This is a genomic window from Enterobacter cloacae complex sp. S3 (genome assembly GCF_014930495.1).
Lineage (GTDB): Bacteria > Pseudomonadota > Gammaproteobacteria > Enterobacterales > Enterobacteriaceae > Enterobacter > Enterobacter asburiae_B.
Map to the genome: position 1 here is coordinate 1 of NZ_JADBRD010000004.1, position 57,671 is coordinate 57,671.

Annotated in this window: 51 protein-coding genes and 1 tRNA gene (1 of these 52 running past the window's edge); 20 read left to right on the forward strand and 32 right to left on the reverse strand. The window is 55.1% G+C overall.

From position 1 onward, the window contains the following. Window positions 1-182: 182 nt before the first annotated feature. The 19 genes from cpoB to sdhC all read right to left on the reverse strand — a co-directional run bounded on the left by cpoB (window position 183) and on the right by sdhC (window position 19,409). Window positions 183-977, reverse strand: a complete 795-nt coding sequence (gene cpoB / locus IM317_RS00305) for a cell division protein CpoB (RefSeq protein WP_033144955.1) — start codon at window positions 975-977, stop codon at window positions 183-185. Between the two features lie 9 nt (window positions 978-986). Beyond that, window positions 987-1,508 (reverse strand): peptidoglycan-associated lipoprotein Pal, encoded by a 522-nt coding sequence (gene pal / locus IM317_RS00310; protein ID WP_003858578.1) that lies wholly within the window; start codon window positions 1,506-1,508, stop codon window positions 987-989. Window positions 1,509-1,543: 35 nt separating this feature from the next. Next, window positions 1,544-2,836 carry a Tol-Pal system beta propeller repeat protein TolB gene (gene tolB, locus IM317_RS00315; protein ID WP_008501103.1) on the reverse strand — a complete coding sequence of 431 codons (1,293 nt, stop codon included), beginning with the start codon at window positions 2,834-2,836 and terminating at the stop codon, window positions 1,544-1,546. Between the two features lie 134 nt (window positions 2,837-2,970). Next, a complete protein-coding gene (tolA, locus tag IM317_RS00320) occupies window positions 2,971-4,161 on the reverse strand; it encodes a cell envelope integrity protein TolA (protein WP_047061369.1) in 1,191 nt (396 codons plus the stop codon). A 28-nt stretch (window positions 4,162-4,189) separates the two neighbouring features. Then, entirely contained in the window at window positions 4,190-4,618 is a 429-nt protein-coding gene (tolR, locus tag IM317_RS00325; RefSeq protein WP_003858589.1) for a colicin uptake protein TolR, read from the reverse strand. Window positions 4,619-4,621: 3 nt separating this feature from the next. Beyond that, the gene (tolQ, locus tag IM317_RS00330; RefSeq protein WP_008501101.1) at window positions 4,622-5,314 is read right to left on the reverse strand and encodes a Tol-Pal system protein TolQ; all 693 of its coding nucleotides are present in this window, start codon (window positions 5,312-5,314) and stop codon (window positions 4,622-4,624) included. Further along, window positions 5,311-5,715, reverse strand: a complete 405-nt coding sequence (gene ybgC / locus IM317_RS00335; protein ID WP_003858593.1) for a tol-pal system-associated acyl-CoA thioesterase — start codon at window positions 5,713-5,715, stop codon at window positions 5,311-5,313. The genes tolQ and ybgC overlap by 4 nt, the downstream gene beginning before the upstream one ends. A 148-nt stretch (window positions 5,716-5,863) precedes the next feature. Continuing rightward, window positions 5,864-6,154 (reverse strand): cyd operon protein YbgE, encoded by a 291-nt coding sequence (ybgE, locus tag IM317_RS00340; protein ID WP_014831116.1) that lies wholly within the window; start codon window positions 6,152-6,154, stop codon window positions 5,864-5,866. Beyond that, on the reverse strand, window positions 6,154-6,267 hold the full coding sequence (cydX, locus tag IM317_RS00345) for a cytochrome bd-I oxidase subunit CydX (protein WP_003858598.1): 114 nt from the start codon (window positions 6,265-6,267) through the stop codon (window positions 6,154-6,156). The genes ybgE and cydX overlap by 1 nt, the downstream gene beginning before the upstream one ends. A gap of 14 nt (window positions 6,268-6,281) precedes the next feature. Next, entirely contained in the window at window positions 6,282-7,421 is a 1,140-nt protein-coding gene (cydB, locus tag IM317_RS00350) for a cytochrome d ubiquinol oxidase subunit II (protein WP_033144954.1), read from the reverse strand. 15 nt (window positions 7,422-7,436) lie between these two features. Beyond that, complete coding sequence (gene cydA, locus IM317_RS00355) at window positions 7,437-9,005, reverse strand: cytochrome ubiquinol oxidase subunit I (RefSeq protein ID WP_023310795.1); 1,569 nt, start codon at window positions 9,003-9,005, stop codon at window positions 7,437-7,439. 732 nt (window positions 9,006-9,737) lie between these two features. Beyond that, window positions 9,738-10,607: a succinate--CoA ligase subunit alpha gene (sucD, locus tag IM317_RS00360; protein WP_008501094.1), complete on the reverse strand. Its 870-nt coding sequence runs from the start codon at window positions 10,605-10,607 to the stop codon at window positions 9,738-9,740. Further along, the gene (gene sucC / locus IM317_RS00365) at window positions 10,607-11,773 is read right to left on the reverse strand and encodes an ADP-forming succinate--CoA ligase subunit beta (protein WP_023310791.1); all 1,167 of its coding nucleotides are present in this window, start codon (window positions 11,771-11,773) and stop codon (window positions 10,607-10,609) included. The genes sucD and sucC overlap by 1 nt, the downstream gene beginning before the upstream one ends. 83 nt (window positions 11,774-11,856) lie before the next feature. After that, window positions 11,857-13,077: a 2-oxoglutarate dehydrogenase complex dihydrolipoyllysine-residue succinyltransferase gene (gene odhB, locus IM317_RS00370; RefSeq protein WP_008501093.1), complete on the reverse strand. Its 1,221-nt coding sequence runs from the start codon at window positions 13,075-13,077 to the stop codon at window positions 11,857-11,859. Between the two features lie 14 nt (window positions 13,078-13,091). After that, the gene (sucA, locus tag IM317_RS00375) at window positions 13,092-15,899 is read right to left on the reverse strand and encodes a 2-oxoglutarate dehydrogenase E1 component (protein WP_033144953.1); all 2,808 of its coding nucleotides are present in this window, start codon (window positions 15,897-15,899) and stop codon (window positions 13,092-13,094) included. Window positions 15,900-16,165: 266 nt separating this feature from the next. Next, complete coding sequence (gene sdhB, locus IM317_RS00380; RefSeq protein WP_008501090.1) at window positions 16,166-16,882, reverse strand: succinate dehydrogenase iron-sulfur subunit SdhB; 717 nt, start codon at window positions 16,880-16,882, stop codon at window positions 16,166-16,168. 15 nt (window positions 16,883-16,897) lie between these two features. Continuing rightward, window positions 16,898-18,664 carry a succinate dehydrogenase flavoprotein subunit gene (sdhA, locus tag IM317_RS00385; protein WP_023310789.1) on the reverse strand — a complete coding sequence of 589 codons (1,767 nt, stop codon included), beginning with the start codon at window positions 18,662-18,664 and terminating at the stop codon, window positions 16,898-16,900. Next, on the reverse strand, window positions 18,664-19,011 hold the full coding sequence (gene sdhD / locus IM317_RS00390; RefSeq protein ID WP_008501088.1) for a succinate dehydrogenase membrane anchor subunit: 348 nt from the start codon (window positions 19,009-19,011) through the stop codon (window positions 18,664-18,666). The genes sdhA and sdhD overlap by 1 nt, the downstream gene beginning before the upstream one ends. Beyond that, window positions 19,005-19,409 carry a succinate dehydrogenase cytochrome b556 subunit gene (gene sdhC, locus IM317_RS00395; protein WP_020684965.1) on the reverse strand — a complete coding sequence of 135 codons (405 nt, stop codon included), beginning with the start codon at window positions 19,407-19,409 and terminating at the stop codon, window positions 19,005-19,007. The genes sdhD and sdhC overlap by 7 nt, the downstream gene beginning before the upstream one ends. Window positions 19,410-20,048: 639 nt before the next feature. On the opposite strand from sdhC, the gene IM317_RS00400 reads away from it, so the two are divergent. Then, window positions 20,049-21,332 (forward strand): citrate synthase, encoded by a 1,284-nt coding sequence (locus IM317_RS00400; RefSeq protein WP_033144952.1) that lies wholly within the window; start codon window positions 20,049-20,051, stop codon window positions 21,330-21,332. Window positions 21,333-21,484: 152 nt separating this feature from the next. Here the strand turns inward: IM317_RS00400 and nei are convergent, their stop codons facing one another. The 7 genes from nei to IM317_RS00435 form a co-directional block, all read right to left on the reverse strand. Further along, entirely contained in the window at window positions 21,485-22,276 is a 792-nt protein-coding gene (gene nei / locus IM317_RS00405) for an endonuclease VIII (RefSeq protein ID WP_033144951.1), read from the reverse strand. A gap of 19 nt (window positions 22,277-22,295) precedes the next feature. Then, window positions 22,296-23,036: a 5-oxoprolinase subunit PxpA gene (gene pxpA, locus IM317_RS00410; protein ID WP_033144950.1), complete on the reverse strand. Its 741-nt coding sequence runs from the start codon at window positions 23,034-23,036 to the stop codon at window positions 22,296-22,298. Further along, the gene (gene pxpC, locus IM317_RS00415) at window positions 23,023-23,955 is read right to left on the reverse strand and encodes a 5-oxoprolinase subunit PxpC (protein WP_033144949.1); all 933 of its coding nucleotides are present in this window, start codon (window positions 23,953-23,955) and stop codon (window positions 23,023-23,025) included. The genes pxpA and pxpC overlap by 14 nt, the downstream gene beginning before the upstream one ends. Beyond that, window positions 23,949-24,605: a 5-oxoprolinase subunit PxpB gene (pxpB, locus tag IM317_RS00420; RefSeq protein WP_033144948.1), complete on the reverse strand. Its 657-nt coding sequence runs from the start codon at window positions 24,603-24,605 to the stop codon at window positions 23,949-23,951. Before pxpB ends, pxpC begins: the two co-directional genes overlap by 7 nt. 14 nt (window positions 24,606-24,619) lie before the next feature. After that, a complete protein-coding gene (locus IM317_RS00425) occupies window positions 24,620-25,363 on the reverse strand; it encodes a type 2 GTP cyclohydrolase I (RefSeq protein ID WP_023310783.1) in 744 nt (247 codons plus the stop codon). Window positions 25,364-25,373: 10 nt separating this feature from the next. Then, window positions 25,374-26,786 carry a deoxyribodipyrimidine photo-lyase gene (gene phrB, locus IM317_RS00430; protein WP_033144947.1) on the reverse strand — a complete coding sequence of 471 codons (1,413 nt, stop codon included), beginning with the start codon at window positions 26,784-26,786 and terminating at the stop codon, window positions 25,374-25,376. A 600-nt stretch (window positions 26,787-27,386) separates the two neighbouring features. Next, a complete protein-coding gene (locus IM317_RS00435) occupies window positions 27,387-27,593 on the reverse strand; it encodes a YbfA family protein (protein WP_023310781.1) in 207 nt (68 codons plus the stop codon). Between the two features lie 308 nt (window positions 27,594-27,901). Between IM317_RS00435 and kdpF the strand changes: the two genes are divergently transcribed. The 9 genes from kdpF to potE all read left to right on the forward strand — a co-directional run bounded on the left by kdpF (window position 27,902) and on the right by potE (window position 39,834). Further along, the gene (kdpF, locus tag IM317_RS00440; RefSeq protein WP_014069365.1) at window positions 27,902-27,991 is read left to right on the forward strand and encodes a K(+)-transporting ATPase subunit F; all 90 of its coding nucleotides are present in this window, start codon (window positions 27,902-27,904) and stop codon (window positions 27,989-27,991) included. Further along, entirely contained in the window at window positions 27,991-29,670 is a 1,680-nt protein-coding gene (kdpA, locus tag IM317_RS00445) for a potassium-transporting ATPase subunit KdpA (RefSeq protein WP_033144945.1), read from the forward strand. Before kdpF ends, kdpA begins: the two co-directional genes overlap by 1 nt. A gap of 18 nt (window positions 29,671-29,688) precedes the next feature. Beyond that, window positions 29,689-31,737, forward strand: coding sequence for a potassium-transporting ATPase subunit KdpB (gene kdpB / locus IM317_RS00450; RefSeq protein WP_033144944.1), 2,049 nt, complete (start codon window positions 29,689-29,691; stop codon window positions 31,735-31,737). Between the two features lie 12 nt (window positions 31,738-31,749). After that, window positions 31,750-32,325 carry a potassium-transporting ATPase subunit KdpC gene (gene kdpC / locus IM317_RS00455; RefSeq protein ID WP_033144943.1) on the forward strand — a complete coding sequence of 192 codons (576 nt, stop codon included), beginning with the start codon at window positions 31,750-31,752 and terminating at the stop codon, window positions 32,323-32,325. Continuing rightward, the gene (gene kdpD / locus IM317_RS00460; RefSeq protein WP_033144942.1) at window positions 32,326-35,013 is read left to right on the forward strand and encodes a two-component system sensor histidine kinase KdpD; all 2,688 of its coding nucleotides are present in this window, start codon (window positions 32,326-32,328) and stop codon (window positions 35,011-35,013) included. Next, a complete protein-coding gene (kdpE, locus tag IM317_RS00465) occupies window positions 35,010-35,687 on the forward strand; it encodes a two-component system response regulator KdpE (protein ID WP_033144941.1) in 678 nt (225 codons plus the stop codon). Before kdpD ends, kdpE begins: the two co-directional genes overlap by 4 nt. A 279-nt stretch (window positions 35,688-35,966) precedes the next feature. Then, a complete protein-coding gene (gene speFL / locus IM317_RS00470; RefSeq protein ID WP_003858645.1) occupies window positions 35,967-36,071 on the forward strand; it encodes a leader peptide SpeFL in 105 nt (34 codons plus the stop codon). Window positions 36,072-36,325: 254 nt separating this feature from the next. Then, entirely contained in the window at window positions 36,326-38,524 is a 2,199-nt protein-coding gene (gene speF, locus IM317_RS00475) for an ornithine decarboxylase SpeF (RefSeq protein WP_032661123.1), read from the forward strand. After that, window positions 38,521-39,834, forward strand: coding sequence for a putrescine-ornithine antiporter (gene potE, locus IM317_RS00480; protein WP_014831099.1), 1,314 nt, complete (start codon window positions 38,521-38,523; stop codon window positions 39,832-39,834). The genes speF and potE overlap by 4 nt, the downstream gene beginning before the upstream one ends. 104 nt (window positions 39,835-39,938) lie before the next feature. Here the strand turns inward: potE and pgm are convergent, their stop codons facing one another. Both pgm and seqA read right to left on the reverse strand, forming a co-directional pair. Next, on the reverse strand, window positions 39,939-41,579 hold the full coding sequence (pgm, locus tag IM317_RS00485) for a phosphoglucomutase (alpha-D-glucose-1,6-bisphosphate-dependent) (RefSeq protein WP_032649535.1): 1,641 nt from the start codon (window positions 41,577-41,579) through the stop codon (window positions 39,939-39,941). Between the two features lie 24 nt (window positions 41,580-41,603). Beyond that, window positions 41,604-42,152 carry a replication initiation negative regulator SeqA gene (seqA, locus tag IM317_RS00490; protein WP_033144940.1) on the reverse strand — a complete coding sequence of 183 codons (549 nt, stop codon included), beginning with the start codon at window positions 42,150-42,152 and terminating at the stop codon, window positions 41,604-41,606. Between the two features lie 183 nt (window positions 42,153-42,335). Between seqA and ybfF the strand changes: the two genes are divergently transcribed. From ybfF to fur, 4 genes are all read left to right on the forward strand, one after another. Next, entirely contained in the window at window positions 42,336-43,109 is a 774-nt protein-coding gene (gene ybfF / locus IM317_RS00495; protein ID WP_033144939.1) for an esterase, read from the forward strand. Window positions 43,110-43,237: 128 nt separating this feature from the next. Further along, window positions 43,238-43,525: a LexA regulated protein gene (gene ybfE, locus IM317_RS00500; protein WP_028019455.1), complete on the forward strand. Its 288-nt coding sequence runs from the start codon at window positions 43,238-43,240 to the stop codon at window positions 43,523-43,525. Window positions 43,526-43,680: 155 nt separating this feature from the next. Further along, window positions 43,681-44,211, forward strand: coding sequence for a flavodoxin FldA (gene fldA / locus IM317_RS00505; RefSeq protein WP_008501067.1), 531 nt, complete (start codon window positions 43,681-43,683; stop codon window positions 44,209-44,211). A 290-nt stretch (window positions 44,212-44,501) separates the two neighbouring features. Beyond that, window positions 44,502-44,948, forward strand: coding sequence for a ferric iron uptake transcriptional regulator (fur, locus tag IM317_RS00510; RefSeq protein ID WP_014169146.1), 447 nt, complete (start codon window positions 44,502-44,504; stop codon window positions 44,946-44,948). Between the two features lie 138 nt (window positions 44,949-45,086). Here the strand turns inward: fur and chiQ are convergent, their stop codons facing one another. From chiQ to nagE, 4 genes are all read right to left on the reverse strand, one after another. Then, window positions 45,087-45,413, reverse strand: a complete 327-nt coding sequence (gene chiQ, locus IM317_RS00515) for a ChiQ/YbfN family lipoprotein (RefSeq protein WP_033146507.1) — start codon at window positions 45,411-45,413, stop codon at window positions 45,087-45,089. A gap of 47 nt (window positions 45,414-45,460) precedes the next feature. Then, window positions 45,461-46,858, reverse strand: a complete 1,398-nt coding sequence (gene chiP, locus IM317_RS00520) for a chitoporin (RefSeq protein ID WP_023310769.1) — start codon at window positions 46,856-46,858, stop codon at window positions 45,461-45,463. 446 nt (window positions 46,859-47,304) lie between these two features. Further along, window positions 47,305-48,972 (reverse strand): glutamine--tRNA ligase, encoded by a 1,668-nt coding sequence (gene glnS / locus IM317_RS00525; protein ID WP_029740147.1) that lies wholly within the window; start codon window positions 48,970-48,972, stop codon window positions 47,305-47,307. 169 nt (window positions 48,973-49,141) lie between these two features. Continuing rightward, complete coding sequence (gene nagE, locus IM317_RS00530) at window positions 49,142-51,163, reverse strand: N-acetylglucosamine-specific PTS transporter subunit IIBC (protein ID WP_033144938.1); 2,022 nt, start codon at window positions 51,161-51,163, stop codon at window positions 49,142-49,144. A 328-nt stretch (window positions 51,164-51,491) separates the two neighbouring features. On the opposite strand from nagE, the gene nagB reads away from it, so the two are divergent. The 6 genes from nagB to IM317_RS00560 form a co-directional block, all read left to right on the forward strand. Then, the gene (gene nagB / locus IM317_RS00535) at window positions 51,492-52,292 is read left to right on the forward strand and encodes a glucosamine-6-phosphate deaminase (RefSeq protein ID WP_023310765.1); all 801 of its coding nucleotides are present in this window, start codon (window positions 51,492-51,494) and stop codon (window positions 52,290-52,292) included. Window positions 52,293-52,347: 55 nt separating this feature from the next. Continuing rightward, the gene (gene nagA / locus IM317_RS00540; protein ID WP_033144937.1) at window positions 52,348-53,496 is read left to right on the forward strand and encodes an N-acetylglucosamine-6-phosphate deacetylase; all 1,149 of its coding nucleotides are present in this window, start codon (window positions 52,348-52,350) and stop codon (window positions 53,494-53,496) included. A gap of 8 nt (window positions 53,497-53,504) precedes the next feature. Further along, entirely contained in the window at window positions 53,505-54,725 is a 1,221-nt protein-coding gene (locus IM317_RS00545) for an N-acetylglucosamine repressor (RefSeq protein ID WP_021242995.1), read from the forward strand. Between the two features lie 45 nt (window positions 54,726-54,770). After that, entirely contained in the window at window positions 54,771-55,523 is a 753-nt protein-coding gene (gene nagD / locus IM317_RS00550; protein ID WP_023310763.1) for a ribonucleotide monophosphatase NagD, read from the forward strand. A 249-nt stretch (window positions 55,524-55,772) separates the two neighbouring features. Then, complete coding sequence (gene asnB, locus IM317_RS00555) at window positions 55,773-57,437, forward strand: asparagine synthase B (protein ID WP_023310762.1); 1,665 nt, start codon at window positions 55,773-55,775, stop codon at window positions 57,435-57,437. A 226-nt stretch (window positions 57,438-57,663) separates the two neighbouring features. Further along, window positions 57,664-57,671: transfer RNA gene (locus IM317_RS00560), tRNA-Met, on the forward strand (it continues 69 nt past the right edge of the window).

Consider the following 57,671-nt stretch of genomic DNA (forward strand, 5'->3'; position numbering starts at 1 on the left):
TACCAACTGAGCTAACGACCCACTTTTACGCTGTTTTCACGTTGTTTGATATCCCGTGGCAACGGCGGCATATATTACTGATTTAAGAATTCAGCGCAACAAAAATTTCGATGAAGATCACTTAACTGCTTACGAATCATGCTGCACGACCAGAAATAACGCGATTTCTGGTCATGCGATAATCATCCCATCGAATTCAGACGTTTTTGCGCCTGCTTAGCACCTTCAGTACCCGGGAATTTGGAGACCACCTGCTGGTAAACCGCTTTGGCTTTCGCAGTGTCGCCTTTGTCCTGCATGATGACGCCCACTTTATACATCGCATCAGGCGCTTTTGGCGATTTCGGGTAATTTTTCACCACTGAGGCAAAATAAAACGCCGCATCGTCCTTTTTACCCTTGTTGTAATTCAGCTGACCGAGCCAGTAATTCGCATTTGGCTGATAAGTGGAATCAGGGTATTTCTTAACAAAGTTCTGAAACGCAGCAAGCGCGTCATCCTGACGAGATTGATCCTGCACCAGGGCAATGGCCGCGTTGTAGTCCGTATTCGCGTCACCGCTCTGTACAGGCGCACCTGTTGAAGCAGAAGCATCCGCAGCCGGAGCTGATGTCGCCGCACCGGTCTGATCGCCCGCGGCTGGCTGTGCTTGTGCTGCTGCACCACCGCTGCTCAGGCTATCCATCTGCAGCAAAATCTGCTTCTGACGTTCCATAACCTGGTTCAACTGATACTGGCTTTCCTGAATCTGGCCGCGGAGAGAGTCAATATCGTTTTGGTTATCAGAAAGTTGTTGCTGGAGTTGGGTTAAAAGCTGGCTGTGAGCGTTAGAAATACGCTCGAGTTGAGTGACCCGGTCTTCTACCGAGCCTGAGCCGACACTACTGATTGGTGCCTGAGCAAAAGCGGCCCAGGGGGCCGCTATTCCAACCAGTAACGACAGACTCAACAGATGATGTCTGAAGTTACTGCTCATGCAATTCTCTTAGTAAACCAGTACGGCACGACGGTTTTTGGAGTAAGCCGCTTCGTCGTGACCCAGTACTGCAGGTTTTTCTTTACCGTAAGAAACGATGGAGATCTGGTCAGCAGAAACGCCTTTACCCTGCAGGTACATTTTAACAGCGTTAGCACGACGTTCACCCAGGGAGATGTTGTACTCTGGAGTACCACGTTCGTCCGCGTGACCTTCTACGGTGACTTTGTAAGATGGGTTGCTACGCAGGAAGTTAGCGTGAGCGTCCAGCATCGCAGCGAAGTCAGAACGGATGTCGTATTTATCCAGATCGAAGTAAACGATGTTGTTCTGCTGCAGCTGCTGCATCTGAAGACGCGCTTGCTCTTCAGAAGACATGTTGCCATTGCCGTTCGCGTCCATACCGGTGCCGGCACCCATCATGCCTTCGCCGCTCTGGTCATTGCTGGCGTTCTTGTTAGAAGAACACGCTGCGATTGCCATTACAGGCAGAGCGATCATCAGCCCCTTCAGCACTTTGTTCAGTTGCATTTCTATGATTCCTTTAGTAATCAATTAATTATTATTTACAGATACGGCGACCAGGCAGGTGATTTTACCTGTCCATCAGTTGCCGGAATACGCGCTTTGAAACGCCCATCTGTAGAAACCAGATTCAGCACAGATCCCATCCCCTGAGAAGAGCTGTAGATTACCATCGTGCCGTTAGGTGCCAGACTCGGCGTTTCATCCAGGAACGTTGACGACAGAACTTGAACGCCACCCGCTACCAGATCCTGTTTGGCAATGTGCTGCTGCCCACCGTTGGAGCTCACCATTACCATAAATTTACCGTCGCTGCTCACGTCTGAGTTCTGGTTCTGCGAACCTTCCCAGGTAATACGCTGCGGAGCACCGCCGTTGATGTTGACTTTATAGATTTGTGGACGGCCAGCCTGGTCAGAAGTAAACGCCAGGTTTTGACTATCCGGGAACCATGAAGGTTCAGTGTTGTTGCTGCGACCGTCGGTCACCTGACGGATCTGGCCAGAGCCAATGTCCATCACGTACAGGTTCAGGCTACCGGTTTTTGACAGCGCAAACGCCAGTTTAGACCCGTCCGGAGAGAAGGAAGGTGCACCGTTGTGACGTGGGAAAGACGCCACCTGACGAACAGCTCCGTTTGCCAGCGTCTGGATAACCAGCGCTGAACGGCCGCTTTCGAAGGTTACATAGGCCAGTTTAGAACCGTCCGGAGACCAGGCTGGAGACATCAGCGGCTGAGAAGAACGTTTCACCAGGAACTGGTTGTAGCCGTCGTAGTCAGATACGCGCAGCTCATACGGGAACTGACCACCGTTGGTCTGCACCACATAAGCAATACGGGTACGGAACGCCCCTTTAATGCCGGTCAGTTTTTCAAATACCGCATCGCTGGCAGCGTGTGCCGCGTAGCGCAGGTACTGCTTAGTGACCTTGTAAGAGTTCTGTGCCAGAACGGTACCCGGTGCACCGCCGGTATCCACCAGCTGCCAGGCCACGTTGTAAGAGCCGTCCGGGTTAGGCGTAACCTGACCCACAACCACGGCATCAATACCCAGTGCAGACCATGCTGCAGGCTGTACTTCCTGCGCGCTGCCCGGCTGCTGAGGCAGACGAGAACGATCTAACGGGTTGAATTTACCGCTGTTACGCAGGTCAGCCGCCACGATGCCACCGGCATCTTCAGGTGCAGCGCCAGGACCGGCCCACTGGAACGGAACAACACCGATTGGGCGTGCCGAGTCCACCCCCTGGGTGATCTCGATACGTACTTCTGCGTGCAGTACTGCTGCCCACAGCATTAAAAAACTAAATGCTACACGTAATGCCTGCTTCATCATATCTCCCTTATCCGGGTAACCTTACCCACGATAATTTAGCAGAATGTTAACAAACTCAAATAGACAAAACTACCAGAACCCTGTGACTAAACCTGGTCTATTTTTCCCCGTTTGCACGGGGAAAATGTAACTTAAGGTTTGAAGTCCAGCGGCGCATTTTTGAAGACTTCGTAAACTGCCTGAGACGGCGGTTTAGGCATCTTCGCCTGACGCGCTGCAGCCAGGGCCGCAGTACATAAAGCCGGGTCGCCACCTTCAGACTTGATATCCAGCAGCATGCCGTCCGGAGCCAGTTTTATACGCAACGTACACGTTTTACCGGTATAGGAAGACGCATCATAGAATCGGCTTTCAATAGCGGATTTAATCTGCGCGGCATAACCGTTGATTTCAGCCCCTGTCGCACCGTTACTCTTAGTGTTACCACTTCCCGTCGGCGCTGCGTTGTTTCCTTTCGCCCCACCGCCAGTTTTCGGTGCATTCTTACCGGAGCTTAAATCGCCCAGCAGATCGTCAACCCCTGCGGCAGCAGCGGCTTTTTCAGCAGCCGCGGCCTTTTTGGCCGCCGCTTTATCAGCAGCAGCTTTCTTATCGGCAGCGGCCTTCTCAGCTGCAGCTTTCTTATCGGCGGCAGCCTTCTCAGCTGCAGCTTTTTTATCGGCAGCGGCTTTTTCAGCGGCGGCAGCTTTTTCTGCAGCCGCTTTCTCAGCAGCAGCCGCTTTCTTCGCGGCCTCGGCAGCAGCTTTCTTCTCTGCTTCCTGAGCGGCTTTTTTCGCGGCTTCCGCTTCAGCTTTCTTCTGAGCATCGGCAGCGGCTTTCTTCGCCGCTTCTGCCGCTAATTTTGCCTGGGCATCAGCCTGTGCTTTCGCGTCCGCTGCGGCTTTTGCTGCCGCCTCTTCCGCCTGCTTTTGCTGTTCCTGTGCTTTCTTCGCGGCCTCTTCGGCTTGCTTCTGCTGTTCCGCCTGCTCTTTCGCAGCTTCCTGCGCCTGCAAACGCTCTTTCTCAAGCTGCTTCAGACGCTCCTGCTCTGCGGCCTGCTTTTCACGCAGTTCTTCCGCCTGCTGTTGCGACTGTTTTTCACGCTGCTCTTCAGCCCGTTTGGCACTCGCCTTCTGCTGCTGTTCGCGATTATAGTTCTGTACTACCGCACCGGGATCCACCATCACGGCGTCAATGGAAGACCCTCCACCGCCGCCGGCTGATGCATCAATATGCTCGTCGAACGAACTCCAGATCAGCGCTGCAAAGAGAATCACGTGCAGCACTGCGGAGACGATTATCGCTCGCTTAAGCTTGTCGTTCTGTTCGGTTGCCTTTGACACTATCGGTTCCCAAAAACTACGCGGATGATCAAATAGGTTGGGTCATTAAGCCAACTGACTTAACACCCGCACTATGTAGCAAGTTCAGCGCTTTAATAATTTCATCGTAGGGTACGTCTTTCGCGCCACCGATTAAGAAGACCGTTTTCGGATTTGACTCCAGACGACGCTGCGCTTCAGCAATAACCTGCTCAGGCGGCAGCTGATCCATACGATCTTTCTCTACCACGACGCTGTATTGCCCTACGCCGGAAACCTCAATGATAACCGGAGGATCGTCATTGGTGCTCACCGCCTGTGATTCTGTCGCATCCGGCAGATCCACTTCCACGCTCTGGGTAATGATTGGCGCTGTCGCCATGAAGATCAGCAGCAGTACCAGCAGGACGTCCAGCAGTGGAACGATATTGATTTCGGACTTGAGCTCGCGACGACCTCGTCCACGCGATCTGGCCATGGTTTACCCCTTGTTGCTCTCGGTGCTGGTAAACGCCTGACGGTGCAGAATCGCAGTGAACTCTTCCATAAAGTTGTCGTAGTTCAGTTCCAGTTTGTTCACGCGCTGGTTCAGACGGTTGTAAGCCATAACCGCAGGAATTGCCGCAAACAGACCGATAGCGGTCGCAATCAGTGCTTCAGCGATACCCGGTGCAACCATCTGCAACGTCGCCTGCTTCACCGCGCCCAGCGCGATAAAGGCGTGCATGATCCCCCACACGGTACCAAACAGGCCGATATACGGGCTGATGGAACCGACAGTGCCGAGGAATGGAATATGCGTTTCGAGATTTTCCAGCTCACGGTTCATAGAGATACGCATCGCACGCGAGGCACCTTCTACAACCGCTTCCGGCGCATGATTGTTTGCACGATGCAGACGAGCAAACTCTTTGAAACCGCTATAAAAAATTTGCTCGGAGCCTGTAAGGTTTTCACGGCGTCCCTGGCTTTCCTGATACAGACGAGAAAGCTCAATACCCGACCAGAACTTATCTTCAAACGCTTCAGCTTCACGGCCAGCGGCATTGAGGATACGCGTCCTCTGGATGATGATGGCCCAGGATGCGATTGAAAAACCAATCAAAATCAACATGATAAGTTTAACCAGAAGGCTTGCCTTCAGGAACAAATCAAGGATATTCATGTCAGTCACTGCTTAAACTCCGCGACAATAGACTTAGGAAGCGCACGAGGCTTCATTATGGTTGGATCAACACAAACAATCAGCACTTCAGCTGAGTTCAGTACGGTATTCTCTGCGTTGACTATCCGCTGCGTGAAAACCAGTGAGGTCCCGCGCATTGATGTAATTTCAGTTTGGACTTCGAGCATATCGTCGAGTCTGGCAGGCGCAAAATACTCAAGCGTCATCTTGCGTACCACGAAGGCAACTCGCTCAGCCAACAGCACCTGTTGACTAAAGTGATGATGGCGCAGCATCTCTGTGCGTGCCCGTTCATAAAAAGCAACGTAGCTGGCGTGGTAAACCACACCACCGGCATCGGTATCTTCGTAATAGACACGAACCGGCCATCGAAACAGCGTTGTATTCACTTTACATCCCGGTAATGCAACAAAAGTTAATGCTTTTAAACTTCGCTACTATACGCGCGGGAAAGAGGGTTGGGAATGGGAGAAAGTAAACGGAGAGTAAATTTTTATGGGCTCGGGTAAGCCCATAACGTTAACGGACATTTCTTATTCAGAAGAAGAAGAAAATCAAACCGGCGAGAAGCACCAGATCGGCAATCAGCGGGCAAAAAATTCCCTGCCAGTGAATGGCTTTCGGACGAAAGCCGACGCCGTGGATCACACCTGCACAGACCGCCCACATAATGAGAAAGCCGTGCCAGATTTCAAGCTCGCTGGTTTTCGCTGCAAAGCGCGAAGGGTCCCAGAAGATACAACCTGCCAGCAGTAATGCCATCACTAAAGAAAGCGCCCGTAACGGGCGCTTGTCCATTACCGCGTAAAGCGTCGCGATAATATTCATCAGTGTTTTTCTTCACCCGCTTTGGTCGCTTCGACGTGTTCAAGCGCCAGGGCAGTGATGACACCAAATGCACAGGCAAGAAGCGTCCCTAAAATCCATGCGAAATACCACATATTCAGCTCCTTACTTAGTACATAGAGTGGGTGTTGCTTTCGATATGTTCTTTAGTGATGCGACCGAACATTTTCCAGTAACACCAGGTGGTGTAGAGCAGGATAATCGGTACGAATACGCAAGCAACATACGTCATCAGGTTCAGCGTCAGCTGGCTGGACGTTGCGTCCCACATGGTCAGGCTAGCATTCAGCATGGTGCTGGATGGCATGACGAATGGGAACATCGCAATACCCGCCGTCAGGATGATGCACGCCAGGGTCAGCGAAGAGAACACGAACGCCAGCGCGCCTTTCTCCAGACGAGACGTCAACACGGTCAGCAGCGGCAGCAATACGCCCAGAGCCGGGATCACCCACAGCGCAGGGGTGTTATTGAAGTTCACCAGCCAGGCGCCAGCCTGACGCGCCACTTCTTTGGTCAGCGGGTTAGACGGTGCCGAGTGGTTAATTGCAGAGGTCACCACATAACCATCAATGCCGTACACCACCCACACACCGGCCAGTGCGAAGCAGACCAGCGTGACCAGCGCAGCGACCTGAGCCGTCGCGCGAGAACGCAGGTGCAGTTCACCAACCGTACGCATCTGCAGATAGGTTGCGCCCTGAGTGATGATCATCGCCACGCTCACCACGCCGGCCAGCAGGCCAAACGGATTCAGCAGCTGGAAGAAGTTACCGGTGTAGTAAAGACGCATGTATTCGTCCAGGTGGAACGGTACGCCCTGAAGCAGGTTACCGAACGCCACGCCGATCACCAGCGGTGGAACGAAGCTACCGATAAAGATGCCCCAGTCCCACATGTTGCGCCAGCGGGTGTCTTCAATCTTGGAACGGTAGTCGAAACCAACCGGACGGAAGAATAAAGAGGCCAGCACCAGAATCATCGCCACGTAGAAGCCGGAGAACGCAGCCGCGTAGACCATCGGCCAGGCAGCGAACAGCGCGCCGCCAGCGGTGATCAGCCACACCTGGTTACCGTCCCAGTGAGGGGCGATGGAGTTGATCATGATTCGACGCTCGGTGTCATTACGACCGAGGAAACGGGTGAGCATCCCCACCCCCATGTCGAAACCATCCGTGACGGCAAAACCGATCAGCAGAACGCCAACCAGCAGCCACCAGATAAAACGCAATACTTCATAATCGATCATTTGATGACTCCTGTCTTAGCGTGCCGGCTGAGTAGTCGCAGTGGACTGCTCGTAGTGATAGCGACCGGTTTTCAGGCTGCTTGGGCCAAGGCGCGCGAACTTGAACATCAGGAACAGTTCAGCCACCAGGAACAGGGTGTACAGACCACAAATCAGCAGCATGGAGAAGATCAGGTCGCCCGCTGTCAGGGACGAGTTCGCTACCGCCGTTGGCAGTACCTCACCAATCGCCCATGGCTGACGGCCGTACTCTGCAACAAACCAGCCGGATTCGATCGCGATCCACGGCAGTGGAATACCGTACAGCGCGGTGCGCAGCAGCCATTTTTTCTCGCCGATGCGGTTACGAATCACGGACCAGAAGGACGCCGCAATGATCAGCAGCATGATGATGCCGCAGCCCACCATGATACGGAATGCGAAGTACAGTGGCGCAACGCGTGGAATCGAGTCTTTGGTTGCCATCTGGATCTGCGCTTCTGTCGCATCAGAAACGTTCGGGGTATAACGCTTCAGCAGCAAACCGTAACCCAGATCTTTCTTCACGTTGTTGAACTGGTCGCGAACGGCCTGGTCGGTAGAACCGGCACGCAGCTGTTCCAGCAGCGAGTAGGCTTTCATACCGTTACGGATACGCTCTTCGTGCTGAACCATCAGCTCTTTCAGACCGGTCACCTGCTTATCAACAGAACGGGTGGCGATGATACCCAGCGCATAAGGGATCTGAATGGCGAAGCGGTTTTCCTGCGCGTCCTGATCCGGAATACCGAACAGCGTAAAGGCAGCAGGCGCCGGTTGGGTTTCCCATTCGGCTTCGATGGCGGCCAGTTTGGTTTTCTGCACGTCACCCATTTCGTAACCGGATTCATCACCCAGAACGATAACAGAGAGGATTGCAGCCATACCGAAGCTTGCAGCGATAGCAAAGGAGCGCTTAGCAAAGGCGAAGTCACGACCGCGCAGCATGTAGTAAGAGCTGATGCCCAGTACAAACATCGCGCCGCACACGTAGCCAGAGGCGACGGTGTGAACGAATTTAACCTGCGCAACCGGGTTCAGGACCAGCTCGGCAAAGCTGACCATCTCCATACGCATGGTTTCGAAGTTGAAATCAGACGCGATAGGGTTCTGCATCCAGCCGTTCGCCACCAGAATCCACAGCGCGGACAGGTTCGAACCTAATGCCACCAGCCAGGTCACCGCCATATGCTGGACTTTACCCAGACGGTCCCAGCCGAAGAAGAACAGACCTACAAAGGTGGATTCGAGGAAGAATGCCATCAGACCTTCAATGGCCAGCGGCGCACCGAAGATATCCCCTACATAGTGGGAATAGTAAGACCAGTTAGTCCCGAACTGGAACTCCATGGTCAAACCGGTTGCCACGCCCAGCGCGAAGTTGATACCAAACAACTTGCCCCAGAACTTGGTCATATCTTTATAAATCTGTTTGCCGGAGAGAACGTATACCGTTTCCATAATGGCCAGCAGGAACGCCATACCGAGCGTCAGTGGCACAAACAGGAAGTGGTACATCGCGGTCAAGGCAAACTGTAAGCGCGACAGTTCGACTATATCTAACATCATGACTCCTTGCTCATCGCATGAAGACTCCGAGAGTGAACCCCGTCAGAGAGAGATCCACACGCATGCCCCAATACAAATTATTCGCACCCTTGTCGTCGTTATTACCCTGAAGGAGGATAAAAACGATGACGTGAGGTTACAAATACGTTAATAAAAAACTCAAATTGATCCCGCAAATATAATACGCTGCAAAACCCTTACAATAAACAGGTTTTTATTGAATCACATTTACGTTTTTCGACGGCGATCAATTTATAGCAAAATTACCACTTTTCGGCCATTTTGATCGGGGACAATTTACCGCCTTTTGATGGGTTTTTCCAAGGATTAAACATTGATTTAAATCAAAAACAATCCGTTGTGTTAAATGTGTTTTGATGCGGTGAACATAGTAAAAACCATGTTAAAGATATGTATATAAAATACAATTAAGGTTATCAAGTCGATTGATGAATATAAACAGAAGTGATTTTTATTAACTCAGAAGCCCGAATGCCTAATTTATTCAGGACATAAATTTTAGTGCGTTTTTCGTTTTTTTCCATCCGCTCTCTTTAAGGTAAATAAATAACAATTATTTTACTTTTACCCCCCTCTCTAATTAACACCATTTAGTGACTATTGCATGACACCCGGCAGGCAATAAAAAAGGCCGCTTTACAGCGGCCAACCATGTCGAAACGGACATTTTTATACTTCAACGCCCCCCTTTCGGGGAGCAGAGAGGACTTACTTAATGATGGATTTCAGTGCTTCGCCGATATCCGCCAGGCTGCGAACGGTTTTCACGCCTGCGGCTTCCAGCGCTGCGAATTTCTCATCAGCCGTACCCTTACCACCGGCGATGATCGCGCCTGCGTGACCCATACGCTTGCCTTTCGGCGCGGTCACGCCCGCGATGTAACCGACAACTGGCTTGGTCACGTGTTCTTTGATGTAAGCAGCGGCTTCTTCTTCCGCGCTACCACCGATCTCACCGATCATCACGATCGCTTCGGTCTGTGGATCTTCCTGGAACAGCTTCAGGATGTCGATGAAGTTAGAGCCCGGGATCGGGTCACCGCCGATGCCCACGCAGGTGGACTGGCCGAAGCCGTAATCGGTGGTCTGCTTCACAGCTTCATAGGTCAGCGTACCGGAACGGGACACGATGCCCACTTTACCCGGCTTGTGAATGTGGCCCGGCATGATGCCGATTTTGCATTCGCCCGGGGTGATAACGCCAGGGCAGTTCGGGCCGATCATGCGCACGCCTGCTTCATCCAGCTTCACCTTCACGGTCAGCATATCCAGCGTCGGGATGCCTTCAGTGATGGTGATGATCAGCTTGATGCCTGCGTCGATCGCTTCCAGAATGGAGTCTTTGCAGAACGGTGCCGGAACGTAGATCACGGTCGCGGTTGCGCCCGTCGCTTCGACGGCTTCACGCACGGTGTTGAATACCGGCAGGCCCAGATGCGTGGTGCCGCCTTTACCTGGCGTTACGCCGCCAACCATCTGCGTGCCGTAGGCAATCGCCTGTTCGGAGTGGAAAGTCCCCTGGCTACCGGTGAAGCCCTGGCAGATAACCTTGGTATCTTTATTAATTAAAACTGACATTATTTCCCCTCCACTGCGGCAACAACCTGCTGAGCTGCATCCGTCAGACTTTTCGCTGCAATAATATTCAGGCCGCTGTCAGCCAGTTTTTTCGCGCCGAGTTCAGCGTTGTTACCTTCCAGACGCACAACCACCGGAACGTTCACGCCCACTTCTTCTACCGCACCGATGATACCGTCGGCGATCAGGTCGCAACGAACGATGCCGCCGAAGATGTTAACCAGAACGGCCTTCACGTTGTCGTCAGAGAGAATGATTTTGAACGCTTCGGTTACGCGCTCTTTGGTTGCGCCACCGCCTACGTCGAGGAAGTTTGCTGGCTCACCGCCGTGCAGCTTAACGATGTCCATGGTGCCCATTGCCAGGCCCGCACCGTTAACCATGCAGCCGATGTTGCCGTCCAGCGCCACGTAGTTCAGCTCCCACTGTGCAGCCTGCGCTTCACGCGGATCTTCCTGAGACTGATCGCGCATTTCACGCAGATCGGACTGGCGGAACAGCGCGTTGCCGTCAGCGCCCAGCTTGCCGTCGAGGCAGATCAGGTCGCCCTGGGTGGTGATCACCAGCGGGTTGATCTCGATCAGCGCCAGGTCGCGCTCCAGGAAGATGTTCGCCAGACCCATGAAGATCTTGGTGAACTGCTGAACCAGCTTGCCTTCCAGGCCCAGTTTGAACGCCAACTCGCGACCCTGGTAAGGCATTGGACCTGCCAGCGGATCGATTGCCACTTTGTGGATCAGGTGCGGGGTCTCTTCCGCCACTTTTTCGATTTCCACGCCGCCTTCGGTAGACGCCATGAACACCACGCGACGGGAGCTACGGTCAACAACCGCGCCCAGGTACAGTTCTTTCGCGATATCGGTCGCCGCTTCAACCAGGATCTGGTTAACCGGCTGGCCGTTCGCATCTGTCTGGTACGTTACCAGACGCTTGCCGAGCCAATGTTCAGCAAACGCACGAATCTCTTCTTTGCTCTTAACAACCTTCACACCGCCCGCTTTACCACGGCCACCAGCGTGAACCTGACACTTAACTACCCAAGGGCCGGAACCGATTTTAGATGCGGCTTCTTCTGCTTCACGCGGGGTAGTACAGGCATAACCCACCGGAGCCGGTAAGCCATACCGGGCAAACAGCTGTTTGGCCTGATATTCATGTAAGTTCATGTGTTCTATCCATCCTTCAGGTAATCGTTAGGTCGTGCTTTTATTGGCCCGGCAGCCATACGCCGCCGGGCAAGACTGCAAAACTAGACGTCCAGCAGCAGACGGGTTGGATCTTCCAGCAGCTCTTTAATCGCGACCAGGAAGCCCACGGATTCGCGGCCGTCGATCAGGCGGTGATCGTAAGAGAGCGCCAGGTACATCATCGGCAAGATCTCAACTTTACCGTCTACCGCCATCGGGCGATCTTTAATGGCATGCATACCCAGGATCGCGCTCTGCGGCGGGTTAATGATCGGGGTAGACATCAGCGAGCCGAATACGCCGCCGTTGGTAATGGTGAAGTTACCGCCGGTCAGGTCGTCTACGGTCAGCTTGCCGTCGCGGCCTTTTACAGCCAGCTCTTTAATGTTTTTCTCGATGTCAGCCATACCCAGGGTATCTACATCACGCAGAACCGGGGTGACCAGGCCGCGTGGAGTAGAAACCGCCATGCTGACGTCGAAATAGTTGTGGTAAACCACGTCATCGCCATCGATAGACGCGTTCACTTCCGGGTAGCGTTTCAGCGCTTCAACTACCGCCTTAACGTAGAAGGACATAAAGCCCAGACGGATACCGTGACGTTTTTCAAACGCGTCACCGTACTGCTTGCGCAGGTCCATGATTGGCTTCATGTTCACTTCGTTGAAGGTGGTCAGCATCGCGGTGGAGTTTTTCGCTTCCAGCAGACGCTCGGCCACGCGCTTGCGCAGGCGAGTCATTGGCACGCGTTTTTCGCTGCGGGCACCCAGAGCAGGCTGTGCTGCTGGTGCTGCCGCAGGGGCTTTCGCTTCTGCCTGAGCTGGCGCTTTCGCCAGGTGTTTGTCGATGTCTTCGCGGGTCAGACGACCGCCCACACCGGTGCCTTTGATGGCTGCCGGGTCAAGGCTGTGTTCAGCCAGCAGGCGACGGATCGCCGGGCTGAGGGCGTCGTTAGACTGTTCTTCCAGAGAAGCCTGCTGGCGCTGAGCCGGCGTAGAGGCTTTCTCTTCAGATTTCGCGCTGGACTCTTTGCCCGCGCTGTTGCCTTCACGCAGGCGACCCAGGATCTGACGAGAGGTTACGGTGGTACCTTCATCTTCCAGCACCGCGTCCAGAACGCCATCCGCCGAAGCCGGTACTTCCAGTACCACTTTGTCAGTTTCGATTTCTACCAGCACTTCATCGCGCTTAACGGCATCGCCTGGTTTTTTGTGCCAGGTAGCGACGGTCGCATCTGCTACGGATTCAGGCAGGTCGGGAACAAGAATATCTACGCTACTCATTTTGTATCCTTTAATTAATCGACGTTCAGCGCGTCATTGACCAGATCTTGTTGCTGCTTCTGGTGAACGGACATATACCCTACCGCCGGAGAGGCGGAGGCCGGGCGACCTGCATAACGCAGGGCTGACCCAAATGGAATCACTTCACGGAAATGATGCTGGCTGCAGTACCATGCGCCCTGGTTGAGCGGCTCTTCCTGGCACCAGACAAAATCATGTACGTGAGCATATTGTTTCAGCACTTCCTGCATCGCCTGATGCGGGAACGGATAAAGCTGTTCGATACGCACGATGGCGACATCTTTCTGATCGTTCTTGCGGCGCTGTTCCAGCAGGTCGTAATAAACCTTACCAGAACACATCACCACGCGCTTCACGCCCTGCGGATCCAGCTCGTCAATTTCACCGATGGCTGGCAGGAAGGTTCCGTTCGCCAGTTCTTCCAGGCTCGACACCGCCAGCGGGTGACGCAGCAGGGATTTCGGCGACATCACCACCAGCGGACGGCGCATACCGCGCAGCGCCTGACGACGCAGCATGTGGTAGACCTGAGCCGGGGTGGACGGCACGCAGACCTGCATATTCTGCTCGGCGCAGAGCTGCAGATAACGTTCCAGACGCGCGGAGGAGTGCTCCGGACCCTGACCTTCATAACCGTGCGGCAGCAGCATTACCAGGCCACACATACGGCCCCACTTCTGCTCGCCGGAGGAGATGAACTGGTCGATAACCACCTGCGCACCGTTGGCGAAGTCACCGAACTGCGCTTCCCAGATGGTCAGGGTGCGTGGTTCAGCGGTGGCATAACCGTATTCGAAGGCCAGAACCGCTTCTTCAGACAGCACGGAGTCCCAGACCTTGAACTGGCCCTGACCGTTGTGCACGTGCTGCAGCGGGGTGTAGGTTGAACCGTTGGACTGGTTGTGAACAACCGCGTGACGGTGGAAGAAGGTCCCACGGCCCGCATCTTCACCGGACAGACGAACAGGAATGCCTTCGTCAACCAGCGTTGCGTAAGCCAGCGTTTCCGCGCCGCCCCAGTCGAACAGCTTCTCGCCTGCCGCCATGGACTGACGGTCAGCGTAAATTTTCGCCACGCGAGACTGCATCTCGATAGCGTCCGGTACGGTGCTGATGCGTTTAGCCAGCTCCTGCAGGCGCTTCATCTCAACCTTGTTCGGGTAGCTCTCATCCCACTCGTGGTTGAGGTACGGCGACCAGGTAAAGGAGTGCATGTTCATCGGGCGCAGCTCTTTGACCACGCATTCACCCGCATCCAGCGCGTCGCGGTAGAGGTTGACCATTTCGGTCGCATCTTCCAGCGTCGTCACTTTGTCGCTCTCCAGCTTGTCAGCATAGATTTTGCGCGGGGTCGGGTGTTTTTTGATTTTCTGATACATCAACGGCTGGGTTGCACTTGGCTCGTCCGCTTCGTTGTGGCCGTGACGGCGGTAGCAGAAAAGGTCAATGAACACATCGCGTTTAAAGGTATTACGGAAGTCCAGCGCCAGACGGGTAACGAAAGCAACGGCTTCCGGGTCATCCGCGTTAACGTGGAAGATTGGCGCCTGCACCATCTTACCGATGTCGGTGCAGTACGGGGTAGAACGCGCGTCCAGCGGGTTAGAGGTGGTGAAGCCCACCTGGTTGTTGATCACGATGCGAACGGTACCGCCCACTTCATAACCACGCGCTTTCGACATGTTCAGGGTTTCCTGAACCACGCCCTGCCCTGTTACCGCCGCATCGCCGTGGATGGTAATTGGCAGAACTTTATTGCTGCTCGGCTCGTCCAGACGATCCAGACGCGCACGCACGGAACCGATAACCACCGGGCTAACGATTTCCAGGTGTGACGGGTTAAACGCCAGCGCCAGGTGAACCAGACCGCCTTCGGTTTCGATATCCGACGAGAAGCCCATGTGGTACTTCACGTCGCCGGTGCCGAGGTGTTCTTTATGTTTGCCCGCGAACTCGTCGAACAGGTCCTGCGGTTTTTTACCCAGCACGTTGACCAGCACGTTCAGACGACCACGGTGCGCCATGCCCAGTACCACTTCACGGGTGCCGCTCTTGCCTGCGTGACGAATCAGCTCTTTCAGCATCGGCACCAGCGCGTCGCCGCCTTCCAGCGAGAAGCGTTTTGCGCCCGGGAATTTCGCGCCCAGATAGCGCTCAAGCCCTTCCGCTGCGGTCAGTTCGTTCAGGAAGCGTTTTTTCTCGTCAGCCGAGAAGGTCGCGTGGCCCGCTACGGATTCGATGCGCTGCTGGATCCAGCGTTTCTCTTCGGTAGAGGTAATGTGCATGTATTCCGCGCCGATGGAGCCGCAGTAGGTTTGCTTGAGCGCGTCAATCAGATCGCCCAGCTTCATCGTGTCTTTGCCGATGGCAAAGGAACCTACGTTAAAGCTTTCCTGGAAATCGGCCTCGGTCAGATCGTGATACGCCGGATCGAGATCGGCCACACGGTCTTGCTGCCACAGTCCCAGCGGATCGAGATTCGCATGCTGGTGACCGCGGAAGCGATAAGCGTTGATAAGCTGCAGGACTTTAACCTGCTTCGCATTGGTGTCAGGGTCGGAAATCGCAGAAGAGTAACGTGAGGCATCCTTCGCCAGACGACGGAAATAATCACGTGTTTTGGAATGGAATTGATCCGGTTTGACCCCTGTGCCAGGCAACTGCTGGAACATGGAACGCCAGTTTGCGTCCACTGAGTCAGGATCGGTTAAGAAGTCTTCATAGAGCTGTTCAATCCAGCTCTGGTTCGCACCAGAAAGGAAAGAAGAGTCCAGCCAGGCTTTCATTGCGCCGTTCTGCATCGTGATCCCTTAAGCATTTTTATGCTTACTTTCGCCGTAGAAACTACCACGCACACCACGTGTACGTGCCGGGGTTCACCTGCGAGCTCTTTGTGGCCCGCGAAGGAACCTTTAGAAACTGTCTAAGGGTCTTTACCCTCACCCCTACCCTCTCCCTAAGGGAGAGGGGGAATGCCGTCGGCAGTTTTTAAAGATTTCCTGCAATCTGTCCCCTCTCCCTTAGGGAGAGGGTTAGGGTGAGGGGAACAGCGCTCCCCTCTCACTACTTACGCACTGCGCTGCAGCAGCATCGACTTAATATGGCCGATGGCGCGCGTCGGGTTCAGCCCCTTCGGACACACACTGACGCAGTTCATGATGCTATGGCAGCGGAATACGCTGAAAGCGTCACTCAGTCCTTCCAGACGGCTGTCGGTTTCGGTGTCGCGGCTATCGATCAGGAAGCGATAGGCAGCCAGCAGACCGGCCGGGCCGATAAACTTGTCCGGGTTCCACCAGAACGACGGGCAGGACGTTGAACAGCATGCGCAGAGAATACACTCGTACAACCCATCGAGTTTTTCACGCTGCTCAGGAGACTGTAAGTGCTCGCGAGCAGGTGGATTTTGCCCATTATTCAATAAGTAAGGCTTAATCTTCTCATATTGTGCATAGAATTGCCCCATGTCTACCACCAAATCACGCACGACCGGCAGGCCTGGCAGAGGACGGATAACAATTTTCTGACCAGGACGCTGCAGCGCTGAAATTGGCGTGATGCAGGCCAGGCCATTTTTGCCGTTCATGTTCACACCGTCAGAGCCACAAACCCCTTCACGGCAGGAGCGGCGGAACGACAGCGTAGGATCTTTTTCTTTCAGCTGGATTAAGGCATCCAGCAGCATCATGTCGCGACCTTCTTCCGCTTCCAGGGTGTAGTCCTGCATACGCGGAGCATCATCAACATCCGGGTTATAACGATAAACTGAGAATTCGAGTTTCATTATCCTGTCTCCGCATTAGTAAGTACGAATCTTCGGCGGGAACGCCGGACGCAGTTTCGGTTCCATATTGACGCTACGACGCGTCATGGATTCCGACTCTGGCAGATACAGGGAATGGCACAGCCAGTTTTCGTCATCACGATCCGGGAAGTCGAAGCGGCTATGCGCGCCACGGCTTTCGGTACGGAAGTTTGCCGACATCGCCGTCGCGAACGCGGTTTCCATCAGGTTATCCAGCTCCAGGCACTCAACGCGCTGGGTGTTGAATTCGCTGGAGGTGTCGTCCAGACGGGCATTTTTCAGACGCTCGCGGATCGCTTTCAGCTGCTCAAGACCTTTGGCCATCGCGTCGCCTTCGCGGAATACCGAGAAGTTGTGCTGCATGCATTCCTGCAGCGCTTTACGGATTTCCACCGGATCTTCGCCGTTACGGTTACCGTTCCAGCGGTTGAGGCGCTCAAGAGAGGCATCAATTTCGTCGTCGGTTGCGTCACGCAGCGCGCCCTGCTCGGCAATGGATTCCTGCAGATGCAGACCGACTGCACGACCAAACACCACCAGGTCCAGCAGGGAGTTGCCTCCCAGACGGTTTGCACCGTGTACGGATACGCAGGCAATTTCGCCTACCGCGAACAGGCCAGGAATGACCACGTCTTCGCCCTGCTCGTTTACGGTCAGCGCCTGACCGGTCACTTTGGTCGGAATACCGCCCATCATGTAGTGGCAGGTTGGGATAACCGGAATCGGCTCTTTCACCGGGTCGACGTGTGCGAAGGTGCGGGACAGTTCCAGGATGCCCGGCAGACGGGACTCCAGAACTTCTTTACCCAGATGGTCGAGCTTCAGCTTCGCGTGTGGACCCCACGGGCCGTCACAGCCGCGGCCTTCACGGATTTCGATCATGATGGAACGCGCCACCACGTCACGACCCGCCAGGTCTTTCGCATTCGGGGCATAACGCTCCATGAAGCGCTCGCCGTGCTTGTTCAGCAGGTAGCCACCTTCACCGCGGCAGCCTTCTGTTACCAGAACGCCCGCACCGGCGATACCGGTTGGGTGGAACTGCCACATCTCCATATCCTGCACCGGCACGCCCGCGCGGATAGCCATACCGACGCCGTCACCGGTATTGATGTGGGCGTTGGTGGTGGACTGATAGATACGGCCTGCGCCGCCGGTAGCCAGCACGGTAGCGCGGGCTTTGAAGTAAACCACTTCACCGGTTTCGATGCACAGCGCGGTACAGCCGACGATTGCGCCATCGGCGTTTTTCACCAGATCCAGCGCGTACCACTCGGAGAAGATGGTGGTATGGTTTTTCAGGTTCTGCTGATACAGGGTGTGCAGCAGTGCGTGACCGGTACGGTCAGCCGCCGCCGCGGTACGTGCCGCCTGCTCGCCGCCGAAGTTTTTCGACTGGCCGCCAAACGGACGCTGATAGATGGTGCCATTTTCCAGACGGGAGAACGGCAGACCCATGTGGTCCAGCTCCAGAATCGCTTCCGGGCCGGTTTTACACATATATTCGATGGCATCCTGGTCGCCGATGTAGTCGGAACCTTTTACCGTGTCGTACATGTGCCATTCCCAGTTATCTTCATGGGAGTTACCCAGCGCAACGGTGATACCGCCCTGCGCAGACACAGTGTGGGAACGGGTCGGGAAAACTTTAGAGAGCAGCGCACAGGTCTGGCCGCTCTGGGAAATTTGCAGTGCGGCACGCATACCTGCGCCACCGGCACCAATTACAACAGCATCAAATTCTCTGACTGGCAGTTTCATTACACACCCCACACCACAACGAATCCATAAATAACGTAAACCACCAGTGCAACAACAATGGCCAGCTGCAGTGGGAGGCGAATCGCCAGCGGTTTAACGTAATCGGTCAACACCTGCCACATACCAATCCAGGCATGAATAAGGATGGAGAACAGAGCCAGCAGGGTGAACACTTTGGTGAAGGCGGATCCGAAGAACCCACTCCAGATTTCCCACGTCAGCGTGCCGCTGGTCGCGAAGAAACCGATCATATAGATGATGTAAAGAGTGAGAACGATGGCGGTAGCACGGACCAGAATGAAGTCATGTACGCCGTTGCGTCCTAATGCGGAGGCGTTGCTTACCATACGAGAACTCCTGCGAGAAGTGAAAGCACGACAGTAATCACAAATGAAATGTTAGCGGAGCGTTTCCCGGCTTCGAAAGTCTCTTCCAGGTAGCCAAAGTCCATCAGCATATGGCGAACACCGACGACAACGTGGTACGCCAGCGCGGTCAGAATGCCCCACATGATGAATTTCACGAAGAAGCTGTTCATGATGGCGGAGGCCTGGAGGAATCCTTCAGGGGAAGAGAGGCTGGTGCCCAGTAACCACAGCAAAATACCGACCGCCACAAACGTAATCACACCAGAAACACGGTGCAGAATGGACGCTATTGCTGTTACAGGGAACCGGATCGTTTTGAGATCCAGATTGACAGGTCTTTGTTTTTTCACATTTCTTATCATGAATAACGCCCACATGCTGTTCTTATTGTTTCCTTCCTCCGGACTGCGATGCGGGTCAAGCAGCGTTCCTTTTCTATAACTGCGCGTCATGCAAAACACTGCTTCCAGATGCTTAAACGACACGTTACAACGCTGGGTGGCTCGGGATTGCAGGGTGTTCCGGAGACCTGGCGGCAGTATAGGCCGTTCACAAAATCATTACAATTAACCTACATACAGTTTGTCGGGTTTTCTCTGGAACAGTGATCAGGGTCACGATAACAACATCTTTTTAATTTTTAATCATCTGATTTGACAAATGTTAAACAATATTGTTACAAACGTCATCAGAAAAGGCATATAATGCGCAAAAGTTATGAGGTCTCTCTTTCACCTGACAAATAGTTATGTAACAGTGTGATGGTATTGACCGAAGTTATCAGGACAGTTATTAGTGATATACAGGTTTGAATAATTCGGACTGCAAAAACGCTGATTTGCTGTTGTTTCACTGATATTTCATTCGTTTACCTGCAAGGCGCCATAGCTCTGTACCCTGGTTTGTCCTCGTGAGCTGAGCGGTAAGCCAAATAACAATCTGGTAACGGTGATTAACAGCTGAAAGCAAATCCGGTAAAGCGCAGTCTTAAGCATAAGGCGCTAAGGAGACCGTAAATGGCTGATACAAAGGCAACGCTCACCCTAAAAGGTGACACTGCTATTGAACTGGATGTGCTAAAAGGCACGCTCGGTCAGGATGTTATTGATATCCGTACGCTGGGTTCTAAAGGTGTATTCACCTTTGACCCTGGATTTACCTCTACCGCATCTTGCGAATCCAAAATCACCTACATTGACGGTGACGAAGGTATCCTGCTCCATCGCGGCTTCCCCATCGATCAGTTAGCCACCGAATCCAACTATCTGGAAGTGTGCTACATCCTGCTGAACGGCGAAAAACCGACGCAGGCACAGTACGATGAATTCAAAACCACCGTGACCCGTCACACCATGATCCATGAGCAGATTACCCGTCTGTTCCATGCGTTCCGCCGTGACTCTCACCCGATGGCGGTGATGTGCGGGATTACCGGTGCGCTGGCGGCGTTCTACCACGACTCCCTTGACGTGAATAACCCGCGTCACCGCGATATCGCGGCGTTCCGCCTGCTGTCCAAAATGCCTACCATGGCGGCGATGTGTTACAAATACTCCATCGGCCAGCCGTTTGTGTATCCTCGCAACGACCTCTCCTATGCGGGTAACTTCCTGCGCATGATGTTCTCCACGCCGTGCGAAGAGTACGAAGTGAACCCGGTGCTGGAACGCGCGATGGACCGTATTCTGATCCTGCACGCTGACCACGAACAGAACGCCTCTACCTCTACCGTCCGTACCGCGGGCTCTTCAGGGGCGAACCCGTTCGCCTGTATCGCTGCGGGCATCGCCTCCCTGTGGGGACCGGCGCACGGTGGCGCGAACGAAGCGGCACTGAAGATGCTGGAAGAGATCAGCACCGTTGAGCACATTCCTGAGTTCGTGCGTCGTGCGAAAGACAAGAATGACTCCTTCCGCCTGATGGGCTTCGGTCACCGTGTTTACAAAAACTACGACCCGCGCGCTACCGTCATGCGTGAGACCTGCCACGAAGTGCTGAAAGAGCTGGGTACCAAAGATGACCTGCTGGAAGTGGCGATGGAGCTGGAACACATCGCGCTGAACGACCCGTACTTCATCGAGAAGAAACTCTACCCGAACGTCGATTTCTACTCTGGCATTATTCTGAAAGCGATGGGCATTCCGTCTTCCATGTTCACCGTGATCTTCGCCATGGCCCGTACCGTAGGCTGGATTGCGCACTGGAACGAAATGCACAGCGAAGGCATGAAAATCGCCCGTCCTCGTCAGCTGTACACCGGCTACGAGCAGCGTGATTTTAAGTCTGATATTAAGCGCTAACAGGAGTTGGGTGCGGCCTGATGCCCTCACCCCGGCCCTCTCCCACAGGGAGAGGGTGAAAACCTTAAAAACGGTAACCCATGGGTTACCGTTTTACTTTTATTGCTGGCAAAAATGTAGGCCGGGTAAGGCGTAGCCGCCACCCGGCTTTTTTATTTTTGACAGTGTGGACACCAGTAAAAAGGTCTGGAAGAGAGCATAATCCTGTCGATAATCCCGCCACATCGCTCGCACTTTTTCCCCGCCTGATGAAACACCTTGAACCGGAACAGCGCCCCGTGATGCGTGTTCTCATCCGCCACGCCTCGCGTGTTGTACGACAGCCGCGGAATATCCAGCAGCGCGTGGGATAACGCCTCCAGCTGTTCATCGCTCAGCTGAGACGCTTTATGCTGCGGCGCCAGCCCGACTTCCCAGAGGATCTCTACCCGCAGGTAGTTACCCAGCCCGGCCAGAAAGGCCTGGTCGAGGAACAGACCGGAAAACTGTCGGTTCCGGAATTTAGGTGATAACAGCCGGGCCTTCACGTCGCTTGCCGTCAGGCGCATGTCCAGCACGTCCGGCCCGACCCGCTGCAGGAACGGGTGCGTCAGCAGCTGCTCCGGCGTTAACATTTCGATATCCGACGCGCTATAGAGCAGGATCGCCTTATCCGCCGTTTGCAGCCTGACGCGCAGCACGCGGGTGGTTTGCGGCTGCTCGTCCGCCTCCACAACCCGCCAGACGCCGTAAAGCTGGTTATGGCTATATAACGTCAGGTTATGGGAAAAGTGCGTGAGCAAGGCCTTGCCGCGCGTTTCAATATGGGTCACCGTCTGGCCCACCAGCTGTGATTCAAACGGTTTCAGTTGAGGAAAAGCAAACCAGACATCCGTCAGGGGTTTGCCCTTTATCGCCGCCTCCAGGCTATCCGCCGCGCGGCGGATCTCCGGACCTTCAGGCATTTTTGTGTCCTTATCGTCATTATTCGGCGCTGACGAGGATACCCTCTTCAGAAAACGCTGCCCGCAAGCGGCGTGCGAACTGGAGCGCATGCTCGCCGTCGCCGTGTAAACATACCGTATCGGCCTGAACATTTGCCGGTGTTCCATCCACGGCGATCACCCGCCCGGCGCGCACCATCTCCAGCGTCTGCGCCAGCGCTTTGCCTTCATCGGTAATCAGCGCCCCGGCCTGCGTCCGCGGCACCAGGCTGCCGTCCGGCTGGTATCCACGATCGGCAAACACTTCCTGACGCGTGGTCAGCCCCAGCCGTTGTCCGGCGCGAATCAGCTCGCTTCCCGCAAGGCCTACCAGAATCAGCTGCGGATTACAGTCCCGCACCGCGCGGGCAATCGCCTCCGCCAGCGCCGGATCTTTCGCCGCCTGGTTATAGAGCATGCCGTGCGGCTTCACGTGGCGCATCACGCCGTTCTGGGCGCGCACCATCGCCTCCAGCGCGCCGATCTGGTAGAGCACCTGCGCGTAGACCGTCTCAGGGGGCAGATCCATCGCCGTACGGCCAAAGTTTTCCCGATCGGGAAAGCTGGGGTGAGCCCCAATCGCGACGCCGTTTTTAATGGCATTACGCACGCTCTCCAGCATGGTTTGCGCATCGCCCGCGTGAAAGCCGCAGGCGATATTGACCGAGGTGACCAGGGTCATCAGTTCCGCATCAGCGCGGCTTCCCTCCCCCAGATCGGCGTTCAAATCAATCTTTACCATCAAGCCTCCACGCCAGCTGTTCGAGATAACGCTGCTGATCCTGCCGCGCTTTCAGCGCCTCCTCCAGCGAACACTGCACGAAGTGAATCGGCTGACCGAGGGGAATTTGCGCCAGATGGTAGCGATCCGCTTCAATGATGCAGGCAATTCGCGGATAACCGCCGGTAGTTTGCGCATCGTTCATTAACACGATGGGCTGACCGTTCCCCGGCACCTGAATAACCCCCGGCAATAAACCGTGGGAGAGCAGTTCCCGGTCCGTCGTGCGGGTCAGCGGCTGACCCTGCAGGCGGTAGCCCATGCGGTTACTCTGCGGGCTGATCTTCCACGGCGCGCGCCAGAAGGACTCTTTAGAGGCCTCGTCGAACTCATGATATTCCGGCCCCGGTAAGGCGCGGATCTGGTTTCCCCACAGCAGCTGTTTTACGCCCTGCGTGGTCGAGAAATGGCGCGCGGAGGCTTTGATTGCCAGCCGATCGCCGTCGCGCAACAAACGTCCTTCGTGACCGCCGATCCCGGCTTTTTGATCGGTACTGGATGAACCCAGCACCTCCGGCACGTCGATGCCGCCAGCCACCGCGAGATAGCTACGCACGCCGTGCAGCGGACGTTTGAGCGTCAGGCGCTGCCCGGCTTTCGCCCGCAGCCGCCAGCCGGTCCACACCGCTTTGCCATCCAGCGTCGCATCACACCCTGCGCCGGTTAAGGCAAACCAGGTCTCCTGACCAAACTCAATCACACACTGACCCAGCGTAATTTCTAGCGCCGCCGTGCTGCCTGGGTTGCCCACAAGCAGGTTAGCAATCTCCAGCGAAGGACGGTCAAGCGCACCGCAGTAGCTCACGCCCGACTGGCGAAGACCAAAGCGCCCGGCATCCTGTACGGAGGTGTAAAGCCCGGCGCGAATAAGCGTTAACATACCCCCTCCTTCTGCGGGATAAAGCGAAGGGTATCGCCGGGACGCAGGAGTATTGGCGTCTCCAGCCCGGGTTCAAATAACGGTGTAGCGGTATGCCCAATAAGCTGCCAGCCGCCGGGCGATGTCAGGGGATAAACGCCGGTCTGCTCGCCGCCGATAGCCACCGTTCCCGCCGGCACGCTCACGCGCGGCTCGGCACGGCGTGGCGTATGCAGCCGGGGAGATAATCCGCCCAGATACGGGAACCCGGGCTGAAATCCCAGGAACCAGACCACGTAGTCAACCGAGCTGTGCAGCTCAACAACCTGCTTTTCTGTTAATCCGCAGTGATCTGCCACCACGCCAAGATCCGGCCCACCCGTACCGCCATAAACGACCGGGATCTCAATGGCGCGCGATTCCGGCTCCAGCGCCTCGCTCTCTTCCCACCAGCGCTGCAAACGCTCAATGGCATCCAGCGCCAGGGTATGCGGGCTACACAGCACCACTGTGATGTTATTCATCCCCGGAATGGCTTCAACCACCTCCGGTAGTTCGGCCAGACGCTGGGTCAGCCGCCAGATACGCTTTTGCGTGGCAAGCGTCACCGGTGGTTCAAGCTCCAGAACCACGGCGGTTTCACCCAGAAGATAACAACGCGCTCGCTGCACTTAACTACCTCTCGTCAGGCTGGGTTAGGGATATCAATAAAGGTCACATCCAGATCGGTATTTTCCGTCAGCCACTCGCTGAGGGCACGAATGCCGCCGCGCTCGGTGGCGTGATGGCCAGCCGCGTAAAAATGCAGCCCCTGTTCACGCGCCGAATGAATGGTCTGCTCGGAAACCTCGCCGGTGATAAAAGCATCGACGCCGAAACGCGCGGCGCTGTCGATAAAGCCCTGACCACCGCCGGTACACCATGCGACACGCTTCACCGTATCCGGACCGGTATCACCGCTCCACAGCGGGCGACGGCCCAGGCGCGCTTCAATCCATGAGGCCAGCTCCAGCCCCGGAACCGGCATCGCCAGCTCGCCCCACGGCACCAGCGGCTCAATTTCACCCATCACGGTAATTCCCAGTAGCTGCGCCAGCTGGACGTTGTTGCCGAGCTCCGGGTGCGCATCCAGCGGCAGATGATAGCCGTACAGGTTTATGTCATTTGCCAGCAGCGTTTTCAGGCGATTGCGCTTCATCCCACGAATAATCGGCGATTCGTTTTTCCAGAAGTAACCGTGATGAACAATCACCGCGTCGGCGTTCTGACGAACGGCCTCGTCCAGCAGCGCCTGGCTTGCCGTCACGCCGGTGATAATTTTTTGCACCGTCTCACGGCCTTCAACCTGGAGCCCGTTCGGGCCGTAATCGCTGAAAGAGGTACTGTTCAGTTTTTCGTTAATCAGGCTTTCCAGTTCGCTGTTTTTCATCATCACTCTCTTATGCTTTGCGGGCAGCTTCGTACGCCGCCAGCGTGGCGACACGCGCCTGTTTATGGTCGACAATCGGACGAGGGTAATCCAGCCTTACACGCTGTTTATCCGCCCATGCCCACGGTTCGTGGATCGCTTTAGCAGGTATACCGTTAAGTTCAGGAACCCAGCGGCGGATAAACTCGCCGTCCGCATCAAATTTTTGCCCCTGCGTGGTCGGATTAAAAATCCGGAAATAGGGTGCGGCATCGGTACCGGTAGAGGCCGCCCACTGCCAGCCGCCGTTATTCGCCGCGAGATCGCCATCGATCAGCTGAGAGATAAAATAGCGCTCTCCGATACGCCAGTCGATAAGCAGATCCTTCACCAGAAAGCTGGCGGTAATCATCCGCAGGCGGTTGTGCATCCACCCCGTCTCGTTAAGCTGACGCATGGCGGCATCGACTATCGGGTAACCCGTCTGCCCGCTTTGCCAGGCTTTAAGCTGCTTATCATTCGATTGCCACTTTACATTATCGGTCCAGCCAATGAAGGGCCGATGTTTACATAAATCAGGGTGATACGTCATCAGATGGCGGTAGAACTCGCGCCAGATGAGTTCATTCAGCCAGACGGACCCTGCGCCGCCCTCCAACGCCTGCGGCTGCTCCGCCAGCAGACGATGCAAACACTGGCGCGGTGAGATCGCGCCCAGCGCCAGACAGGCCGACAGGCGGCTGGTGCCCTCGATGGCGGGAAAATCCCGACGCGCGTCGTAACTGGCCGCGTCCTGCTTGCAGAACTGGCGCAGTTGGGCGATGGCCGCTTTCTCATCGGCGGGGAACAGCGTTTCATCAAACGGCTGCTGAGGGTAATCAAACGTCAGCTCAGGCAGATCCTTTATGGCTTCGCCTCGCACGGCAGGCGCGGCAACGCACTCCGGCAGCGCCTCTTTCAGACGTTTGATAAAGGCATTTTTGAACGGCGTAAAAACTTTATACATCTCGTGGTTGCCGGTCATCACGCTGCCCGGTGCCAGCATCACGCTGTCATCAAACCCTTCGCAGACCACTCCTTCCAGCATCTTCTCCAGCTGACGGTCGCGCTGCTGTTCGTTGAATTCGTACTGATAGTTGTAAAAAAGATGCGTGACGTTGTGCTGCTTACATATCTCCTGCACCGTCTGAAGCTGCGCGGCAAAATCACTCACCTCTTTATAGAGAAGCGGTATGCCTTTTCCAGCGAGCGAGTGCTGCAGATCGTTCAGATATGCCCGGAGCAAGGCCGCCTGCCGGGGGGCCATATCGTGCTGCCGCCACTGCTCGGGCGTGGCCATAAACAGTGCCAATACGTTAGCGTCTTTGGCGCGGCAGGCTGCCGCAAGGGCGATGTTGTCATGTACGCGCAGGTCCGCGCGAAACCAAACCAGATGGGTGGGCATAAAACTCCAGGCAATTATCCATTATGTCCGTAAGGGCATGCCGTAAAAGGAAAAAGCATGCATTGAACTACTTTGCCATGAAGTGTAGACGGGATGAAATAAAAAAGGCCGCCCGAAGCGGCCTTAGCGCTACTTGTCCTGCGCTATCGTGGTTAACGCGACAAACCCATTAGGTTCATCGCTCTTTACAACGAGTACGCTGGCGACAATGAACGCGATGCAAAAATAGCGTTTCATTATGCGGTCCCTGCTGCTAACCGCTCCACCGTTCACCACCGGTGATAAGTCGGTGGACACAAGCCCGGGTAGGCGGGCTGCTTTACGGCTGTAAGTACACCTTTCCCAGGACCGATGCCCATTTGCGAGATGGCGGAAAGGGACGCAGCATCATAATTAACATCCGCTGCGAAGGTAAGATACTCGAATAAAATTAGGAATTTATAAAGGCTTCGAGGGATTGCCATCTGCTTACAGGAAGGTATGATTAAAACCCCGGGTAGGGGCTGCAAGATCACCCAACGGACCGCGAATCCCGAGGGACAAAAAAAACCGCCAACAGTAATGTGGCGGTTTTTTTTATTGCTATGTGTAGTCTTAGTATCAGTAGAAATCGCAGGTCGCTTTCTCGGCCTGATCCATCCACACCGGCTTCTCGCTGGTTTTCGCCCAGACGCGATGCAGATAGCTGTAAAAACGTGCACGATCTTTCCAGAACAGCATCACCGGCAGAGCCAGCACGCCAGCCACTACGGCGAAAGCGCGGCGCAAGAACACGATATGAGCCGGATACTCTTTATAAAGATCCATATTTTCTCCCCTATAGTTGGCCGGATACGTCATCCGGAAAATTCAAAATCTGTGACCTGGCTAAAATAATATCGCTTTGTTTGTAATTTTACTACTCATCCGACCACTTATTTTTGCCCATTTAGTGAATATTTACATTCACGCCGTAATTAAGTTACAAAAAAGTTAACAGTTTACTTATCAATGGTTAAATTGTGGGTTTTGCCATTTTTATACTTTTTTTACACCCGCCCTCCCCATTTTTGCGAAATCTTTGCGCCGGAAATCCTACCGTTAGTACAACAACGAAAGTCACCTGGAGGTGGATTGTGAGTGCAGGTCTTATTGCCGGCATCGTGCTGGTGTTCCTGTTATTGGGTTATCTGGTCTATGCCCTGATAAATGCGGAGGCCTTCTGATGGCTGCTCAGGCGTTTCTGCTTATTGCCAGCTTCTTAGTGGTACTGTTCATTCTGGCAAGGCCACTGGGATCGGGACTGGCACGATTGATCAACAACGTCCCTTTGCCCGGCACGGGAAGCGTTGAAAAAGGGATCTGGCGCGTGCTGGGAATAGACGATCGGGAGATGAACTGGCGTCAGTATCTGATCGCCATTTTGCTGCTGAATATCGTTGGGCTCATTGCGCTTTTTGCCATGCTGATGTTGCAGGGCATCCTGCCGCTGAATCCGCAACAGTTACCGGGCCTGTCCTGGCATCTTGCGCTGAACACGGCGGTGAGCTTTGTCACTAACACCAACTGGCAGTCCTACGCCGGTGAAACCACGCTGAGCTATTTCAGCCAGATGATCGGGTTAACCGTGCAAAACTTCCTCTCGGCCGCCAGCGGTATCGCCGTGATCTTCGCGCTGACGCGTGCGTTTGCGCGTCAGAAAATCAATACCCTGGGTAATGCGTGGGTGGATCTGACCCGCATTACGCTGTGGATCCTGCTGCCAATTGCGCTGCTGATCGCGCTGTTCTTCATCCAGCAGGGCACCCTGCAAAACCTGATGCCTTACGCGCCCTATACCTCGCTGGAAGGTGCAAAACAGCTCCTGCCGATGGGGCCAGTAGCGTCACAGGAAGCCATCAAAATGCTCGGGACGAACGGAGGTGGCTTCTTCAACGCCAACTCGTCGCATCCGTTTGAAAACCCTACCGCATTAACCAATTTTGTGCAGATGCTGGCGATTTTCCTGATCCCCGCCGCGCTCTGCTTCGCCTTTGGTGACGTGGTTAACGATCGACGTCAGGGCCGCACCCTGCTCTGGACGATGTCACTGATCTTTGTGGTCTGCGTGGCGCTGGTGATGTGGGCTGAATGGAGCGGCAACGGCCATTTCATGCAGCTGGGGGCCAACAGCAATATCAATATGGAAGGTAAAGAGAGCCGCTTTGGCATTCTTGCCAGCAGCCTGTATGCGGTGGTCACCACGGCGGCCTCGTGCGGGGCTGTCAACGCCATGCATGATTCCTTTACGGCGCTGGGTGGCATGATCCCGATGTGGCTGATGCAGATTGGCGAAGTCGTCTTTGGCGGCGTGGGCTCGGGTCTTTACGGCATGCTGCTGTTCGTGCTGCTGGCGGTATTTATTGCCGGTTTGATGATTGGCCGCACTCCGGAATACCTCGGTAAAAAAATCGACGTTCGCGAGATGAAATTAACCGCGCTGGCGATTCTGGTTACCCCGGCGCTTGTGCTGCTCGGCACCGCGCTGGCGCTGATGACCGAGGCCGGACGCAGCGGCATCTTTAACCCGGGCATTCACGGTTTTAGTGAAGTGCTGTATGCCGTCTCCTCTGCCGCCAACAACAACGGCAGCGCCTTTGCGGGCTTAAGCGCCAACTCACCGTTCTGGAACTGCCTGCTGGCATTCTGCATGTTTGTGGGTCGCTTTGGGATCATTGTGCCGGTGTTGGCGATTGCCGGATCGCTGGTGAATAAAAAAATCCAGCCGACCACCACCGGGACATTACCGACCCACGGCGCGCTGTTTATCGGCCTGCTGACGGGCACCGTGTTACTGGTCGGCGCCCTGACCTTTATCCCCGCCCTCGCGTTAGGCCCGGTCGCGGAATACCTCTCTTTACGCTGATTTTGCGGAGAAATTGTCATGAGTCGTAAACAACTGGCCCTGTTCGAACCGTCATTAGTTCGCCAGGCGCTCATGGATGCGGTGAAAAAGCTGAGCCCGCGCGTGCAGTGGCACAACCCGGTGATGTTTATTGTCTGGGCGGGAAGCTTGCTGACCACCGCCCTGGCGATTGCCATGGGAACGGGCCACATGCCGGGAAATGCAACGTTTACCGGCGCCATCAGCCTGTGGCTGTGGTTTACCGTGCTGTTCGCCAACTTTGCGGAAGCGCTGGCGGAAGGCCGGAGTAAAGCGCAGGCCAACAGCCTGAAAGGGGTGAAGAAAACCGCCTTCGCGCGCAAGCTGCGTGAACCGAAATACGGCGCGCAGATGGACCACGTTCCGGCGGATGAACTGCGCAAAGGCGATGTGGTGCTGGTGGAAGCCGGTGACATTATCCCTTGCGACGGTGAAGTCATCGAAGGGGGCGCCTCGGTGGATGAAAGCGCCATTACCGGGGAGTCCGCGCCGGTTATCCGTGAGTCCGGCGGCGATTTCGCCTCCGTGACGGGCGGGACGCGCATTCTCTCCGACTGGCTGGTGATCCAGTGTAGCGTTAACCCGGGGGAAACCTTCCTCGACCGGATGATCGCCATGGTGGAAGGCGCGCAGCGCCGTAAAACGCCGAACGAGATCGCCCTGACCATCCTGCTGGTGGCCCTGACCATCGTCTTCCTGCTGGCAACCGCGACGCTGTGGCCGTTCTCCGCCTATGGTGGCACCGCGGTCACTATCACGGTGCTGGTTGCGCTGCTGGTCTGCCTGATCCCCACCACCATTGGTGGCCTGCTGTCAGCCATCGGCGTAGCCGGCATGAGCCGTATGCTCGGTGCCAACGTCATCGCCACCAGCGGGCGCGCGGTGGAAGCCGCCGGTGACGTGGACGTCTTACTGCTGGATAAAACCGGGACCATTACCCTCGGTAACCGCCAGGCGTCAGATTTCCTGCCCGCTCCGGGCGTGGATGAAAAAACGCTGGCTGATGCCGCACAGCTCTCTTCGCTAGCCGATGAAACCCCGGAAGGCCGCAGTATCGTGATCCTCGCCAAGCAGCGCTTTAACCTGCGCCAGCGCGACGTTCAGAGCCTGCACGCCACTTTCGTGCCCTTCACGGCGCAAACCCGCATGAGCGGCATTAACATTCAGGATCGCATGATCCGTAAAGGCTCTGTTGACGCCATCCGTCGCCACATTGAGGCCAACAATGGCCACTTCCCGCCGGAAGTGGACAGCCTGGTCGAAAGCGTGGCCCGTCAGGGGGCGACGCCGCTGGTGGTGGCCGAAGGGGCACACGTGCTGGGAGTGATTGCCCTGAAGGATATCGTCAAAGGCGGCATCAAGGAGCGCTTTGCCCAGCTGCGTAAAATGGGGATCAAAACGGTGATGATCACCGGGGATAACCGTCTTACCGCCGCGGCGATTGCCGCCGAAGCGGGCGTGGATGATTTTCTTTCTGAAGCCACACCGGAAGCAAAACTGGCGCTGATTCGTCAGTATCAGGCGGAAGGCCGTCTGGTGGCGATGACGGGCGACGGTACCAACGATGCCCCTGCCCTGGCGCAGGCCGACGTGGCGGTGGCGATGAACTCCGGTACCCAGGCGGCAAAAGAGGCGGGCAACATGGTCGACCTCGACTCAAACCCGACCAAGCTGATTGAAGTGGTGCACATCGGCAAGCAGATGCTGATGACGCGCGGGTCGCTGACTACGTTCAGTATCGCCAACGACGTGGCGAAATATTTCGCCATCATTCCGGCGGCGTTTGCTGCGACCTACCCGCAATTAAACGCGTTGAACGTGATGCACCTGCACTCTCCGGCATCGGCCATTCTGAGCGCAGTGATCTTTAACGCCCTGATTATTGTCTTCCTGATCCCGCTGGCGCTGAAAGGCGTGAGCTATAAGCCGCTCACCGCCGCCGCCATGCTGCGCCGCAACCTGTGGATTTACGGCCTGGGCGGGCTGGTGGTGCCCTTCATCGGTATCAAGGTTATCGACCTGCTGTTGACGCTGTTCGGCCTGGTTTAAAAGGTGAATCAAATGACGATGTTACGCCCCGCTATACTTCTGTTTATTCTGCTGTCTCTCATTACCGGCGGGCTGTACCCGCTGGTGACCACCGCGCTGGGCCAGTGGTGGTTTAAGGATCGGGCCAACGGCTCGCTGATTATGCAAAACGGTGAAAGCCGCGGTTCACGCCTGATTGGTCAGAACTTTACCGATGCCCGTTACTTCCAGGGGCGCCCTTCCGCCACTGCCGAAAGCCCGTATAATCCGATGGCATCCGGCGGCAGTAACCTGGCGGGCAGCAACCCCGAGCTGGACAAAGCCGTTGCTGAGCGCGTGGCAGCCCTGCGCGCCGCTAATCCGCAGGCCAGCCGTGAGGTGCCCGTAGAGCTGGTGACCGCCTCGGCCAGCGGGCTGGACTACAGCCTGACGCCGGCAGCCGCGGCATGGCAAATCCCGCGCGTCGCCGCGGCCCGTCAGCTGACCGTCGAACAGGTTAGCCAGCTGGTTGCAGAGCACACGCAAAAGCCGCTGGTCAGCTTTATCGGCATGCCCGTAGTGAATATTGTTGAGCTGAATCTGGCGCTGGACGCGCTAAGGAAAAACTAAATGACCGACGAGCCCATGCGCCCGGATCCGGACAGGCTGCTTGAACAGACGGCCGAAGCCCATCGCGGCAAACTGAAAATTTTCTTTGGCGCCTGCGCAGGCGTCGGGAAAACCTTCGCCATGCTGACGGAAGCCCAGCGGCTTCGGGCGCAGGGGCTCGATATATTGATTGGCGTGGTAGAAACCCACGGACGCAAAGAGACCGCATCGCTGCTGAAGGGGCTGGCCACCCAGCCGCCCCGCCGCATCAGCCACCGCGGTCGGCTAGTCACCGAATTCGATCTCGATGCCGCCCTCGCCCGCCGTCCCGCCCTTATCCTGATGGACGAGCTGGCGCACAGCAATGCGCCAGGCTCACGCCATCCAAAACGCTGGCAGGATGTAGAAGAACTACTCGAAGCCGGCATCGATGTTTTCACGACGGTTAACGTTCAGCATCTGGAGAGCCTGAACGACGTGGTCAGCGGCGTGACCGGCATTCAGGTGCGCGAGACGGTGCCCGACCCCTTCTTTGATTCTGCCGATGAAGTGGTGCTGGTCGACCTGCCCCCCGACGATTTACGCCAGCGCCTGCATGAAGGCAAAGTCTATATCGCCGGCCAGGCCGAGCGCGCCATCGAACATTTCTTCCGTAAAGGCAACCTGATTGCCCTGCGCGAGCTGGCCCTGCGTCGTACTGCCGATCGCGTCGACGATCAGATGCGCGCCTGGCGCGACCTGCAGGGCCAGGAGCGCGTCTGGCATACGCGAGATGCCATCCTGCTGTGCGTAGGCCACGGCAGCGGCAATGAAAAGCTTGTCCGCACCGCCGCGCGCCTGGCGGCCAAATTTGGCAGCGTCTGGCATGCGGTGTATGTCGAAACGCCGCAGCTGCACGCGCTGCCCGAGAACCAGCGTCGCGCGATATTGAGTTCGCTTCGCCTGGCGCAGGAGCTGGGTGCCGAAACCGCCACCCTTTCCGACCCTCAGGAAGATAAAGCCATTTTGCGCTACGCCCGTGAGCACAATCTGGGAAAAATCGTGATTGGCCGTCGCCAGCATCGCCGCTGGTTTAGCCGCGAATCGTTTGCCGACAAGCTGGCCCGCCGCGCACCGGATCTGGACCTGGTGATCGTGGCGCTGGATGATAAGCCCACGCCGTTACCCAGCCGCGCGCCGGACAGCCGTGCCTTCAGCGATAAATGGCGCATTCAGCTGCGCGGCTGTCTTGTCGCCGTCGTGCTCTGCGCCCTGATTACCGTGATTGCCAGCCAGTGGCTGATCGCGTTTGATGCCGCCAACCTGGTGATGATCTACCTGCTTGGCGTAGTGGTGGTGGCGCTCTTTTACGGGCGCTGGCCGTCGGTGCTGGCGACGGTGATTAACGTCATCAGCTTCGATCTGTTCTTTATTGCCCCGCGCGGCACGCTCGCGGTGTCGGACGTACAGTACATTCTCACCTTCGCGGTGATGCTCACCGTCGGGCTGGTGATCGGGAATCTGACGGCGGGCGTGCGCTACCAGGCGCGTATTGCCCGCTATCGCGAACAGCGCACGCGCCATCTCTATGAGATGTCGAAATCGCTGGCGGTGGGCCGCACGCCGCTGGATATCGTGCAGACCAGCGAGCAGTTCATTCGCTCGACGTTTCATGCCAGCAACCTGATTTTACTCCCTGACGAACACGGCAAGCTGCGCCCGCTGACGTCGGCCTCAGGCATGACGCCCTGGGACGAAGCCATCGCGCGCTGGAGCTTTGATAAAGGGTTACCTGCGGGCGCAGGGACCGACACCCTGCCCGGCGTGCCCTACCAAATTCTGCCGCTGCGCAGCGCCGATAAAAATCAGGGGCTGGTAATTGTTGAGCCCTCAAACCTGCGCCAGCTGATGATCCCCGAACAGCAGCGGCTGCTGGAGACCTTTACGCTGCTGGTTGCCAGCGCGCTGGAGCGGCTGGCCCTCACCGCCAGCGAAGAGCAGGCCAGGCTGGCGAGCGAGCGTGAAAGCATTCGTAACTCGCTGCTGGCGGCGCTCTCTCACGATCTGCGAACCCCGCTCACCGTCCTGTTTGGTCAGTCAGAAATCCTGACGCTGGACCTGGCGGCCGAAGGCTCTAAACACGCCCTTCAGGCCAGCGAGATCCGCCAGCATGTGCTGAATACCACGCGTCTGGTGAATAACCTGCTCGATATGGCGCGTATCCAGTCAGGCGGTTTTAACCTCAAAAAAGAGTGGCTCACACTTGAAGAGGTAGTGGGCAGCGCCCTGAAAATGCTCGAACCCGGCCTGGGCGGGCGGCATATTGCGCTGAACATGCCCGAGCCCCTGACCTTAATTCACGTTGATGGTCCGCTGTTTGAACGGGTGCTGATCAACCTGCTGGAAAATGCCGGCAAATATGCGGGCGCCAGCGCACAAATTGGCGTGGATGCGACGGTAGACGACGGCACGCTTCGCCTTGACGTCTGGGATACCGGACCCGGCATTCCCGCCGGGCAGGAGTTGGCTATTTTCGAAAAATTCGCGCGCGGCAATAAGGAGTCTGCCATTCCGGGCGTGGGGCTGGGGCTGGCGATTTGCCAGGCAATCATTGACGTCCATGGCGGGTCCATCTCCGCTGAGAATCGCCCCGAAGGCGGCGCGCGGTTTTGTGTTACACTTCCTCTGGAAACCCCGCCAGAACTTAATGAATTACCAGAGGATTTGTGATCAACGTTCTGATTGTTGAAGATGAGATCGCCATTAGCCGTTTTCTGCGCGCTGCGCTGGAAGGGGACGGTCTGCGCGTTCATGATGCGGGTACGCTTCAGCGGGGTTTAATAGAAGCCGCCACCCGCAAGCCGGACCTGGTGATCCTCGATCTTGGCCTGCCGGACGGCGACGGCATCGATTTTATCCGGGAAGTGCGTCAGTGGAGCCAGATGCCGATCCTCGTGCTCTCCGCGCGTACGGAAGAGACGGATAAAATCGCGGCGCTGGATGCCGGGGCGGATGACTATCTGATTAAACCTTTTGGTATCGGCGAGCTACAGGCTCGCCTTCGCGTGGCGCTGCGCCGCCACAGCGCAACCATGCCCGCTGACCCAACCTACACGTTTGGGGATATCCGGGTTGACCTGGCCGCGCGGCGTATTGTGCGCGGTGAAGAAGAAATCCATCTGACGCCAATAGAATTTCGCCTGCTCGCCGTTCTGCTCAACAACCACGGCAAGGTTCTCACCCAACGCCAGCTGTTAAGTCAGGTGTGGGGACCCAACGCTGTAGAACATAGTCATTATTTACGCATATATATGGGACATCTTCGTCAGAAACTCGAAGTTGACCCCGCTCGCCCTCGCCATTTATTAACTGAAACCGGTATCGGTTATCGGTTTATGCTTTGAATAACTATTCATTTTATTTTTAAATAAAAACGAAATCCCTCAGACAATATTTCACAAATAACCCATAAATTATTTTTACGGGCTATTTTCGCTCATTTAAAACATTGACAACACAACCTGTTAACGCATCATCAACAAATCAGAATTTTGATCTGCGATATTCATCTAAAACGAATATTTATTTCTGATTTGATCGGTTAACGGTGATCTACCTCACGGTTAATCGCCTTTCCCTGGATAAAATGACCATGCTTTCAATTACTGAAAGGAAAATGAAACATGGAAAACAACAATCGCTTAATGCCCCATATAAGGCGGACAACACATATCATGATGTTTGCCCACCGAAACTGCTTTGACTTTCATCTCTTTAATGCCCGGTAGTCCTTCGACTTCTGGCGCACTCGCTTACAGGTTATCCTGAAATACCTTATTTTACAGGCCATTGCCTGTGAACTCGTGCGCTCATTCATTTTAATTCAGACTCATCCGCACCGGGCGGACTGAATTTCAATCATCAAAAAAGCAATTCACTGATTTTAATCAGCGGCCACCCTTTGCTTTTTTTCCGGTAAATTATCGATTTCTTTCTTGCAAGAAATCGAGGGACGCTTATTACCTAAAATAAAGAGAGAAAGATGAAAAGTTTAAAAATCGCAGCCAGCCGTGCATGTCCGGATTGCTTTACTACCCAGCGTGAACTGGTAGATGTCCGCGCCTCTGATTATATTGATGTTGCCGCCATTGTTCTGGCGGTCACGGATATTGCCAGCGGTATCCTGGACGAAATAGAAGCCACCGGTTTTGGCATTCCTGTTTTTGTCGCGACGCACAAAGAAGAGTTCATCCCGGCAGACTATTTATCGCGCATTCATGGCGTATTTGAGTATTCAGACACCAGCAACGACTTTTATGGACGCCAGCTGGAAGCGGCCGCCCAGAAGTATGAAACCCAGCTGCGCCCGCCGTTTTTCCGCGCCCTTGTCGACTATGTGAAGCAGGGCAATAGCGCGTTTGACTGCCCGGGGCATCAGGGTGGTCAGTTCTTCCGCCGCCATCCAGCCGGTAATCAGTTTGTCGATTTCTTTGGTGAGACGCTTTTCCGCTCCGACCTGTGTAACGCCGACGTGGCGATGGGCGATCTGCTGATCCACGAAGGCGCACCGTGCATCGCCCAGCAGCATGCTGCAAAAGTCTTTAATGCTGATAAGACCTACTTCGTGCTGAATGGCACCTCGTCATCCAACAAAGTGGTGCTTAACGCCCTGCTCACCCCGGGCGACCTGGTACTATTCGACCGTAACAACCACAAATCCAACCATCACGGTGCCCTCCTCCAGGCTGGCGCAACGCCGGTCTATCTGGAAACCGCGCGCAACCCGTACGGCTTTATTGGCGGCATTGACGCCCACTGCTTTGAAGAAAGTTATCTGCGCGAGCTGGTGGCAGAGGTGGCGCCAGGCCGTGCACGCGATGCGCGTCCGTTCCGCCTGGCGGTGATCCAGCTGGGTACCTACGATGGCACCATCTATAACGCCCGTCAGGTGGTGGATAAGATTGGGCACCTGTGTGATTACATCCTGTTTGACTCGGCCTGGGTGGGTTACGAGCAGTTTATTCCGATGATGGCCGACTGCTCTCCGCTGCTGCTGGAGCTGAACGAAAACGATCCGGGGATCCTGGTCACCCAGTCCGTGCATAAACAGCAGGCCGGCTTCTCGCAGACCTCGCAAATCCATAAGAAAGACAGCCACATCAAAGGGCAACAGCGCTATGTCCCGCATAAGCGCCTGAATAATGCCTTTATGATGCACGCCTCCACCAGCCCGTTTTATCCGCTGTTCGCTGCGCTGGACATCAACGCCCGTATGCACGAAGGCCAGAGCGGCCGCAACATGTGGATGGATTGCGTGGTGAACGGTATCGAAGCGCGCAAGCTGATCCTGGAGAACTGCCGGTATCTGCGCCCCTTCGTACCGGAGACGGTAGATGGCCGCCCGTGGGAAAGCTGGGACACCGCGGAAATTGCGACCGATCTGCGCTTCTTCCACTTCGTACCGGGTGAAAACTGGCACGCTTTTGAAGGCTACGCTGAGCATCAGTATTTTATCGACCCGTGCAAGCTCCTGCTGACCACGCCGGGTATTAACGCCCGCACCGGGGAGTATGACGACTTCGGCGTGCCCGCCACTATCCTCGCCAACTTCCTGCGTGAAAACGGCATCGTGCCGGAAAAATGCGATCTCAACTCGATCCTGTTCCTGCTCACGCCTGCGGAAGATATGGGAAAACTGCAGCAGCTGGTGGCGCAGCTGGTGCGCTTCGAAAAACTGCTCGAGAGCGATGTTCCGCTGAAAGACGTCCTGCCATCTCTCTACAAACAGCATCCGGAACGTTACGCGGATTACACCCTGCGCCAGATCTGCCAGGAAATGCATGACCTGTACGCCCGCCACAACGTGAAACAGCTGCAGAAAGAGATGTTCCGCAAGTCTCACTTCCCACGCGTGATGATGAACCCGCAGGACGCAAACTACGCCTATCTGCGCGGTGAGGTTGAACTGGTCTCCCTGCGCGACGCGGAAGGCCGCATCGCCGCCGAAGGCGCGCTCCCTTATCCGCCAGGGGTGCTGTGCGTTGTCCCAGGGGAAGTCTGGGGCGGTTCCGTGCTGCGCTACTTTGCCGCGCTGGAAGAAGGCATCAATCTGCTGCCGGGCTTCGCGCCGGAGCTGCAGGGTGTGTACGTCGAGGAGTGTGAGGGTCGCAAGCAGGTTCGCTGTAACGTCATCAAACAACCCGCCGCTCAGCCCGCGCTGCTGAAAGGAGAGAAATTATGAGTAAGTCCAATAAAATGGGCGTGGTGCAGCTGACCATCCTCACCATGGTGAACATGATGGGCTCCGGGATTATCATGCTGCCCACCAAACTGGCAGAGGTGGGCACCATCTCTATCATCTCCTGGCTGGTGACGGCAGTCGGTTCAATGGCGCTGGCGTGGGCGTTTGCCAAGTGCGGAATGTTCAGCCGTAAGTCAGGCGGCATGGGCGGCTATGCCGAATACGCCTTCGGCAAGTCGGGCAACTTTATGGCCAACTATACCTACGGGGTATCGCTGCTGATCGCCAACGTGGCGATTGCCATCTCCGCCGTGGGTTACGGTACGGAGCTGTTTGGCGCGACGCTCAGCCCGGTGCAAATTGGGCTGGCGACCATCGGGGTGCTGTGGATCTGTACCGTGGCTAACTTTGGCGGCGCGCGTATCACCGGACAGCTCTCCAGCATCACCGTCTGGGGCGTGATTATCCCGGTTGTCGGCCTGTGCATCATCGGCTGGTTCTGGTTCAGCCCGACACTCTACGCCAACTCCTGGAACCCGCACCATGTGCCATTCTTTACCGCGGTCGGCTCTTCAATCGCCATGACGCTCTGGGCCTTCCTGGGTCTGGAATCCGCCTGTGCGAACGCGGAAGTGGTAGAGAATCCGGAGAAGAACGTGCCGATTGCGGTCCTCGGCGGCACGCTGGGCGCGGCGGTGATCTATATCGTCTCGACTAACGTGATTGCCGGGATTGTGCCAAACATGGATCTGGCAAACTCTACGGCGCCGTTCGGTCTGGCCTTCGCGCAGATGTTCACGCCTGAGGTCGGGAAAGTGATCATGGGGCTGATGGTGATGTCCTGCTGCGGTTCACTCCTCGGCTGGCAGTTCACCATCGCACAGGTCTTTAAATCCTCGGCTGATGAAGGTTACTTCCCAAAAATCTTCTCCCGCGTGACCAAAGCGGATGCGCCGGTGCAGGGCATGCTGGCGATTGTTATCTTCCAGAGCGGATTGTCGCTGATGACCATTAGCCCGTCGCTGAACAGCCAGTTCAACGTGCTGGTCAACCTGGCGGTGGTGACGAACATCATTCCGTATATCCTGTCGATGGCAGCGCTGGTGATCATTCAGAAGGTGGCGAAGGTGGATCCACGCAAAGCGCGTGCGGCCAATATCGTGGCGCTGATTGGGGCAATCTACAGCTTTTATGCGCTCTACTCATCCGGCCAGGAAGCGATGCTCTACGGGGCAATGGTGACCTTTATGGGCTGGACGCTGTACGGTCTGGTGTCACCGCGGTTTGAATTGAAGAACAAACATAGTTAGGTAAAAGCAAAACGGCAACCCAGGGGTTGCCGTTTTTAGTGTTTTCTCCCTCTCCCTGTGGGAGAGGGCCGGGGTGAGGGCATCAGCCCGCACCCATACCGCACTTACGCGTTTTTCAGCACTTCGCTGACAATCTCTACCGCTTCTTTCTCAATCTGCTGACGGTGCTCAGCGCCGAGGAAGCTTTCGCAATAGATTTTATACGCATCTTCCGTACCGGACGGACGCGCGGCGAACCAGCCGTTCTCAGTCATCACTTTCAGACCACCAATGGATGCGCCGTTGCCCGGTGCCGCCGTCAGACGCGCGGTGATCGGATCGCCTGCCAGGGTGCTTGCGCTGACCATCTCCGGAGAGAGTTTGGACAGGGCCGCTTTCTGAGCTGACGTCGCGCTAGCCTGAATACGGTTATAGCTTGGTGCACCAAAGCGTGCCGCCAGGTCGTTGTAGTGTTCCTGCGGGTTCTTACCGGTGACCGCGGTGATCTCCGCCGCCAGCAGGCACATGATGATGCCGTCTTTATCGGTTGACCATGGCGTGCCGTCGAAACGCAGGAAAGATGCGCCCGCGCTCTCTTCACCGCCGAAGCCGAAGCTGCCGTCGTGCAGACCGTCAACGAACCATTTGAAGCCGACCGGCACTTCCACCAGCTTGCGGCCCAGCGCCTCGACCACGCGGTCGATCATCGCGGAGGAAACCAGCGTTTTACCGACGGCCACCTCTTTGCCCCACTGCGGGCGGTGCTGAAACAGATAGTTAATTGCAACAGCCAGATAGTGGTTCGGGTTCATCAGCCCGGCAGGCGTGACGATACCGTGACGGTCATAATCCGGATCATTAGCAAACGCCAGATCGAATTTATCACGCAGCGCCAGCAGGCCCGCCATCGCGCACTCGGAGGAGCAGTCCATACGGATCGCGCCGTCTTTATCCAGGTGCATAAAGCGGAAGGTCTGATCGACGTGATCGTTCACGATGGTCAGATCCAGCTTGTAGTGCTCGGCGATACGTTTCCAGTATTCGATACCGGAGCCGCCCAGCGGATCCACGCCCAGCTTCAGGCCGGCTTTCTGGATGGCCGCCATATCGACGATATCCGCCAGCCCTTCCACGAACGGCTGAACCAGATCCTGCTCTTTCACGTGACCGGACGCCATGGCAGCATCCAGAGAAATACGCTTCACGCCTTTCAGACCGTCAGCCAGCAGCGCGTTCGCACGATCTTCCACCACTTTGGTGACGTTAGTGTCGGCCGGGCCACCGTTAGGCGGGTTGTATTTGATACCACCGTCTTCCGGCGGATTGTGGGATGGCGTGATAACGATACCGTCCGCCAGCGCGCCACCTTTTTTGTTGTGCACCAGGATGGCGTTAGAGACCGCAGGCGTCGGGGTGAAGCCATTGTTCTCCTGAACAATCACATCGACGCCGTTTGCCGCCAGCACTTCCACAACAGAGATGAATGCCGGTTCAGACAGGGCATGGGTATCTTTCCCCACATAGCACGGACCGGTAACGCCGTTTTTAGCGCGCTCTTCCGCAATGGCCTGAGCAATGGCCAGAATGTGCGGTTCGTTAAAGCTGTGGCGCGCCGCGCTGCCGCGGTGACCAGATGTACCAAACTTCACTGCGTGTTCTGCGTTGCCCACGACCGGTTTCAGCACGTAATACTGCGCGGTCAGCTGAGCGACGTTAATCAAATCGCTTTGTTGTGCAGGTTGGCCTGCACGGCTGTGATTTGCCATTACCGGGTCCTTCTGATGCAAGGGTTAAATTGTACCGCAAACCTTTTCAATCAATTCCGCCGGGAACTGCATGGACTGCATGATGTGTTCAATCATGCTGCACTTGCGGCCCGTATTGGTATTGGTGATCACCCAGTACGGGGTGCCAGGAACATGTTTAGGTTTGGTTTGATTGCCATTTTGCAGCAGCGTCTGCTCGTCGCCCGCGAAATAGACGCGAGTACGGCCGTGAAGCGACTCGGTCGCTTCAGCAAACGCTTTGTTATCCAGTGAGTAAAGTGTAGACAGCACCAGCATAAAGCGGTTTACCGCTTTTTTCTGCTCCGCGTATTCATCGGAGAGCAGCAGCTCGCGCATCGCGCGCACTTTATCTTTTGCCGGCGTCACGGCAGGTTTTGCTTGTGCAATAAAGCTCGGCTGAGACACGACATCTTTGGTGACTGGGGTAGCAGGCTGTGAAGCGGCGGAAATTTTAAGCATGCGCCGTAAAATGTCGGACGCGCTCTCCCCGATATGCCGCGTCTGGCTGGCAATATACTGATAGAGTTCGTCATCAACTTCGATTGTTTTCATCTTAATCCAGTGCGATATCTTATCTGAATACAAGTCATTGGGATTATAAGGTCAAATCCCAACAGCGGATAGCGTCAAACCAGGTTGGCAGCAAAAGTCAGATTAAACTGGAACCTTGCAGCCGGGCGGCAGAATGGTCAACATGATACCCTAACCTGACATACGTAAAAAAAGAACTTTGCCATGAAATTGAATACCCGAGCGCAAACTGCACAATCGCCGAACAATAATTCTCCCATCGTACTGGTTCACGGGCTTTTTGGCAGTCTGGATAACCTGGGCGTGCTGGCGCGCGATCTGGTTACCGACCACGATATTTTACAGGTCGATATGCGCAATCATGGTCTTTCCGGGCGTTCCGACGAGATGACCTACGCGGCGATGGCGCAGGATCTGCTGGATACGCTGGATGCCCACGACCTGCAAAAGGTGACCCTCATCGGGCATTCAATGGGTGGCAAAGCGGTGATGGCCCTGACGGCACTGGCCCCGGACCGTATTAGCGGCCTGGTGGTGATTGACGTCGCGCCCGTGGATTATGACGTCCGCCGTCACGACGAGATTTTTGCCGCCATCAATGCGGTCACAGAAGCGGGTGTCGCGACGCGCCAACAGGCGGCTGCCGTCATGCGTGAGCATCTTGATGAAGAAGGCGTCGTGCAGTTCCTGCTGAAGTCGTTTGTTGACGGCCAATGGCGTTTTAACGTGCCGGTACTCTGGGAGCAGTACAATAACATCGTGGGCTGGGAAACCGTCCCGGCCTGGCCACACCCTACCCTCTTTATTCGCGGTGGAAACTCGCCTTACGTTACCGACGCGTACCGCGACACGCTGCTGGCCCAATTCCCGCAGGCTCGCGCCCACGTGATTGCCGGTGCCGGGCACTGGGTGCATGCGGAAAAACCGGATGCTGTACTGCGCGCCATTCGCCGCTATCTCACTGATACTGCAAATTGATTAAAAAGAAAGCGACTGGAAGGCTGCGGGCTTCCAGTCGTTGGCGTGCCGTTTTTGGTGATGTATGATGGCGCGCTTATCGCCCGGGCATTAGCAGGGCGGCGTGTTTCCCCCGAAGTCTCAGAATCATGGCCAAAGAACAAACGGACCGTACGACACTAGATCTGTTCGCGAATGAGCGTCGCCCGGGACGACCCAAGACGAATCCGCTTTCGCGCGATGAACAGCTGCGTATCAATAAACGCAACCAGCTTAAACGCGATAAAAATCGTGGGCTTAAGCGTGTCGAACTGAAGCTTAACGCCGACGCCGTCGACGCGCTGAACGAGCTGGCTGACGCGCGAAATATCAGCCGCAGCGAGCTCATTGAAGAGATGTTGCTCGTCCAGCTTGAGACGTTACGCAGCCAGGCATAAGTCTGAAAATCCCCTTTCTCACCCTTTTCATGTAGCACAGAGTGCAGTCCTGCGCGATAGCTGTTTCCGCAGGGTTGCCAGTTCTGCTATTATTGCCCTTATCCGTGGCCGAATTGCGCCACCATACTATTAAGTTTCAAGAGGTTATTTTACTCATGGCAATCATCGGCATTTTCTTTGGCAGTGATACCGGCAATACCGAAAATATCGCAAAAAACATTCAAAAACAGCTCGGTAAAGACGTTGCTGATGTGCATGACATCGCCAAGAGCAGCAAAGAAGATCTGGAAGGCTATGACATTCTGCTGCTGGGTATCCCAACCTGGTACTACGGTGAAGCCCAGTGCGACTGGGATGATTTCTTCCCGACGCTGGAAGAAGTGGACTTCAACGGTAAGCTGGTCGCCCTGTTTGGCTGTGGCGATCAGGAAGACTACGCCGAATACTTCTGTGACGCGCTGGGCACCATCCGCGATATCATTGAGCCGAACGGCGCGGTTATCGTAGGCCACTGGCCGACCGCCGGTTACCACTTCGAAGCGTCTAAAGGCCTGGCCGATGACGATCATTTCGTAGGCCTGGCCATCGACGAAGACCGTCAGCCAGAACTGACCGCAGAGCGCGTTGAGAAGTGGGTGAAGCAGATCCGCGAAGAACTGCACCTGGATGATATTCTGAACGCCTGATTTTATCGCGGCGCAACTGCGGTTGCGCCCATGCTCCAGGTCAAACCGATTAAATTAATCGCTACAATCTTTTAACTTTTTCGCCCAGACCTGTACAATGTCTCCCTGATAAAACGTGGTTTTCCATTGAGCAAGTTTGTTGGTGATACCACGTTTTTATAAGCATATTTTGCCTGAGACTTGCAGTTTTCATTTAGCCATGGCAGTTCTATAATGAGACGCATTATCCCGGGTGCATTTTCTGTCACTTCCTACAGAAGTGAATCGTTTAGCAACAGGACAGATTCCGCATGACTGACAACAATACCGCATTAAAGAAGGCTGGCCTGAAAGTTACGCTTCCTCGGTTAAAAATCCTTGAAGTGCTTCAGGGTCCAGACAATCACCATGTCAGTGCGGAAGACCTTTATAAACGTCTTATCGACATGGGTGAAGAGATTGGGCTGGCTACCGTCTATCGCGTGCTGAACCAGTTTGATGACGCGGGCATTGTTACCCGTCATAATTTCGAAGGCGGTAAATCCGTTTTCGAACTGACCCAGCAGCAGCACCACGATCACCTGATCTGCCTCGATTGCGGCAAGGTCATTGAATTCAGCGATGATTCCATCGAAGCGCGCCAGCGTGAAATCGCGGCGCGTCATGGCATCCGCCTGACGAACCACAGCCTGTACCTTTACGGTCACTGCGCTGAAGGCGACTGCCGCGAAGACGATCACGCGCACGACGCGAAATAATAAGATTCATACTCTGAGCCAGCCGAAAGGCTGGCTTTTTTTTGCCTAAAAAAGCCCGGTGGCGCTGCGCTTACCGGGCCTACGGGCTATAACACCTTTGTAGGCCCGGTAAGCGCAGCGCCATCGGGCGTAAAGCACTTAATTATTGTTATTGCGTATCTCGTTCCAGATCTTATCGCAACGCTTCGCCACTTCCTGATCGTTACCGGTTTTACGCGCCTGGATGCAGGCCTGGTAATCCATCACGCGGACGTTCTCCTGCGTCGCGAACTGCTCATGCGCTTTCTCTTTCTTCAGCACGTTCAGCACGCTCTGACAGGCTTGAATTTTCTCCGGCGATCCTTCCGCAGTATTTATGCAGGCGCTATACGCCTCCTTCAGACGGGAGTCCTCTTTCGGCGCCTGATTCTGAGCACACGCCGCCAGCCCTGATGCCAGCAACGCGACGATTACGATTTTTTTCATCATGTGCAGTCTCCATGCCGGCGGGACTCAGCCCGCCGGTGCGTTCATCAGAAGATGGTGAATGGGGCAATAACCATGAATTTCACGTCACGCTCATCCTGGAAGATGTTGCCGTAACCGCCCGCATAGCTCGGGATATCGGAGTGGTTGTCATACTGGGTGAAGTGCAGTTTGAACATCGTGCCTTTCGCACGGCCATCCTGCAGGGTATAGATAGCATCAAGGCTGTAGGAAGACTCTTTCAGGCGATAGTTGGGATCGTAGTATGCGTCCGGCGTGGCCATATCGGCAGGTTTTGCGTCCCAGGCGTAAGCGTAAGAAGCGCCCACCGCCCAGCCAGGCAGGTTCCAGTTTTTCAGGTCATACATTGCGCCGAAGAAGACCGCTTTCTCGCCGTCGGCGTTGAAGTCTGAGCGATTATCCCACCAGATATCAAGACGACCGTTGGAGGAGGCGTAGGTCGGGGTCATACGCTGCAGGAAGTAGCCCTGCTGCCCTTCTGCCTTCACCCATGTGCCTTCCAGACGCAAATCAACCTGACCGACCTTGTAGCCGAAGGTTAACGCCTGCAGCCACGCGGTGCCGTCATAAATGTCGTTTACGCCACCGTTGCTGACCTTGTCGCGCGTACCGTAGAATTGGTAGCTGGTGCTCAGCGGGCTACCCGCGACATCAAATTTATAGCTGGCCTTGGCAAAATACTGATCGACATAGCCCTGTGCCTGACCAAATGCCGCTTCCAGCACCAGATCGTTTTTGAAGTCGTACTTCGCGCCCAACGAGTGCAGGTAATCGACTTTGGTTTTTTTATCGTTCTGGTAGAACTTGTCCATCTCGATGTGCCACGGTGCTTTGTACTCGTTGGTCCACATATAGGAGAAGCTCAACGCACCCGCATCACCGTAGTCAAAGTTCGCCCCGGCTTCGGCACCCTGATAGGTACCCGGCATAAAGCTCCAGTGCGGTGCTAACAGAGTCTGGCCAGTTGGCTGAATATAACCACCGCGCGCCCAGACCGGACCGTATTTAAATTTTGCAGCGGCTTTGTAAAGGCTAATGCCGCTTTTATCCCCGGACCAGTCTTCTTTATAGGCTTTGTTGCTGGAGGAGAAGGCAATTTCGTTCGGGTGGGCGCTGTCGCCGTTTTCCGCCATTTCAATCGCGGTAAACGCAGCAATATCCAGACCGAACATATCCGCGGCATAGCCTGACTGGAAGTCCAGGTTGGCATTCCAGGTGGAGTGAGAAAGGTTGGTTTTGTATTTGTCTTCGGTGACGTCTTTACGGTCACGTTCACGCTGCCAGTAATAAATACCGCCCGTGAGGGTAGAATCATCGATGAAGCCCGCCGCTTTCGCCTCTGGTGTCACCACCAGACCCGACATTGCTGTCACACCGGCAATAGCCAGCGCCAGCGCACTACGTTTGCCACTGAACGTACGCATAGATTATTCCTCTTTGACGAATTAAAACGCCTGAAGCGGCGTAAATAAAAAAGACCAAATGGTCAGGGGTAGCTTTAAATACCCTCGAATTAACTACCGTCTTTAGGTTATTTTTCGCGACGCGAATTATCAATGCTTTTTAGCGGACAAAAGTCAGGACTATGACGAAGTGCACATAATTGGTAGCGCTTTGTAACATTTGTGAGGAGGCGAGGAATGGCGGGGAATTATCAGGTATTTCAGTAGCTAGACGTGAGAATTCTTTCCTTTTTTATAACCTTTTTAATTTCCGCAATGATACAAACTTTTTTTTGAAAAATAAGTAGCACCTCATTGACCTGATATTTTTATGACGCCTTTTTAGGCCCTGTCTTAATACCCTGATCGTTAAATAAAAAAACGCCGCATAGTGCGGCGTTTGTCTCTCATTGACCAGACCAGCAATATTATTCGCCGATCTTCGTCCAGGTATCACGCAGACCTACGGTACGGTTGAATACCGGTTTTTCCGCCGTGCTGTAACGGCTGTCCAGGCAGAAGTAACCTTCACGTTCGAACTGGAACGCTTTGCCCGCTTCAGCGGCTTTCAGAGAAGGCTCCGCATAACCCTGCTTGATCACCAGAGATTCCGGGTTGATGGTCGCCAGGAAGTCTTCCGCTGCACCTGGGTTAGGCACGCTGAACAGACGATCGTACAGACGAATTTCTACCGGCAGCGCGTGGGAAGCGCTCACCCAGTGAATCACGCCTTTCACTTTGCGACCATCCGCCGGATCTTTGCTCAGCGTTTCAGCGTCATAAGAACAGAAGATAGTGGTGATATTCCCTTCCGCATCTTTCTCTACGCGCTCGGCTTTGATGACGTAGGCATTACGCAGACGCACTTCTTTACCCAGCACCAGACGCTTGTACTGCTTGTTGGCTTCTTCACGGAAGTCAGCGCGGTCAATCCAGATGTCACCGCTGAACGGTACGTCACGGCTACCCATTTCCGGTTTGTTCGGATGGTTAGGCATGGAGACCAGCTCGCTTTCACCCTGCGGATAGTTTTCGATAACCAGTTTCACCGGGTCGATAACGGCCATCGCGCGCGGGGCGTTTTCGTTAAGATCTTCGCGAATGCAGGATTCAAGGGAGGCCATCTCGATGGTGTTGTCCTGCTTGGTCACGCCGATGCGTTTGCAGAACTCACGAATAGAGGCTGCAGTGTAACCACGACGACGCAGACCAGAGATGGTTGGCATACGTGGGTCATCCCAGCCCTCAACGTGCTTGTCGGTCACCAGCAGGTTCAGCTTACGCTTGGACATCACGGTGTATTCCAGATTCAGACGAGAGAACTCGTACTGGCGCGGATGTACAGGAATGGTGATGTTGTCCAGCACCCAGTCGTACAGACGACGGTTGTCCTGGAACTCCAGCGTACACAGGGAGTGCGTAATGCCTTCCAGCGCATCGCTAATGCAGTGGGTAAAGTCGTACATCGGGTAGATGCACCACTTGTTGCCGGTCTGATGGTGTTCCGCAAACTTAATGCGGTACAGCACCGGATCGCGCATCACGATGAACGGAGACGCCATGTCGATTTTGGCACGCAGGCACGCTTTGCCTTCTTCGAAGCCACCGGCACGCATTTTTTCAAACAGCGCCAGGTTCTCTTCCACGCTGCGATCGCGGAACGGGCTGTTTTTGCCCGGGGCGGTCAGCGTACCGCGATATTCACGGATTTCATCAGCAGACAGTTCGTCAACGTACGCCAGACCCTTGTTGATCAGTTCAACCGCGTAGGCGTACAGCTGATCAAAATAGTCAGAGGAGTAGCAGATATCGCCAGACCAGTTGAAGCCCAGCCATTGCACGTCATTCTTGATGGACTCAACGTATTCGATGTCTTCTTTTACTGGGTTGGTGTCATCGAAACGCAGGTTGCACTGTCCCTGGTAGTCTTGCGCAATGCCAAAGTTCAGGCAGATGGACTTCGCATGCCCGATATGCAGGTAGCCGTTCGGCTCCGGCGGGAAGCGGGTATGAACTGTGGTGTGCTTACCACTGGCCAGATCTTCATCGATGATCTGACGAATAAAGTTACTCGGGCGGGCTTCTGCCTCACTCATCGTGGATTCCTCAAAGCGTAAACAACGTATAACGGCATATGATCTTATAAGCCGGACGTAGTGACAACCCTTAAAACGTCTCTGAAGAAAATAATGGGGGCTTTTGCTGCAAAAAAAAGCGGCGGAGGATATCCCCCGCCGCTTAAGGCATGACTCTACTCAGGAGCGATTACTTGCCTTTAATCTCATACAGCGGCGTTTGACCCGCAACAACCTGACCTTTCGCCTGAATGACCAGGCCACTGAAGTCATCGATGTTGCTGCAAACGACCGGGCTTATCATGGAGCGCGCGTTGGCGTTCAGGAAGTCCAGATCCATTTCCAGAATCGGCTGCCCGGCCACCACTTCAGCGCCCTCTTCCACCAGGCGAGTAAAGCCCTGACCGTTCAGCGCAACGGTATCGATACCCATATGGACAACGATCTCCGCGCCATTTTCGGTTTCGAGGCAGAACGCGTGGTTGGTGTTGAAGATTTTCACAATGGTACCGGCCGCCGGAGACACAACGGTTTTGTCCGTTGGTTTCACCGCCACACCGTCACCAACCGCTTTGCTGGCGAAGGCTTCGTCAGGCACCTGCTCAATCGCAACGACTTCACCGGTTACCGGTGAAACCAGCGCGGCTACCGTTTTGGCGTTCGGTACCGCCTGCGGTTTTGCGGCCGCTGGCGCGGCGGCAGGTGCGGCAGAAGCGTCTGCTGCGGCTACCGGACCAGTGGTTTTCATGGCGTTAGCAATTTTCTCTGCCACGAAACCAACGATAATCTGCACGCTGGTTTTGTTCAGGCGGATAACGCCGGAAGCACCCAGACGTTTGGCCAGCGCTTCGTTCACCAGGGAAGAGTCTTTGACGTTCAGACGCAGACGAGTGATACAGGCGTCGATACCGGTCAGGTTGTCAGAACCGCCGACAGCGGCGATGTACTGACGCGCCAGGCCTGAAACGTCCTGATCCTGAGCACCGCTCACGTTCACATCCTGACCATCCGCTTCGCTACCGGCCACGGCCAGTTCACGACCCGGGGTCATCAGGTTGAATTTGGTGATAGTGAAACGGAACACCATGTAGTAGATCGCGAAGAACACCAGACCTTGCGGGATCAGCATCCACCAGTGGGTCGCCAGCGGGTTACGGGACGACAGCACCATATCCACCAGACCGGCGCTGAAGCCGAAACCGGCAATCCAGTGCATGCTGGCAGCGATGAACACGGAGATACCGGTCAGCACGGCGTGGATCACATACAGAACCGGCGCCACGAACATGAAGGAGAACTCCAGCGGCTCGGTGATACCGGTGAAGAAGGCCGCGAACGCCCCCGCCATCATGATACCCAGCACTTTCGCTTTGTTCTCTGGACGCGCGCAGTGGTAGATAGCCAGCGCAGCACCCGGCAGACCAAACATCATGATCGGGAAGAAGCCCGCCTGGTAACGACCGGTGATACCGACAACCGCTTTACCTGCTTCGAGGGACTGTGCGCCACCCAGGAAGTTAGGGATATCGTTAATACCGGCAACGTCGAACCAGAATACGGAGTTCAGCGCGTGGTGCAGACCGACCGGGATCAGCAGACGGTTGAAGAACGCGTACACGCCCGCACCGACAGAACCCAATTTCTGGATGTGCTCACCGAAGTTCACCAGACCGTCGAAGATCATCGGCCAGACGTACATCATGATGAACGCAACAACGATCATCACAAACGAGGTCAGGATAGGAACCAGGCGGCGACCGCTAAAGAAGGAGAGCGCTTTTGGCAGCTCTACGCTGCTGAAGCGGTTATACAGTTCGGCGGAAATAATACCCACAAGGATACCGACAAACTGGTTGCTGATCTTACCGAACGCCGCCGGAACCTGGTCCGCCGGAATTTTTTGGATCATGGCCACCGCTGCAGGCGAGCAGAGGGTGGTTAACACGAGGAAACCGACAAAACCGGTCAGCGCAGCGGCACCGTCTTTGTCTTTGGACATACCGTAAGCCACACCAATCGCGAACAACACGGACATGTTGTCGATTATGGCAGAACCTGACTTGATAAAGAACGCCGCCAGCGCGCTGGTATTACCCCAGCCGTTGGGGTCGATCCAGTAGCCGACACCCATCAGGATGGCTGCGGCAGGCAGCGTGGCGACCGGCACCATAAGCGCGCGGCCAACCTTTTGTAAATAACCTAGAATACTCACTTTCTTCCCCCTATGAGACCCCGTTTAAGGCATGTTCTCAGCTCTGTTTTTTATTGTGTCACGAACTATAGATACAGTTGATGCTTCACTGGCATTGTGAGTGTGTGAAAAATTAATTCGTATCGCAAATTAAACGCGTACTTTTTGTGATTTTTGTCACCAAATATCGTTATTCACCCTCCCTTATACTGGCTAACAGCGAAAACTTATTTTATCATTCAAAAAATCAAGACGGATTGATCCGGCCTGAAAGTTTCCAGGTTACGCTTAAGTATCAGGTCCCGATAGCCATCCGCCCACTCTTCTACTTAAACTCTTGAGGTGAACAATGAGACTGATTCCCCTGGCAACTGCTGAACAAGTCGGTAAATGGGCCGCTCGCCATATCGTTAACCGTATTAACGCCTTTAAACCGACCGCCGATCGTCCTTTCGTTCTTGGACTTCCGACAGGCGGCACGCCGCTGACCGCCTATAAGGCGCTGGTTGAGATGCATAAAGCAGGCCAGGTTAGCTTCAAACATGTTGTGACCTTCAATATGGATGAATACGTTGGCTTACCGAAAGACCACCCGGAAAGCTACCATAGCTTTATGCACCGTAATTTCTTTGATCACGTTGATATTCCATCTGAAAATATTAACCTGCTGAATGGAAACGCGCCTGATATTGACGCAGAATGCCGTCAGTATGAAGAAAAAATCCGTTCTTACGGTAAGATCCACCTGTTCATGGGTGGTGTAGGTAATGATGGTCATATCGCGTTTAACGAACCGGCGTCATCTCTGGCTTCCCGCACCCGTATTAAAACGCTGACCCATGACACGCGCGTGGCAAACTCCCGCTTCTTTGACGGCGATGTTAACCAGGTTCCAAAATACGCCCTGACCGTAGGCGTAGGCACCCTGCTGGATGCCGAAGAAGTGATGATTCTGGTGCTGGGCGGCGTGAAAGCGCAAGCGCTCCAGGCTGCCGTTGAAGGCAACGTTAACCATATGTGGACCATCAGCTGCCTGCAGCTGCATCCTAAATCCGTCATCGTCTGCGACGAACCGTCCACGATGGAGCTGAAGGTAAAAACGCTGAAATACTTCAACGAGTTAGAAGCTGAGAACATCAAAGGTCTGTAATTGAATAACCGCCTCTTCAACAAGAGGCGGCCGCTTTTTTTAACCGGGGGTCGTTATGTACGCTTTAACCCACGGTCGGATTTATACCGGCCATGAAATTCTGGATGACCATGCGATTGTTATCGCTGATGGCCTGATTGAACGTGTTTGTCCGCTGGCAGAACTGCCGCCGGAGATTGAACAGCGCTCACTCAATGGAGCAGTAATCTCCCCCGGTTTCATCGACGTACAGCTCAACGGCTGCGGCGGTGTGCAATTCAATGACACTGCGGATGCGGTGACGGTCGAAACACTGGAGATCATGCAGAAAGCCAACGAGAAATCGGGCTGCACCAGCTATCTGCCAACGCTCATCACCAGCAGTGATGACCTCATGAAGCAGGGTATCCGCGTGATGCGCGAATACCTGGCCAAACACCCTAACCAGGCGCTGGGTCTGCACCTTGAAGGGCCATGGCTGAATATGGTCAAGAAAGGAACGCATAACCCGAATTACGTGCGTAAACCTGATGCGGAGCTGGTTGACTACATGTGTGCGAACGCCGATGTGATCGTCAAAGTGACGCTGGCGCCTGAAATGACGGGTACGGATGTCATCAGCAAACTGGCTGGTGCCGGAATTATCGTTTCAGCAGGTCACTCAAACGCGACGCTGAAAGAAGCGAAAGCCGGTTTCCGCGCGGGGATTACCTTCGCAACGCACCTTTACAACGCCATGCCGTATATCACAGGCCGTGAACCGGGTCTGGTCGGGGCTATTCTGGATGAGCCAGACGTTTACTGCGGCATTATTGCTGACGGCTTACACGTCGATTACACCAACATTCGCAACGCTAAGCGGCTGAAAGGTGACAAGCTTTGTCTGGTGACGGATGCCACCGCACCGGCAGGTGCAAATATTGAGCAGTTCATTTTTGCCGGTAAAACAATATACTACCGCAATGGACTGTGTGTGGATGAAAACGGTACGCTGAGCGGTTCCTCTTTAACCATGATTGAAGGGGTGCGTAACCTGGTTGAACATTGCGGGATTGCGCTTGATGAAGTCCTGCGTATGGCCACCCTTTATCCGGCGCGCGCAATGGGCGTGGATAAACAGCTCGGCGAAATTGCACCAGGTATGGTTGCAAACCTGACGGCATTCACACACGATTATAAAATTATTAAGACCATCGTTAATGGTAACGAGGTCGTCACTGAGTAAGTAAAAGTATGACACCTGGCGGACAAGCTCAAATCGGTAATGTCGATCTCGTTAAACAACTTAACAGTGCGGCGGTATACCGCCTGATTGACCAGCACGGACCAATCTCGCGAATTCAGATAGCCGAACAGAGCCAGCTTGCTCCCGCCAGCGTGACAAAAATTACCCGCCAGCTCATTGAGCGCGGTCTGATCAAAGAAGTCGATCAGCAGGCCTCCACCGGGGGCCGCCGCGCCATCTCCATTATTACCGAAACCCGCAATTTTCAGGCCATTGGCGTCCGTCTGGGCCGTCATGACACCACGCTCACGCTGTACGATCTGAGCAGTAAAGCGATTGCGGAAGAGCACTACCCTCTTCCGGAGCGCACCCAGGAGACGCTTGAGCATGCGCTGCTGAATACCATTGCGCAGTTTATTGAAAGCTGTCAGCGCAAGATCCGTGAACTCATTGCCATCTCCGTGATTCTGCCAGGACTGGTCGACCCGGAAAGCGGCGTGATCCGCTATATGCCGCATATTCAGGTTGAAAACTGGGGGCTGGTCGACGCGCTGGAAAAGCGTTTTAAGGTGACCTGCTTTGTGGGCCACGACATTCGCTCTCTGGCGCTGGCAGAGCACTACTTTGGTGCGAGCCAGGACTGTGAAGACTCTATTCTGGTGCGCGTTCACCGCGGAACGGGCGCCGGTATTATCTCTAACGGCCGTATTTTTATTGGTCGCAACGGTAACGTCGGCGAGATCGGCCACATTCAGGTTGAACCCCTCGGGGAGCGCTGCCACTGCGGCAACTTCGGCTGCCTTGAAACGATTGCCGCCAACACGGCCATCGAGCAGCGCGTTCGCCATCTCCTTGAACAGGGTTACCAAAGCCGCGTCACGCTGGACGATTGCAAGATAGGCACCATCTGCAAAGCCGCCAATAAAGGCGACGCGCTGGCCTGTGAAGTGATCGAGCAGGTAGGCCGCCATCTGGGGAAAACCATCGCCATCGCCATTAACCTGTTTAACCCCCAGAAAGTGGTGATCGCCGGTGAAATTGTGGAGGCGGAAAAGGTGCTGCTCCCCGCCATTGAAGGCTGTATTAACACCCAGGCGCTGAAAGCATTCCGCCAGAACCTCCCGGTGGTTCGTTCAAAGCTTGACCATCGCTCGGCGATTGGCGCGTTCGCGCTGGTCAAACGCGCCATGCTCAACGGAATTCTGCTGCAGCATTTGCTGGAAAGTTGATCGGACCTTATAGTAACGCCTTCTTTTTTTGATGTCGGACTGTCCATGACCATTAAGAATGTAATTTGTGATATCGACGGCGTGCTGATGCACGACAACGTTGCCGTGCCGGGTGCTGCGGAGTTTCTTCACCGCATCATCGACAAAGGAATGCCTCTGGTTCTGCTCACGAACTACCCTTCCCAAACCGGTCAGGACCTGGCTAACCGCTTTGCCACAGCGGGCGTCGACGTTCCGGACAGCGTGTTTTATACCTCGGCAATGGCCACGGCAGATTTTCTGAAGCGTCAGGAAGGGAAAAAAGCCTACGTGGTGGGTGAAGGTGCGCTTATACACGAGTTGTACAAAGCTGGCTTTACCATCACTGACGTGAACCCGGACTTCGTGATTGTCGGCGAAACGCGCTCCTTTAACTGGGAGATGATGCATAAGGCAGCATACTTTGTCGCCAGCGGCGCGCGCTTTATCGCGACCAACCCGGATACGCACGGCCGTGGTTTTTATCCGGCCTGCGGCGCGCTGTGCGCCGGTATCGAAAAAATCTCAGGTCGTCAGCCGTTTGTAGTCGGTAAACCGAGCCCGTGGATCATTCGTGCCGCGCTCAACAAGATGCAGGCCCACTCTGAAGAAACCGTTATTGTCGGCGACAACCTGCGCACCGATATTCTGGCCGGATTCCAGGCGGGTCTGGAGACGATTCTGGTCCTCTCCGGCGTCTCTCAACTTGATGACATTGATTCGATGCCGTTCCGGCCAAGCTGGATTTACCCCTCCGTCGATGAAATCGACATCATCTGATACCGAACCACGCCTCAGGGCGTGGTTTTTCATTTATGGCCTACAAAAATAAAGTCTCATCTAACAAAAAGCACGTTTCATTGCATAATCATCAATAAAAGAATTTCTGGCGTGCTCTTTTTTCACTATTCCGCAATCACTGTTGCACTATTTCCGTTTTCACCCGTAAAACGCTTGCGCGCCCTGCCCCTTTGCGGCATTTTCATAAGCAAGCAACATTACAAAGCAACAGGGTTAACGGAGAAGGTTATGTGTTCAATTTTTGGCGTACTGGATATTAAAACTGACGCGGGCGAACTGCGTAAAAAGGCACTCGAACTGTCCCGCCTGATGCGCCATCGCGGACCAGACTGGTCAGGCGTTTACGCCAGTGATAAAGCGATTCTGGCTCACGAACGTCTGTCCATTGTTGACGTCAACGCCGGTGCACAGCCGCTGTATAACGAGAAAAAAACGCACGCGCTGGCTGTCAACGGTGAAATCTACAACCACCAGGCGCTGCGCGCCGAATACGGCGACCGCTACGCGTTCCAGACCGGTTCTGACTGTGAAGTGATCCTGGCGCTGTATCAGGAGAAAGGGCCCGAGTTCCTGGACGACCTGCAGGGCATGTTCGCCTTCGCCCTGTACGACAGCGAAAAAGACGCGTACCTGATTGGCCGTGACCACATCGGCATTATCCCGCTGTACATGGGCCACGATGAGCACGGCAACTTCTACGTTGCCTCTGAAATGAAAGCCCTGGTGCCGGTATGCCGCACCATTAAAGAATTCCCGGCGGGCAGCTATTTGTGGAGCAAAGATGGCGAGATCCGCTCCTATTACCAGCGTGACTGGTTCGACTATGATGCGGTAAAAGACAACGTCACGGACAAAGCCGAGCTGCGCCAGGCCCTGGAAGACTCCGTGAAAAGCCACCTGATGTCTGACGTGCCCTACGGCGTGCTGCTCTCCGGCGGTCTGGACTCCTCCGTAATCTCCGCGATCACCAAGAAATTCGCGGCGCGTCGCGTGGAAGATCAGGAGCGCTCAGAAGCCTGGTGGCCACAGCTGCACTCTTTTGCCGTTGGCCTGGAAGGCGCACCTGACCTGAAAGCCGCGCAGGAAGTGGCGAACCACCTCGGCACCGTGCACCACGAGATTCACTTCACCGTGCAGGAAGGTCTGGATGCGATCCGCGATGTGATCTATCACATTGAAACCTATGACGTGACTACCATCCGCGCCTCAACGCCGATGTACCTGATGTCGCGTAAGATCAAAGCGATGGGCATCAAGATGGTGCTCTCCGGTGAAGGTTCTGACGAAGTGTTTGGCGGCTACCTGTACTTCCACAAAGCGCCGAACGCCAAAGAGCTGCACGAAGAGACCGTGCGTAAGCTGCAGGCGCTACACATGTTCGACTGTGCGCGTGCCAACAAAGCGATGTCGGCCTGGGGCGTGGAAGCGCGCGTGCCGTTCCTGGATAAGAAATTCCTCGACGTGGCGATGCGCATCAACCCGCAGGACAAGATGTGCGGCAACGGCAAAATGGAAAAACATATTCTGCGCGAGTGTTTTGAATCCTACCTGCCGGCGAGCGTGGCATGGCGTCAGAAAGAGCAGTTCTCTGATGGCGTAGGTTATAGCTGGATCGACACCCTGAAAGAGGTCGCGGCGAAACAGGTTTCTGACCAACAGCTGGAAACCGCGAGCTTCCGCTTCCCGTACAACACGCCGGGCTCGAAAGAGGCCTATCTGTATCGTGAAATTTTTGAAGAGCTGTTCCCGGTACCGAGTGCCGCGGAGTGCGTACCGGGTGGCCCGTCCGTCGCCTGCTCTTCTGCCAAAGCGATTGAATGGGATGAATCTTTCAAATCCATGAACGATCCGTCAGGACGCGCGGTAGGCGTTCACCAGTCAGCCTACAAATAATCACTCAGATCGCAATCAGGCCCCTCAGGGGCCTGATTTTTTTGCCTCACATTTCACCGTCTAAATCTGATTAATAACCAATAATTGCCGAATATTCGGCCACGCTGTTCGCAACCTAACCAAACAGTCACATTCCGCCTATTTTCGTTGAAAAAGGTGTTGACGCTGCAAGGGTCTATACGCATAATGCGCCCCGCAACGCCGATAAGGTAACGCGAAAAAAGATGGCTACGT

What these genes read in the sequence shown, in the direction of transcription:
- cpoB (WP_033144955.1), bottom strand. Translation starts at nt 977, where the DNA reads ATGAGCAGTAACTTCAGACATCATCTGTTGAGTCTGTCGTTACTGGTT.
- pal (WP_003858578.1), bottom strand. Translation starts at nt 1,508, where the DNA reads ATGCAACTGAACAAAGTGCTGAAGGGGCTGATGATCGCTCTGCCTGTA.
- tolB (WP_008501103.1), bottom strand. Translation starts at nt 2,836, where the DNA reads ATGAAGCAGGCATTACGTGTAGCATTTAGTTTTTTAATGCTGTGGGCA.
- tolR (WP_003858589.1), bottom strand. Translation starts at nt 4,618, where the DNA reads ATGGCCAGATCGCGTGGACGAGGTCGTCGCGAGCTCAAGTCCGAAATC.
- ybgE (WP_014831116.1), bottom strand. Translation starts at nt 6,154, where the DNA reads ATGAATATTATCGCGACGCTTTACGCGGTAATGGACAAGCGCCCGTTA.
- cydX (WP_003858598.1), bottom strand. Translation starts at nt 6,267, where the DNA reads ATGTGGTATTTCGCATGGATTTTAGGGACGCTTCTTGCCTGTGCATTT.
- cydB (WP_033144954.1), bottom strand. Translation starts at nt 7,421, where the DNA reads ATGATCGATTATGAAGTATTGCGTTTTATCTGGTGGCTGCTGGTTGGC.
- cydA (WP_023310795.1), bottom strand. Translation starts at nt 9,005, where the DNA reads ATGTTAGATATAGTCGAACTGTCGCGCTTACAGTTTGCCTTGACCGCG.
- sucD (WP_008501094.1), bottom strand. Translation starts at nt 10,607, where the DNA reads ATGTCAGTTTTAATTAATAAAGATACCAAGGTTATCTGCCAGGGCTTC.
- sucC (WP_023310791.1), bottom strand. Translation starts at nt 11,773, where the DNA reads ATGAACTTACATGAATATCAGGCCAAACAGCTGTTTGCCCGGTATGGC.
- odhB (WP_008501093.1), bottom strand. Translation starts at nt 13,077, where the DNA reads ATGAGTAGCGTAGATATTCTTGTTCCCGACCTGCCTGAATCCGTAGCA.
- sucA (WP_033144953.1), bottom strand. Translation starts at nt 15,899, where the DNA reads ATGCAGAACGGCGCAATGAAAGCCTGGCTGGACTCTTCTTTCCTTTCT.
- sdhB (WP_008501090.1), bottom strand. Translation starts at nt 16,882, where the DNA reads ATGAAACTCGAATTCTCAGTTTATCGTTATAACCCGGATGTTGATGAT.
- sdhA (WP_023310789.1), bottom strand. Translation starts at nt 18,664, where the DNA reads ATGAAACTGCCAGTCAGAGAATTTGATGCTGTTGTAATTGGTGCCGGT.
- sdhD (WP_008501088.1), bottom strand. Translation starts at nt 19,011, where the DNA reads ATGGTAAGCAACGCCTCCGCATTAGGACGCAACGGCGTACATGACTTC.
- sdhC (WP_020684965.1), bottom strand. Translation starts at nt 19,409, where the DNA reads ATGTGGGCGTTATTCATGATAAGAAATGTGAAAAAACAAAGACCTGTC.
- IM317_RS00400 (WP_033144952.1), top strand. Translation starts at nt 20,049, where the DNA reads ATGGCTGATACAAAGGCAACGCTCACCCTAAAAGGTGACACTGCTATT.
- nei (WP_033144951.1), bottom strand. Translation starts at nt 22,276, where the DNA reads ATGCCTGAAGGTCCGGAGATCCGCCGCGCGGCGGATAGCCTGGAGGCG.
- pxpA (WP_033144950.1), bottom strand. Translation starts at nt 23,036, where the DNA reads ATGGTAAAGATTGATTTGAACGCCGATCTGGGGGAGGGAAGCCGCGCT.
- pxpC (WP_033144949.1), bottom strand. Translation starts at nt 23,955, where the DNA reads ATGTTAACGCTTATTCGCGCCGGGCTTTACACCTCCGTACAGGATGCC.
- IM317_RS00425 (WP_023310783.1), bottom strand. Translation starts at nt 25,363, where the DNA reads ATGAAAAACAGCGAACTGGAAAGCCTGATTAACGAAAAACTGAACAGT.
- phrB (WP_033144947.1), bottom strand. Translation starts at nt 26,786, where the DNA reads ATGCCCACCCATCTGGTTTGGTTTCGCGCGGACCTGCGCGTACATGAC.
- IM317_RS00435 (WP_023310781.1), bottom strand. Translation starts at nt 27,593, where the DNA reads ATGGATCTTTATAAAGAGTATCCGGCTCATATCGTGTTCTTGCGCCGC.
- kdpA (WP_033144945.1), top strand. Translation starts at nt 27,991, where the DNA reads ATGGCTGCTCAGGCGTTTCTGCTTATTGCCAGCTTCTTAGTGGTACTG.
- kdpB (WP_033144944.1), top strand. Translation starts at nt 29,689, where the DNA reads ATGAGTCGTAAACAACTGGCCCTGTTCGAACCGTCATTAGTTCGCCAG.
- kdpC (WP_033144943.1), top strand. Translation starts at nt 31,750, where the DNA reads ATGACGATGTTACGCCCCGCTATACTTCTGTTTATTCTGCTGTCTCTC.
- kdpD (WP_033144942.1), top strand. Translation starts at nt 32,326, where the DNA reads ATGACCGACGAGCCCATGCGCCCGGATCCGGACAGGCTGCTTGAACAG.
- speFL (WP_003858645.1), top strand. Translation starts at nt 35,967, where the DNA reads ATGGAAAACAACAATCGCTTAATGCCCCATATAAGGCGGACAACACAT.
- speF (WP_032661123.1), top strand. Translation starts at nt 36,326, where the DNA reads ATGAAAAGTTTAAAAATCGCAGCCAGCCGTGCATGTCCGGATTGCTTT.
- potE (WP_014831099.1), top strand. Translation starts at nt 38,521, where the DNA reads ATGAGTAAGTCCAATAAAATGGGCGTGGTGCAGCTGACCATCCTCACC.
- pgm (WP_032649535.1), bottom strand. Translation starts at nt 41,579, where the DNA reads ATGGCAAATCACAGCCGTGCAGGCCAACCTGCACAACAAAGCGATTTG.
- seqA (WP_033144940.1), bottom strand. Translation starts at nt 42,152, where the DNA reads ATGAAAACAATCGAAGTTGATGACGAACTCTATCAGTATATTGCCAGC.
- ybfF (WP_033144939.1), top strand. Translation starts at nt 42,336, where the DNA reads ATGAAATTGAATACCCGAGCGCAAACTGCACAATCGCCGAACAATAAT.
- ybfE (WP_028019455.1), top strand. Translation starts at nt 43,238, where the DNA reads ATGGCCAAAGAACAAACGGACCGTACGACACTAGATCTGTTCGCGAAT.
- fldA (WP_008501067.1), top strand. Translation starts at nt 43,681, where the DNA reads ATGGCAATCATCGGCATTTTCTTTGGCAGTGATACCGGCAATACCGAA.
- fur (WP_014169146.1), top strand. Translation starts at nt 44,502, where the DNA reads ATGACTGACAACAATACCGCATTAAAGAAGGCTGGCCTGAAAGTTACG.
- chiQ (WP_033146507.1), bottom strand. Translation starts at nt 45,413, where the DNA reads ATGAAAAAAATCGTAATCGTCGCGTTGCTGGCATCAGGGCTGGCGGCG.
- chiP (WP_023310769.1), bottom strand. Translation starts at nt 46,858, where the DNA reads ATGCGTACGTTCAGTGGCAAACGTAGTGCGCTGGCGCTGGCTATTGCC.
- glnS (WP_029740147.1), bottom strand. Translation starts at nt 48,972, where the DNA reads ATGAGTGAGGCAGAAGCCCGCCCGAGTAACTTTATTCGTCAGATCATC.
- nagB (WP_023310765.1), top strand. Translation starts at nt 51,492, where the DNA reads ATGAGACTGATTCCCCTGGCAACTGCTGAACAAGTCGGTAAATGGGCC.
- nagA (WP_033144937.1), top strand. Translation starts at nt 52,348, where the DNA reads ATGTACGCTTTAACCCACGGTCGGATTTATACCGGCCATGAAATTCTG.
- IM317_RS00545 (WP_021242995.1), top strand. Translation starts at nt 53,505, where the DNA reads ATGACACCTGGCGGACAAGCTCAAATCGGTAATGTCGATCTCGTTAAA.
- nagD (WP_023310763.1), top strand. Translation starts at nt 54,771, where the DNA reads ATGACCATTAAGAATGTAATTTGTGATATCGACGGCGTGCTGATGCAC.
- asnB (WP_023310762.1), top strand. Translation starts at nt 55,773, where the DNA reads ATGTGTTCAATTTTTGGCGTACTGGATATTAAAACTGACGCGGGCGAA.